This is a genomic window from Streptacidiphilus jeojiense (assembly GCF_000719095.1).
Taxonomy (GTDB): Bacteria; Actinomycetota; Actinomycetes; order Streptomycetales; family Streptomycetaceae; genus Streptacidiphilus; species Streptacidiphilus jeojiensis.
In genome coordinates, this window is the sequence record NZ_JOEH01000031.1 from 57,672 (window position 1) to 106,526 (window position 48,855).

Annotated in this window: 43 protein-coding genes (1 of these 43 cut by a window edge); 21 read left to right on the forward strand and 22 right to left on the reverse strand. The window is 72.1% G+C overall.

Going from position 1 to position 48,855, the window contains the following annotated elements; genetic code table 11:
- From cobM to IF29_RS0133755, 7 genes are all read left to right on the forward strand, one after another.
- Positions 1-728, forward strand: the 3' portion of a protein-coding gene (cobM, locus tag IF29_RS0133725; protein ID WP_051726369.1) for a precorrin-4 C(11)-methyltransferase. It extends 127 nt beyond the left edge of the window; 728 of the gene's 855 nt are visible here — the last part of the coding sequence; its start codon lies off the left edge, out of view; it ends in the stop codon at positions 726-728.
- Complete coding sequence (gene cbiE / locus IF29_RS0133730; RefSeq protein WP_084715366.1) at positions 725-1,996, forward strand: precorrin-6y C5,15-methyltransferase (decarboxylating) subunit CbiE; 1,272 nt, start codon at positions 725-727, stop codon at positions 1,994-1,996. The genes cobM and cbiE overlap by 4 nt, the downstream gene beginning before the upstream one ends.
- Positions 1,993-3,690: a precorrin-3B C(17)-methyltransferase gene (cobJ, locus tag IF29_RS0133735; protein WP_030263237.1), complete on the forward strand. Its 1,698-nt coding sequence runs from the start codon at positions 1,993-1,995 to the stop codon at positions 3,688-3,690. The genes cbiE and cobJ overlap by 4 nt, the downstream gene beginning before the upstream one ends.
- The gene (locus IF29_RS0133740; protein WP_030263241.1) at positions 3,687-4,286 is read left to right on the forward strand and encodes a precorrin-8X methylmutase; all 600 of its coding nucleotides are present in this window, start codon (positions 3,687-3,689) and stop codon (positions 4,284-4,286) included. Before cobJ ends, IF29_RS0133740 begins: the two co-directional genes overlap by 4 nt.
- Positions 4,283-5,200, forward strand: coding sequence for a sirohydrochlorin chelatase (locus tag IF29_RS0133745; protein ID WP_030263244.1), 918 nt, complete (start codon positions 4,283-4,285; stop codon positions 5,198-5,200). The genes IF29_RS0133740 and IF29_RS0133745 overlap by 4 nt, the downstream gene beginning before the upstream one ends.
- Positions 5,190-6,242, forward strand: coding sequence for an Rv2231c family histidinol phosphate aminotransferase CobC (cobC, locus tag IF29_RS0133750; protein ID WP_030263248.1), 1,053 nt, complete (start codon positions 5,190-5,192; stop codon positions 6,240-6,242). The genes IF29_RS0133745 and cobC overlap by 11 nt, the downstream gene beginning before the upstream one ends.
- A 95-nt stretch (positions 6,243-6,337) precedes the next feature.
- A complete protein-coding gene (locus IF29_RS0133755) occupies positions 6,338-8,731 on the forward strand; it encodes a polysaccharide lyase 8 family protein (RefSeq protein WP_051726370.1) in 2,394 nt (797 codons plus the stop codon).
- A gap of 106 nt (positions 8,732-8,837) precedes the next feature.
- Here the strand turns inward: IF29_RS0133755 and IF29_RS0133765 are convergent, their stop codons facing one another.
- Both IF29_RS0133765 and IF29_RS0133770 read right to left on the reverse strand, forming a co-directional pair.
- Positions 8,838-9,851, reverse strand: coding sequence for an SCO1860 family LAETG-anchored protein (locus IF29_RS0133765; protein ID WP_157624062.1), 1,014 nt, complete (start codon positions 9,849-9,851; stop codon positions 8,838-8,840).
- 196 nt (positions 9,852-10,047) lie between these two features.
- The gene (locus tag IF29_RS0133770) at positions 10,048-10,725 is read right to left on the reverse strand and encodes a uracil-DNA glycosylase (RefSeq protein ID WP_030263256.1); all 678 of its coding nucleotides are present in this window, start codon (positions 10,723-10,725) and stop codon (positions 10,048-10,050) included.
- A 78-nt stretch (positions 10,726-10,803) separates the two neighbouring features.
- Between IF29_RS0133770 and IF29_RS0133775 the strand changes: the two genes are divergently transcribed.
- Positions 10,804-11,556 (forward strand): rhomboid-like protein, encoded by a 753-nt coding sequence (locus IF29_RS0133775; protein ID WP_051726372.1) that lies wholly within the window; start codon positions 10,804-10,806, stop codon positions 11,554-11,556.
- Here IF29_RS0133775 and IF29_RS0133780 read toward each other — a convergent pair.
- From IF29_RS0133780 to IF29_RS0133790, 3 genes are all read right to left on the reverse strand, one after another.
- The gene (locus IF29_RS0133780) at positions 11,542-12,654 is read right to left on the reverse strand and encodes an amidohydrolase family protein (RefSeq protein WP_051726373.1); all 1,113 of its coding nucleotides are present in this window, start codon (positions 12,652-12,654) and stop codon (positions 11,542-11,544) included. The two genes, IF29_RS0133775 and IF29_RS0133780, sit on opposite strands and share 15 nt — an antisense overlap.
- Positions 12,651-15,182 (reverse strand): aminopeptidase N, encoded by a 2,532-nt coding sequence (gene pepN / locus IF29_RS0133785; protein ID WP_030263269.1) that lies wholly within the window; start codon positions 15,180-15,182, stop codon positions 12,651-12,653. The genes IF29_RS0133780 and pepN overlap by 4 nt, the downstream gene beginning before the upstream one ends.
- A gap of 89 nt (positions 15,183-15,271) precedes the next feature.
- A complete protein-coding gene (locus IF29_RS0133790) occupies positions 15,272-16,783 on the reverse strand; it encodes an aldehyde dehydrogenase (NADP(+)) (RefSeq protein ID WP_030263270.1) in 1,512 nt (503 codons plus the stop codon).
- A 113-nt stretch (positions 16,784-16,896) separates the two neighbouring features.
- On the opposite strand from IF29_RS0133790, the gene IF29_RS0133795 reads away from it, so the two are divergent.
- Positions 16,897-17,682, forward strand: coding sequence for an IclR family transcriptional regulator (locus IF29_RS0133795; RefSeq protein ID WP_030263274.1), 786 nt, complete (start codon positions 16,897-16,899; stop codon positions 17,680-17,682).
- A 107-nt stretch (positions 17,683-17,789) separates the two neighbouring features.
- Here the strand turns inward: IF29_RS0133795 and IF29_RS0133800 are convergent, their stop codons facing one another.
- Both IF29_RS0133800 and IF29_RS0133805 read right to left on the reverse strand, forming a co-directional pair.
- On the reverse strand, positions 17,790-18,926 hold the full coding sequence (locus IF29_RS0133800; protein WP_030263277.1) for a hypothetical protein: 1,137 nt from the start codon (positions 18,924-18,926) through the stop codon (positions 17,790-17,792).
- A 16-nt stretch (positions 18,927-18,942) separates the two neighbouring features.
- Positions 18,943-19,884 (reverse strand): 5-dehydro-4-deoxyglucarate dehydratase, encoded by a 942-nt coding sequence (locus IF29_RS0133805; protein WP_030263281.1) that lies wholly within the window; start codon positions 19,882-19,884, stop codon positions 18,943-18,945.
- Between the two features lie 117 nt (positions 19,885-20,001).
- Here IF29_RS0133805 and IF29_RS0133810 point away from each other — a divergent pair, with 117 nt between their 5' ends.
- From IF29_RS0133810 to IF29_RS0133825, 4 genes are all read left to right on the forward strand, one after another.
- Positions 20,002-20,832 carry an NAD-dependent epimerase/dehydratase family protein gene (locus IF29_RS0133810; RefSeq protein WP_051726374.1) on the forward strand — a complete coding sequence of 277 codons (831 nt, stop codon included), beginning with the start codon at positions 20,002-20,004 and terminating at the stop codon, positions 20,830-20,832.
- Between the two features lie 81 nt (positions 20,833-20,913).
- Positions 20,914-22,110 carry a TerD family protein gene (locus IF29_RS0133815; protein ID WP_030263289.1) on the forward strand — a complete coding sequence of 399 codons (1,197 nt, stop codon included), beginning with the start codon at positions 20,914-20,916 and terminating at the stop codon, positions 22,108-22,110.
- A 181-nt stretch (positions 22,111-22,291) separates the two neighbouring features.
- A complete protein-coding gene (locus tag IF29_RS0133820; protein ID WP_030263292.1) occupies positions 22,292-23,323 on the forward strand; it encodes a PDDEXK nuclease domain-containing protein in 1,032 nt (343 codons plus the stop codon).
- Between the two features lie 67 nt (positions 23,324-23,390).
- Entirely contained in the window at positions 23,391-23,636 is a 246-nt protein-coding gene (locus IF29_RS0133825; RefSeq protein ID WP_030263296.1) for a DUF1471 domain-containing protein, read from the forward strand.
- A gap of 10 nt (positions 23,637-23,646) precedes the next feature.
- Here the strand turns inward: IF29_RS0133825 and IF29_RS0133830 are convergent, their stop codons facing one another.
- Entirely contained in the window at positions 23,647-24,576 is a 930-nt protein-coding gene (locus tag IF29_RS0133830) for a proline dehydrogenase family protein (RefSeq protein WP_030263299.1), read from the reverse strand.
- A 54-nt stretch (positions 24,577-24,630) separates the two neighbouring features.
- Positions 24,631-26,259: an L-glutamate gamma-semialdehyde dehydrogenase gene (gene pruA, locus IF29_RS0133835; RefSeq protein ID WP_030263301.1), complete on the reverse strand. Its 1,629-nt coding sequence runs from the start codon at positions 26,257-26,259 to the stop codon at positions 24,631-24,633.
- A gap of 147 nt (positions 26,260-26,406) precedes the next feature.
- Between pruA and IF29_RS0133840 the strand changes: the two genes are divergently transcribed.
- Positions 26,407-28,032 carry a PucR family transcriptional regulator gene (locus IF29_RS0133840; protein WP_030263304.1) on the forward strand — a complete coding sequence of 542 codons (1,626 nt, stop codon included), beginning with the start codon at positions 26,407-26,409 and terminating at the stop codon, positions 28,030-28,032.
- Positions 28,033-28,054: 22 nt separating this feature from the next.
- Here IF29_RS0133840 and IF29_RS0133845 read toward each other — a convergent pair whose 3' ends face one another.
- The 10 genes from IF29_RS0133845 to IF29_RS0133890 all read right to left on the reverse strand — a co-directional run bounded on the left by IF29_RS0133845 (position 28,055) and on the right by IF29_RS0133890 (position 37,920).
- A complete protein-coding gene (locus tag IF29_RS0133845) occupies positions 28,055-29,206 on the reverse strand; it encodes a hypothetical protein (RefSeq protein WP_030263307.1) in 1,152 nt (383 codons plus the stop codon).
- Between the two features lie 126 nt (positions 29,207-29,332).
- Positions 29,333-30,961: a hypothetical protein gene (locus IF29_RS0133850; protein WP_157624063.1), complete on the reverse strand. Its 1,629-nt coding sequence runs from the start codon at positions 30,959-30,961 to the stop codon at positions 29,333-29,335.
- A gap of 213 nt (positions 30,962-31,174) precedes the next feature.
- Positions 31,175-31,462: a metal-sulfur cluster assembly factor gene (locus tag IF29_RS0133855; RefSeq protein WP_042402008.1), complete on the reverse strand. Its 288-nt coding sequence runs from the start codon at positions 31,460-31,462 to the stop codon at positions 31,175-31,177.
- Positions 31,463-31,560: 98 nt separating this feature from the next.
- On the reverse strand, positions 31,561-32,016 hold the full coding sequence (gene sufU, locus IF29_RS0133860) for a Fe-S cluster assembly sulfur transfer protein SufU (protein ID WP_030263316.1): 456 nt from the start codon (positions 32,014-32,016) through the stop codon (positions 31,561-31,563).
- A 19-nt stretch (positions 32,017-32,035) separates the two neighbouring features.
- Entirely contained in the window at positions 32,036-33,304 is a 1,269-nt protein-coding gene (locus tag IF29_RS0133865) for a cysteine desulfurase (protein ID WP_051726384.1), read from the reverse strand.
- A 20-nt stretch (positions 33,305-33,324) separates the two neighbouring features.
- Positions 33,325-34,089 carry a Fe-S cluster assembly ATPase SufC gene (gene sufC / locus IF29_RS0133870; protein WP_030263321.1) on the reverse strand — a complete coding sequence of 255 codons (765 nt, stop codon included), beginning with the start codon at positions 34,087-34,089 and terminating at the stop codon, positions 33,325-33,327.
- Between the two features lie 5 nt (positions 34,090-34,094).
- Complete coding sequence (locus IF29_RS0133875; RefSeq protein ID WP_030263324.1) at positions 34,095-34,412, reverse strand: non-heme iron oxygenase ferredoxin subunit; 318 nt, start codon at positions 34,410-34,412, stop codon at positions 34,095-34,097.
- Positions 34,409-35,650, reverse strand: a complete 1,242-nt coding sequence (sufD, locus tag IF29_RS0133880; protein WP_030263327.1) for a Fe-S cluster assembly protein SufD — start codon at positions 35,648-35,650, stop codon at positions 34,409-34,411. Before sufD ends, IF29_RS0133875 begins: the two co-directional genes overlap by 4 nt.
- A 57-nt stretch (positions 35,651-35,707) precedes the next feature.
- Positions 35,708-37,120 (reverse strand): Fe-S cluster assembly protein SufB, encoded by a 1,413-nt coding sequence (gene sufB, locus IF29_RS0133885; RefSeq protein WP_030263330.1) that lies wholly within the window; start codon positions 37,118-37,120, stop codon positions 35,708-35,710.
- A complete protein-coding gene (locus IF29_RS0133890) occupies positions 37,117-37,920 on the reverse strand; it encodes a helix-turn-helix transcriptional regulator (RefSeq protein WP_030263333.1) in 804 nt (267 codons plus the stop codon). The genes sufB and IF29_RS0133890 overlap by 4 nt, the downstream gene beginning before the upstream one ends.
- Positions 37,921-38,068: 148 nt before the next feature.
- Between IF29_RS0133890 and IF29_RS0133895 the strand changes: the two genes are divergently transcribed.
- Together IF29_RS0133895 and IF29_RS0133900 are read left to right on the forward strand one after the other, a co-directional pair.
- Entirely contained in the window at positions 38,069-39,004 is a 936-nt protein-coding gene (locus tag IF29_RS0133895; protein WP_030263336.1) for an ABC transporter ATP-binding protein, read from the forward strand.
- Complete coding sequence (locus IF29_RS0133900; protein WP_030263344.1) at positions 39,001-39,786, forward strand: ABC transporter permease; 786 nt, start codon at positions 39,001-39,003, stop codon at positions 39,784-39,786. The genes IF29_RS0133895 and IF29_RS0133900 overlap by 4 nt, the downstream gene beginning before the upstream one ends.
- Before the next feature lie 22 nt (positions 39,787-39,808).
- Here IF29_RS0133900 and IF29_RS0133905 read toward each other — a convergent pair whose 3' ends face one another.
- Positions 39,809-40,810, reverse strand: a complete 1,002-nt coding sequence (locus IF29_RS0133905) for a glycoside hydrolase family 26 protein (protein WP_037597599.1) — start codon at positions 40,808-40,810, stop codon at positions 39,809-39,811.
- Positions 40,811-40,968: 158 nt separating this feature from the next.
- Between IF29_RS0133905 and IF29_RS0133910 the strand changes: the two genes are divergently transcribed.
- The 5 genes from IF29_RS0133910 (at position 40,969) to IF29_RS0133930 (ending at position 46,930) form a co-directional block, all read left to right on the forward strand.
- Entirely contained in the window at positions 40,969-41,271 is a 303-nt protein-coding gene (locus IF29_RS0133910; protein ID WP_030263351.1) for a hypothetical protein, read from the forward strand.
- Positions 41,271-43,466, forward strand: coding sequence for a bifunctional polysaccharide deacetylase/glycosyltransferase family 2 protein (locus tag IF29_RS0133915; RefSeq protein WP_030263355.1), 2,196 nt, complete (start codon positions 41,271-41,273; stop codon positions 43,464-43,466). The genes IF29_RS0133910 and IF29_RS0133915 overlap by 1 nt, the downstream gene beginning before the upstream one ends.
- On the forward strand, positions 43,463-44,758 hold the full coding sequence (locus IF29_RS0133920; protein WP_084715371.1) for an acyltransferase family protein: 1,296 nt from the start codon (positions 43,463-43,465) through the stop codon (positions 44,756-44,758). The genes IF29_RS0133915 and IF29_RS0133920 overlap by 4 nt, the downstream gene beginning before the upstream one ends.
- 167 nt (positions 44,759-44,925) lie before the next feature.
- The gene (locus tag IF29_RS0133925) at positions 44,926-45,846 is read left to right on the forward strand and encodes a hypothetical protein (RefSeq protein ID WP_030263362.1); all 921 of its coding nucleotides are present in this window, start codon (positions 44,926-44,928) and stop codon (positions 45,844-45,846) included.
- Between the two features lie 106 nt (positions 45,847-45,952).
- On the forward strand, positions 45,953-46,930 hold the full coding sequence (locus tag IF29_RS0133930; RefSeq protein ID WP_037597601.1) for a COX15/CtaA family protein: 978 nt from the start codon (positions 45,953-45,955) through the stop codon (positions 46,928-46,930).
- Positions 46,931-47,041: 111 nt separating this feature from the next.
- Here the strand turns inward: IF29_RS0133930 and IF29_RS0133935 are convergent, their stop codons facing one another.
- Entirely contained in the window at positions 47,042-47,383 is a 342-nt protein-coding gene (locus tag IF29_RS0133935) for a hypothetical protein (protein ID WP_030263368.1), read from the reverse strand.
- Between the two features lie 48 nt (positions 47,384-47,431).
- Positions 47,432-48,373: a heme o synthase gene (locus IF29_RS0133940; RefSeq protein WP_037597635.1), complete on the reverse strand. Its 942-nt coding sequence runs from the start codon at positions 48,371-48,373 to the stop codon at positions 47,432-47,434.
- Between the last annotated feature and the right edge of the window lie 482 nt (positions 48,374-48,855).

Below are 48,855 nucleotides of genomic sequence, written 5' to 3' on the forward strand. Positions count from 1 at the left end.
TCGCCGAGGCGGACACCGTGATCTGGGCCGCCAGCCTGGTCCAGGCCGAGGTGTTGGAGCACGCCCGCGAGGACGCCGTGATCCTGGACTCCTCGCTGGTCCCGATGGAGGACGTGCTGGCGGAGTACCGGCGCGCCGCCGAACAGGGCCGCCGGGTGGCCAGGATCCACTCCGGGGACCCCTCGCTGTGGGGCGCGGTCCAGGAGCAGCTGGACCGCTGCCGGGAGCTGGGCCTGGAGACCGAGATCGTCCCCGGCGTCTCCTCCTTCTCCGCCGTCGCCGCCATCGCCCAACGCGAACTGACCATCCCCGAGGTGGCCCAGAGCGTCATCCTGACCCGGCTCGGCGGGGGCAAGACCCCGATGCCGCCCGGCGAGGAGGTGCGCGACTTCGCCCGGCACGGCACCACCATGGCGGTCTTCCTCTCCGCCGCACGCACCAAGCAGCTGGTGGAGGAGCTGACCGCGGGCGGCTACCCGCTGGACACCCCGGTCGTGGTCGCCTACCAGGCGACCTGGCCGGACGAGCTGGTGCTCTACGGCACGCTGGAGACGCTGGAGGCGACCGTCAAGGAGCACCGGCTGTGGAAGCACACGCTGTTCCTGGTCGGCCCGGCGCTGGCGGCGACCGGGACCCGGTCGCACCTCTACCACCCCGGCCACTTCCACACCTTCCGCAAGGCCGACCCGGCGGCCCGGCGCGCCCTGCGCGGCAGCGGCGCCTCGTGACGGACCGGCACCGGCGCCCGTTCCGGCACCGCATCACCGTCCTCGGTGCCGGGCAGGCCGCGGCGCACGCCGCGCTGGTCGCCGGCGCCGGGCTGGTGCTGGGCGCGCGGCGGCACCTGGACGCCGCCGGGGTACCGCCGGAGCGGGCGGTGGCGCTCGGTCCGCTGGCACCGGCCCTGGACGCGGTGGCCGACGCGCTCGACGACGGCGCCGGTCCGGTCGTGGTGCTGGCCTCCGGCGATCCGGGCTTCTTCGGCATCGTCCGCGCCCTGGCGGAACGCTTCGGCCCGGAGGCGCTGGACGTCCGACCCGGCGTCAGCAGCGTCGCGGAGGCCTTCGCCCGGGTGGGTCTGCCCTGGGACGACGCGGTGGTGGTGAGCGCCCACGGCCGTGACCCGCGTACCGCGCTGAACGTCTGCCGGGCGCACCGCAAGGTCGCCGTGCTGACCGCGCCCGGCGCCGGGCCCGCTGAGATCGGGGCGGCGCTGGCCGCCGTCCCCGGGCTGCGGCGCCGGCTGCTGGTGGCGGCCGACCTCGGCGCCGACAGCGAGCGGATCGAGGAGGTGACGCCGGAACAGGCCGCTGCGCGGGACTGGCCCGGCGTCCATGTGGTGCTCAGCCTGGGCCCCGGCGCCGAGCGCCCCGGTGCGATGCGTGCCGTCGCCGGGGGCGCTGACGCCGCCGAGGGCGGCTGGGGACTGCCCGAGGACGCCTTCGAGCACCGCGACTCCATGGTCACCAAGGCCGAGGTCCGTGCCCTCGCCCTGGCCCGACTCGGACCGCGGCTGGGCGAGCTGGTCTGGGACGTGGGCGCGGGCAGCGGCTCGGTGGCCGTCGAGTGCGCCCGGCTCGGCGCGGCCGTGGTCGCGGTCGAGAAGGCAGCGGACGGAGTGCAGCGGGTCACCGCAAACGCAGCGGCGCATGGTCTCGATGTACTCGTGGTACACGGGGCCGCCCCGGATGCCCTCGCCGAACTCCCGGAGCCCGACGCGGTGTTCGTCGGCGGCGGCGGCACGGATCTGCCGGAGATCGTGGCCGCCTGCGCCGAGCGCGCCCGGCGCACCGTGGTGGTGACGCTGGCCGCGCTGGACCGGATCCCAGCCGTGCGGGCCGCACTCCTCGCAGCGGGCTTCACCGCCGAGGGCGTGCAGCTGCAGTCGTCACGGCTGGCCCCGCTGCCTGGCGGAGTGGTCCGCCTGGCCGCCACCAATCCGGTTTTCGTCCTCTGGGGCAACCGACTTGATCCATCGTCAGGAGATGAACAGTGATCGGCTTGATCGCAGCGACGTCGGCCGGCCGCTCGGCCGCCGTCGAACTCGCCGGAGCGCTGGGCGGCTGCACCCTCTACCAGGAGGACACCGTCGCCGCCTCGGTGGCCCGGGCCTGGGCCGAGTGCGAGCAGCTGGTGTGCTTCCTGGCCACCGGCGCCACCGTGCGGCTGATCGCCCCGCTGCTGGCGGACAAGCACGGCGACCCCGGGGTGGTCTGCGTGGACGAGGCCCGGCACTTCGCGGTGTCGCTCGTCGGCGGCCATGACGGCGGCGCCAACCGGCTGGCCGAGCGGGTCGCCGAAGCCCTGGACGCGCAGCCGGTGCTGACCACCGCCACCGACGCGGTGGGCCTGCCCGGCCTGGACACCCTCGGACTGCACGTCGAGGGTGAACTCGCCGCGGTGAGCCGCGCGCTGCTGGACGGCGCGCCGGTCCGGCTGGTGTCCGACGCGGTCCACCCGCTGCCCGCCCTGCCGCCGAACCTGACGCCTGACGCACCGTCGGAGGCACCGGTGGTCGTCATCAGCGACCGCATCGACGAGGCCGCCGGGCCAGCGACGGTGACGCTGCGTCCGCGCAGCCTGATCGTCGGCGTCGGCGCCAGCCGCGGCGCCCCGGCCGAGGAGGTGCTCGGGCTGGTCGAGGCGGCCCTCGCCGACGCCGGGCTGAGCCGGCACTCCGTCAGCTACCTGGCCACCGTGGACGCCAAAGCCGACGAGCCAGGGCTGCTCGCGGCCGCCGCCGCCCTCGGCGTGGACCTGGTCGCCCACCCCGCCGAGGCGCTCGCCGCCGTCGCCGTCCCCAACCCCTCGCCCGCCCCGCAGGCGGCCGTCGGCACGCCCAGCGTGGCCGAGGCGGCGGCGCTGCTCGGCGGCGGCGAACTGCTGGTGCCCAAGCGGAAGTCCGCCCCCGAGGGCCGGGCCGCGATGGCCACCGTCGCCGTGGTCCGCAAGTCGCCGCGCGGACGTCTGGCGCTGGTCGGGCTCGGCCCAGGGGCGCGCGACCTGCTCACCCCGCGGGCGCGCGAGGAACTGCGCCGGGCGTCGGTGATCGTCGGCCTGGACCAGTACGTCGACCAGATCCGCGACCTGCTGCGCCCCGGCACCCGGATCGAGGCCACCGGCCTCGGCGCCGAGGAGGAGCGCGCCCGCAGCGCCGTACGCCTGGCCGAGCAGGGCCATGCCGTCGCCCTGATCGGCAGCGGCGACGCGGGCGTCTACGCCATGGCCTCCCCCGCACTGGCCGAGGCCGGCCCGGACATCGACGTGGTCGGCGTCCCCGGGGTCACCGCCGCGCTGGCCGCCTCCTCGCTGCTGGGCGCGCCGCTGGGGCACGACCACGTCTCGATCAGCCTCTCCGACCTGCACACCCCCTGGGAGGTCATCGAGCGCCGGGTCCGCGCCGCGGCCGAGGCCGACCTGGTGGTCACCTTCTACAACCCGCGCAGCCGGGGCCGGGACTGGCAGCTCCCCAAGGCGCTGTCGCTGCTGGCCGAGCACCGAAGGCCGGACACCCCGGTCGGGGTCGCCCATGCGATCTCCCGCGCCGACGAGTGGCACACCGTCACCACCCTGGCCGAACTGGACGTCACCACCGTCGACATGACCACCGTCGTGGTGGTCGGCAACACCGCCTCGCGCACGGTCGCGGGCCGGATGGTCACCCCGCGCGGCTACCGGTGGCAGTCATGACGGCGCGCCAGGTCCACCCCATCGAACGCGAGTCCTACCGTCGCCTCCGCGCCAGGGCCGACACCAGCCATCTCCCGCCGCTCACCCGGGCCGTGGCCGAGCGGGTGGTGCACTCCAGCGCCGACCTCGCCTACCTGGACGACCTGGTGATCGCCGACGAGACGGTGCTGCGCGCCGCCGCCGACGCGCTGGCGGCCGGAGCGCCGCTGGTGGCCGACGTGCAGATGGTCGCCGCCGGCATCACCACCCGCCGGGCGCTGTGCCGGCTCGGCGACGCCAAGGGCGACCCGGCCACCGGGCTGACCCGCTCCGCGGCCGCCGTCCGGCTGGCCCTGGAGGAGGTCGGCCACGGGGCGGTGTGGGTGATCGGCTGCGCCCCGACCGCACTGGAGGAACTGCTGCTGCTGGACGCCCGTCCGGCGCTGGTCATCGGCCTGCCGGTGGGCTTCGTCGGCGCCGCCGAGTCCAAGGCGGCGCTGCGCGCCTCCGGGCTGCCGGCCGTCAGCAACATCTCCGAGAAGGGCGGTTCGGCGGTCGCCGCGGCCGCCGCCAACGCCCTGCTCTACCCGGATCTCTACGAGGAGTCCCCCCAGTGACACCCCCTGCCCTGCTCATCGTCGGCCACGGCACCCGCGACGAGGCCGGCGCCGAGGCGTTCCGCTCCTTCGTCGCCGGGCTGCGCGACCGGCTCCCGGACACCCCGGTCGGCGGCGGCTTCATCGAGCTGTCCCCGCCGCCGCTGGCCGACGCCGTCGCCGAACTGGTCGAGGCCGGGGCCCGCCGCTTCGCCGCGGTCCCGCTGGTGCTGGTCTCCGCCGGACACGCCAAGGGCGACATCCCGGCCGCCCTGGTCCGCGAGCGCGAGCGCCACCCCGGCACCTCCTTCTCCTACGGCCGCCCGCTGGGCCCGCACCCGGCCCTGCTGACCGTCCTGGAGCGGCGGTTGGACGAGGTGCTGGCGCCCGAGGAGCGTGCCGACACCACCGTGCTGCTGGTCGGTCGGGGCTCCACCGACCCGGACGCCAACGCCGAGGTCGTCAAGGTGGCCCGACTGCTCTGGGAGGGCCGGGGCCTGGCCGGGGTGGAGACCGCGTTCGTCTCGCTCGCCGCGCCCGACGTCCCGTCCGGGCTGACCCGCTGCCGGCTGCTCGGCGCCCGGCGGATCGTGGTGCTGCCCTACTTCCTGTTCACCGGCATCCTCCCCGAACGGGTGGAACAGCAGGCCGCCGACTGGGCCGCCGCGCACCCGGACACCGACCTGCGCCAGGCCGCCGTGATGGGCCCCACCGAGGAGTTGGCCGAACTGGTCCTGGCCCGCTACCGGGAGGCACTTGCCGGAGATCTCCGGATGAACTGTGACACCTGCGTCTATCGTGTCGCCATGCCTGGTTTCGAGGACCGCGTCGGTGCGGCGCAGCGCCCGCACCACCACCCTGACGATCCTTCACACGGCTCGTCGCACGGCCCTTCACACGACCACGGGTCCGGCTCGCACACGCATGTCCACTGATCGGGACGGCCGCCCGGACCATCGCTACCTGCGCCACCACGGCGACGCCGAGGTCGGCGGCGGCCTGGTCGACCTGGCGGTGAACGTGCGGGCCGGTACTCCGCCGCCGTGGCTGCGGCAGCGGCTGGCGGACACCCTGGGCGGCCTGGCCGCCTACCCCGACGGACGGGCCGCCCGCGCGGCCGTCGCCCGGCGGCACCGGCGTCCCGACGGCGAGACCCTGCTGACCTCGGGCGCAGCCGAGGCGTTCGTGCTGCTGGCGCGAACCCTCAAGCCGCGCCGGGCGGTTGTGGTGCACCCGCAGTTCACCGAGCCGGAGGCGGCGCTGCGCGACGCCGGACACCCGGTGGAGCGGCTGGTGCTCCGCCCCAGGAACGGCTTCCGGCTCGACCCGGCGGCCGTCCCCGCCGACGCCGACCTGGTGGTGGTCGGCAACCCGACCAACCCGACCTCGATCCTGCACCCGGCCGCCGACCTGGCGGCGCTGGCCCGCCCCGGGCGGACCCTGGTGGTGGACGAGGCCTTCGCGGACACCGTCCCGGGCGAGGCGGAGAGCCTGGCCGGACGGCGGGACCTGCCGGGTGTGGTGGTGCTGCGCAGCCTCACCAAGACCTGGGGCCTGGCCGGGCTGCGCATCGGCTACGTCCTGGCCGCCGCCGCGATGATCGACGCCCTGTCGGCGGCCCAGCCGCTGTGGCCGGTCTCGACCCCGGCCCTGGTCGCCGCCGAGGCGTGCAGCACCCCGGCCGCGCTGGCCGAGGCGGAGGCAGCCGCCCGGGCCACCGCCGAGGACCGGGACTACCTGCTCTCCCGACTGGCGGAACTGCCCAGCATTCGGACCTACGGTCAGCCCGCTGCATCGTTCGTACTCATTCGGATGGCCGGCGCCGCCGGCGTACGGGAGCGGCTGCGCGGCACCGGGTTCGCGGTCAGGCGGGGGGACACCTTCCCAGGTCTGGGGCCCGACTGGCTGCGGATCGCGGTGCGCGACAAGGCCACCCTGGACGCCTTCTTCGAGGCACTGACGGCCCTTCAACTCTGATTCACATACTTGAACTTTGTCCAGCATCTTGACTCGGCCGGATGGGCGGCGTGTCATGTCCTCACACCTGACCCGACGTCACCGAGGACGCCCGCATGGACGACAGCACGCCCCTCGCCGCACCACTGCGCCGCCGCCGCTTCCTCGGCGCCGGCGCCGCCGTGACCGGAGCCGCACTGCTCGGAGCCGGCGCCACCGGGACGGCCACCGCCGCGACCCCCACCGCGGCGGTGGCACCCGGCGCCACCGGAGCCGGAACGCCGGCCGGTGCCGGCGCCGACACCACCGCCGACGCCGCCGACGCCTTCGACCAGCTCCGCGGCGTCTGGTCGGACATCCTCACCGGCGGCAGCGCCGTCGACCCGACCGACCCCGACTACGCGGCGGCCATCGCCACCATCGACGCCATCGCCGCGGCCGACATCGCGCTCTACGACAACTCGGCCACCCCGGCGTCCGTCTACACCGACCTGCCGTTCACCCAGGTGGAGAACGCCAGCGGCACCTACTACCGGATCCGCGACACCGCCATCGCCTGGGCCACCCCGGGCTCGGCCCACTACCAGGACGCCGCCGTCGCCACCCGCCTGGTCGCCGCACTGCAGCTGATCGGCTCGGCCTACTACAAGCCGTCCTCCGCCGAGGTCGGCAACTGGTACCACTGGGAGATCGGCGCACCGCAGGCCCTGGTCAACGCCTGCGCGGTGCTCGGCAGCCAGGTCCCCGCCACCGACCTGGCCTCCTACCTCGCCACCGTGGCCCACTTCGTGCCCGACCCCACCCACCAGCAGTCCGGCACCGTGCTCACCACCGGCGCCAACCGCTCCGACATGTGCCAGATCACCATCCTGCGCGGCATCCTCGCCAAGGACGGCGACCTGATAGCCCTCGGCCGCGACAAGCTCTCCGACATCTACCCCTACGTCACCACCTCGGACGGCTACTACCGCGACGGCGGCTACATCCAGCACGGCACCATCCCCTACAACGGCCACTACTCCTACGTGCTGCTGGACGACCTCAGCCAGCTCTCGCTGCTGCTCAACGGCTCCAGCTGGCCGATCGACGACCCCCAGTTCGCGGTCATCCTGGACTCGGTGGACCTCACCTACGCGCCGTTCATGTACGACGGACTGGTGATGGACGTGGTCCGCGGCCGCTTCCTGTCCCGTCAGGGCGAGACCGACCACGACGCCGGGCACTCCATCACCGAGTCGATCCTCCGGCTGATCCTGGTCGGCTCCCGGGACCAGCAGAAGCGCTGGAAGGCGCTGTGCAAGGGCTGGATCGAGCGCGAGACCTTCGCCGGCATCCGGGCGTCGGCCACCCCGGCGCGGATGGCCCTGGTGAAGTCCGTGCTGGACGACACCAAGGTGCACGCGGTCGGCCAGGGTCCGAACCACGTCCAGCAGCCCTCGATCGAACGCGCGGTGCACCGCCGCCCCGGCTGGGCCTGGACGGTGGGCCTGTCCAGCAGCAGGATCGCCCGGCTGGAGGCCATCAACGGCGAGAACCAGCGCGGCTGGCACACCGGCGACGGCGCGACCTACCTCTACAACGACGACAACGGCCACTACACCGACGCCTACTGGCCCACCGTGGACTGCACCAGGCTGCCCGGCGTCACCGCCGACACCCTGCCGCTGGCCCCCAGCGCCGGCAACGGCACGCTGCCGCCCACCACCTGGTCCGGCGGCGCGGTGCTGGACGGCGCCTGGGGCGCGGTCGGCCTCGACCTGGTCCCCTACGGCTCGCCACTGCGGGCCAGGAAGTCCTGGTTCTGCCTGGACGACTGCGTGGTGGCGCTCGGCGCGGGGATCACCGGAAGCTCCGGCCACACCGTGGAGACCACCCTGGAGAACCGCAACCTGCACGCCTCGGGCCGGAACCGACTGACCGTCAACGGCCGGTCCACCCCCACCACCGCGGGCTGGTCCGGCAGCTTCCCGGCCGCGGGCTGGGCCCATCTGGAAGGCGTCGGCGGCTACGTCCTGCCCGCGGACTCCGCCCCCGGCGCCACCCTGCGCGCCCTGCGCGAACAGCGCACCGGCACCTGGGCCGCCATCGACAACGGGCCCAGCACCGGCGGCACCACCACGCCCTACACCAACAGCTACGCCACCCTCTGGCTCGACCACGGCATCGACCCCAGCGGCGGCAGCTACGTCTATCTGCTGCTGCCGGGAGCGAGCGCGTCGGAGACCGCCCGCAGGGCCGGGCACCCGGACGTCGCCGTCCTGGCGAACACCCCCGCCCTGCAGGCGATCCGATCGGGCCGCAACAACCTCACCGCCGCCAACTTCTTCACCGCCGGCGCCCTCCCCTCCGTGGGCGTCAGCGGCCCGGCGTCGGTCCTGTTCCGGGAGCACGGCGGCCGGCTGACCCTGGCGGTCAGCGACCCGACCTGCACCCAGACCTCACTGACCGTCACCCTGTCCGACCGGCCCCGCTACCGTCGCGGCTTCAGCGACGACCGGGGGTCACCGTGAACCTGCAGGGCGCCGCCCCGGTGGTCACCCTGGACCTCACCCAGGGCCTCCCCGGCACCTCCAGGACGGTGCACCTGTCCTGACCGGCGGCCCACCCCGCCCCGGCTCAGTGCTGCCGACGCCGCCGCCGACGGGTCGTCCCCACGGCCGCGGCACCGGCGCCGACCAGCACCAGCGCGGCACCGGCGATCATCGGGGTCTGACTGCCGCCGCCGGTCTCCGCGAGATTGGTGGTGGCAGCGGCCGGGGTGGCCGCAGCCGGGGAGCCGGCCGCCGCCGAGCCCGCCGACGAGGCGGAGGCCTGCGGCGGCGGGGGCAGCGCGGCACCGCTCGACGCGGCGGAGCTGCTCGGCGCGGACGATCCGGAGGCCGGGCCGGAGGCGGATGCCGAGCTCGACGGGGCCGACGAGCCGTCCCCCTTTCCCTCGGTGCAGTGCACGGCCGCGAGCTCGACCGTGCCGGTCACCTCGGCGACATTCAGGTTCAGCGGATTGACATGGACGTTGAGCTCCAGCGCGGTGGCGGCCGCCGTGGTGGAGGTCACCGTCTTCTTGGACAGCTCCAGGTCGACTATCCCGATACCGGGAACGCTGACCCTGGTCGGTCCGGTCGCGCTCAGCGAAACCCCCCTGCCCAGCACGCTGAGCGTCCCCAGGATGTTGACGTCCGCGCTGGGCCGCCCGCCGACCGGGCAGTCCGCCGTGGCGTGCACCTCCTTGAGGCCCACCAGCTGGGTGAGCAGCCCGGGCAGGCTGAGGTTGGCCTTTACCAGGTCGACCTCGGCATGGGCGCCGTGCCTGTCCACGGTGGCCGCGCTGTGGCCCAGGGTCGCGTCGAGCAGGGTCAGCTGCCGGCCCTGGTCGACGCCGCCGATGGTCGTCGTCAGCATCGAGCCGTCGACGCTCTTCGGCGCGTGCACCGCGTTCAGCGTCAGGTCCACCGGGATGTCCACGGCGCCGTTGATCAGCCTGACGTCCAGCGACAGCCCGGCGGTGGTGGCCGACGCCGTACCCCACCCGGAGCCGCCGGAGCCGTCGGCGCGGGCGGGCTGGGCCGCCGCGAGCAGGGAGACGGCGAGTAAGGCACCGAGGGCGGAACCGGTGCGGCGGATGGTCATCATGTGAAGCCCCCACAGGTGTTCGTCGATCACAGACAGCAATGGGAAAGGACCGGGCGCTCACCCCCAGTTGCGGAGCGCCCGGACACAATCGTGGATGCGGCCTATCCTTACGAACCGTGCGTCACTCTGGAGGCACACGGAGTGTGTTCACCCGAACGAGTGACAGAACCTCAGGTGTCGCTGGAGTCCCACCAGTTCAGGGCAGGCGCCAGTCAATCGGCTGCGCGCCCTGCCGTACCAGCAGCTCATTGGCCCTGCTGAACGGGCGGGAGCCGAAGAAGCCCCGGTCCGCCGAGCGGGGGCTGGGGTGCGGCGCCTCCAGACACGGCGCGGGCCCCAGCAGCGGGCGCAGATTGCGGGCGTCACGCCCCCAGAGGATGGCCACCAGCGCCGGTCCGCGCTCGACCAGCGCCCGGATCGCCTGCTCGGTGACGGCCTCCCAGCCCTTGTCGCGGTGGGCGTTGGGGTTGCGCGGCGCGGTGGTCAGCGACCGGTTGAGCAGCAGCACCCCCTGCTCGGTCCACGGCGTCAGATCGCCGCTGCCGGGTGCGGGCAGCCCCAGGTCCTGCTGGTACTCCTGGAAGATGTTGACCAGGCTGCCCGGCAGCGGCCGCACCTCGGGCGCCACCGAGAACGACAGGCCCACCGCGTGCCCCGGCGTGGGATAGGGGTCCTGACCCACGATCAGCACCCGGACCTGGTCGAACGGCTGCTGGAACGCGCGCAGCACCTGCGGTCCCGGCGGCAGGTAGCCGCGCCCGGCGGCGATCTCCGCGCGGAGGAAGTCGCCCATCGCGGCGACCTGCCCGGCGACCGGCTCCAACGCCTTGGCCCAGCCGGGCTCGACGATCTCATGCAAGGGACGTGCGGCCATGGTGCGTCACTCTAATGCCATACGCGCCCTCCGCTCCACGCGCGCGACAAACCCCATCAAACAGGACAGAATCACCCCATGAACGCGCAGCCGGTCCCGGCACGCCCCGTCCCGGAGCCCCCGCACCACCTCGCCCGGGCCCGGACCGCCGCCTGGGCGTACCTCCGCCGCGCGCCCGGCACGCACCTCTGGCTGCTGGCCCTGTTCGTCACCACCGTGGCCATGCACCGGATGAGCCCGGAGTTCCAGGAGCACTTCCTGCGCCAGCGCTCCACCAATCTGCACCAGCTCGCCACCGACCCGGTCCGGGTGCTGATCGCCAGCGCGTTCTGGCTGGACGGCGGGACCTGGATCTCCTACGCCGTGATCTACACCCTCTTCCACGTCCCCGCCGAGCGCTGGCTCGGCACCTGGCGCTGGCTGCTCGCGCTGGCCGTCGCCCACGTCGGCGCCACCTACATCAGCGAGGGCGTCCTCTACTGGGCCATCCACCAGGGCCGGGCTCCCCAGTCCGCAGTCAACACCCTTGACGTGGGCGTCAGTTACGCGCTGGCCGGGATCCAGGCCATCCTCTTCTACCGGATCACCGCCCCCTGGCGCTGGATCTACCTGGCGGCGGTGCTGCTCTGGTACGGCTCGGCCCTGGTGCACGGCCGCACCTTCACCGACGTCGGCCACCTCACCGCCGCCCTGCTCGGCCTCGCCTGCTACCCGCTGACCCGGGGCCGGGGCGAGCGCTGGGACCCGACCCGGTCGAAGCCGGCCGGCTGGCTGCGCGGCCTGCTCCACCGTTCGTCCGGCCGTTCGTCCGATCGCTCAGCCGACCACTGAGCCCCGCAGCACCACCGCCAGCGGATCCGCCAGCGCCCGTACGTCGGCGCGCGGGTCCTCGCGGAGCACCAGCAGGTCGGCCGGGGCGCCCTCGGTCAGTCCGGGGCGGCCCAGCCACTCCCGGGCGGACCAGCTCGCCGCCGCCAGCGCGGCCAGCGGCGGCAGTCCGGCCAGCACCAGTTCGGCCACCTCGTCCGCCACCAGGCCGTGCGGCAGCGAGCCGCCCGCGTCGGTGCCCACGAAGACCGGGATGCCCGCGTCGTAGGCGGCCCCGACGGTGGCGTGGCGGCGCCGGTGCAGTTCCCTCATGTGCCGGGCGTAGGCCGGGAACTTGCCCTCGGCGGCGCCCGCGATCCCGGGGAAGGTGGCGATGTTGACCAGGGTCGGGACGATCGCCACCCCCCGCTCGGCGAACAGCGGCAGCGTCTCCTCGGTGAGACCGGTCGCATGCTCCACGCAGTCGATCCCGGCTTCCACCAGGTCGGCCAGCGACTCCTCGGCGAAGCAGTGCGCGGTGACCCGGGCCCCCTCGGCATGGGCGGCGGCCATCGCCTCGTCCAGGGCCCAGCGTGGCCAGCAGGGTGCCAGGTCCCCGGTCTCCCGGTCGATCCAGTCGCCCACCAGCTTCACCCAGCCGTCGCCGCGCCGCGCCTCCTGGCGGACGTAGGCGGCGAGGTCCCCGGGCTCGATCTCATGGGCGTAGTTGCGGATGTAGCGTCGGGTACGGGCGATGTGCCGCCCGGCCCTGATGATCCGGGGCAGGTCGTCCCGGTCGTCGATCCAGCGGGTGTCGGACGGCGAGCCGGCGTCGCGCAGCAGCAGCGCCCCCGCCCCACGGTCCGTCAGCGCCTGCTTCTCCGCCGTCTCCCGGTCCACCGCGCCGTGGCCGTCCAGGCCGACGTGGCAGTGCGCGTCCACCAGCCCCGGCAGCACCCAGCCGTCGACCGTGCCGGCCTCGGCCGCGCCCGGCGGCCGGGAGAAGGTCACCCGGCCGCCGACCACCCAGAGCTCGTCCCGCACCTCCTCGGGGCCGACCAGGATCCGGCCCCTGAGGTGCAGCGGCTGCGGCTCCGCCGGCCGCTCCTGGGTCGCGCTCACTTGGCCGCGGCCTGGCGTGCCCGCACCGCGCGGCGCAGGTCGTCCACCTGGTCCACCAGCCCGCGCCGCAGCGCCGCGGTGAGATCCGTCCTGGCCAGGCAGGTCTCCGCGGCCGCCACGGTCTCCTCGGTGGCGTGGTACGCCGGGAATCCGTAGCGCGAGAGCAGCCGTCCGACCGCGGGCCCGCGCCGCTGCGCGGTGTCGACCACGGCCTCGAAGTAGCGCTGCGGCAGGTCGCCCAGCAGCTCGTGCTGCTCCGGCTGCCAGAAGCCCTGGGCGGTCGCGGCGATCAGGTAGTTGGACAGGTCGCTGTCGAACAGCGCCGTCCAGGCGGCCTCCTTGGCCGCCGGGTCGGGCAGCGCCGCGCGGCAGCGGGCGGCGCCCTCCAGCCCGGTGGCACTGGTGTCCCGGACCAGCTCGGCGGCGATCTCGGCCTCGCCGGCCGCCCCCAGCACGCACAGCCGCAGCAGCAGCTGCCAGCTCAGCTCGGGGTCCAGCAGCGGGCCGCCGGGCACCCCGCCCTCCTCGCGCCAGGACTGCAGCACGGCCAGCTCGGCCGGGGTGGACGAGGAGGCGATCAGGCTGCGGACGGCGAGCAGCCGCAGCCCGGTCACGTCGTCGGGGCCGCCCTCGGTCCGGCGCAGCAGGTCCCGGCCGACCCCGGCCAGCAGCCCCAGCCCGGCCGGACGCCGGTCCGGCGTCAGGTACTGGTCGGCGACGGTGCTCCGGGAGAAGCCGAGCACCGACTGGACCAGGTGCGCGGAGGCCTCCCCCGGCAGGTGCGCCGCGACCAGCTCCAGGTAGCCCTCCGGGTCCAGCTCGCCGTCGCGCACCATGTCCCTGGCCGCGCCCCACAGCACCGCCCGCGCCAGCTCCTCCGGGACGCCGCCCAGCGACTCGGTGACGGTCCGCCAGGAGCGGTCGTCCAGACGGATCTTGACGAAGCCGAGGTCGGTGTCGTTGAGCAGCAGCAGGTCGGGGTCGCCCGCGCCGACACTGTCCAGCTCGTGCTCGGGCTCGGCCGGCAGGTCCAGCGGGCGGCGGGCCCGCAGCACCAGGTGGCCGTCGGCGGCGCGCTCGTAGGTGGCCGCGGTGATCAGCAGCGGGCGCAGCTGGCCGTCGGCCGAGGTGTGCCGGATCCGGGCGCCGCCCCGTCCGCCGCTGTCCTCCCCCGTCTCAGCCGGCTCGACCCGCAGGGTGTCCACCCCGGTGGTGCGCAGCCAGCGCTCGGCCCAGGCGTGCACGTCCCGGCCGCTGCTCGCGGCCAGTGCCTGGAGCAGGTCGGCGAGCGCGGCGTTGCCGAAGGCGTGCTGCTGGAAGTAGGAGTTGACGCCCTTGAAGAAGGCCTCCTCGCCCAGCCAGCCGACCAGCTGACGCAGCGCCGCGGCGCCCTTGGAGTAGGAGATGCCGTCGAAGTTCTGCAGCGCCTCCGCGGTGTCGTCCACGCTCTCGGGGGCCACCGGGTGGGTCGAGGGGCGCTGGTCGGCGTCGTAGCCCCAGGACTTGCGGGCGGCGGCGAAGCCGGTCCAGGCACCGGTGAAGCGGGTGGACTCGGAGACCACCGTGTAGGCCAGGAACTCGGCGAAGGACTCGTTCAGCCACAGGTCGTCCCACCAGCGCATGGTGACCAGGTCGCCGAACCACATGTGCGCCATCTCGTGGGCGATCACGATGGCGCGCTCCTCGCGCTCGGTGTCGGTGACCGCGGAGCGGAACACGAACTCGTCGCGGAAGGTCACGCAGCCGGGGTTCTCCATCGCCCCGGCGTTGAACTCCGGGACGAAGCACTGGTCGTAGGAGTCGAAGGGGTAACGCTGGTCGAAGACCCGGTGGTAGTGGTCGAAGCTGCGTCGGGTGGTGTCCAGCATCTCCTCGGCGTCGGCCTCCAGGTAGGGGGCGAGCGAGCGCCGGCAGTGCAGGCCGAGCGGGATGCCGTCGTGCTCGGAGCGCACCGTGAACAGCGGCCCGGCGACCACGGCGACCAGGTAGTTGCTGATCGGCGGGGTGGGGGCGAACTCCCAGCGGCCGCCCTCCTGACGACCGGCCAGGCTGTTGGCGACCACGGTCCAGTCCTCCGGCGCCGTCACGCTCACCTCGTAGGCGGCCTTGAGGTCGGGCTGGTCGAAGCTGGCGAAGAAGCGCGGCCCGTCGTCCAGGAACGCCTGCGTGTAGACGTAGGCCTCGCCGTCGGCGGGGTCGACGAACCGGTGCATGCCCTCGCCGGTGCGCGAGTAGCCCATGACCGCCTCGACCAGCAGCTCGTTCTCCGCGGCCAGTCCGTCGAGCGGGAGCCGGCCGTCGACCAGCGTCGCCGGATCCAGCTCCCGCCCGTTGAGCACGGCCCGCAGCAGGGTCACCGGCTTCACGTCGACGAAGCTGGCGGCCCCGGGGCTGGTGCAGGCGAACCGGATCACCGTCACCGACCCGAAGACCTCGTCCCCCTGGGTCAGGTCCAGGTCCACAGTGCTACTGCGGACCTCCAACAGTCGACGGCGTTCCACGGCTTCAGCAAGAGTCAGAGCAGACATGCAGCTCATGCTGCCATTGACCCACCCACCTCAGCCAGGCAGTACGACAGGGGCGCGGGGAACTGCGCGACAAACCACGCAGCCCCGCGTCACCGCTCCAGAACCCCGTCCACCCGCCTCGGCACGCCCGCCGAACCGTCCCGCAGTTCGACCGGAAGCAGCGCCGCAGGCACCCCCTGGTAGGCCACCGGCCGCAACCACCGCTCGATCGCCGTCCCCCCCACCGACGTCCCCGTCGACGTCGTGGCCGGGTACGGCCCCCCGTGCTGCATGGCGGGCGCCACCGCGACCCCGGTCGGCCAGCCGCCGAACAGCACCCGCCCGGCCAGCGGCGTCAACCGGGCCAGCAGGTCCGCGGCGTCGGCCTCCCCCGGTTCCGCGTGCAGCGTCGCCGTGAGGTTGCCGCCCAGGCGGCCCAGCACCGTCTCGACCTCGGCCGCGTCGTGGTACCTGGCCACCACCGTCACCGGACCGAAGCACTCCTCCAGCAGAACCTCGTGCGCGTCCTCGGCCAGCCGCGCCGCGGCCACGCTCAGATAGCCGGCGCGCACCGCGTAGCCGTCCTCGCCCGCCCGCACCGGCACGGACACCCCCGGCAGTGCGGCCCGCTCGGCGAACCCGGCCAGGAACCCGGCGCGCATCCGCGCGTCCAGCAGCGCCCCGGAGGGGCTGTCGACCGCGCCCTCGGTCAGGGCCTTCTCCAACCGGTCGCCGGCCGCGCCCGCGGGCACCAGCACCAGCCCCGGCTTGGTGCAGAACTGACCCATGCCCAGGGTGAACGATCCGGCCAGTCCGGCCCCGATCTCCTCGGCCCGCTCCGCCGCGGCCTGCTCGGTCACCACCACCGGGTTGAGGCTGCCCAGCTCCCCGTGGAAGGGGATCGGCGCCGGACGGGCCGCGGCCAGGTCGAACAGGGCCCGGCCGCCGGGGATGGAGCCGGTGAAGCCGGCCGCGCTCAGCAGCGGGTGCTGCACCAGGTCGACCCCGGCCTGCCGGCCGTGCACCAGCGCCAGCACGTCCGCGGGCAGTCCGACCGCCACCGCCGCCTCCCGCAGCGCCGCCGCGGCGAGCTCGCTGGTGGCCGGGTGGTCGGGGTGGGCCTTGACCACGACCGCGCAGCCGGCCCCGAGGGCGCTGGCGGTGTCGCCGCCGGGCACGCTGAAGGCGAAGGGGAAGTTGCTGGCCGCGAAGACGCCGACCACCCCGAGCGGCACCTTCCAGCGCCGCAGGTCGGGGCGGGGAGCGGGGGCGGCCTTCGGGTCGGCGTGGTCGATCACCACGTCCAGGAAGGCGCCCTCGTCCACGATGTCCGCGAAGGACCGCAGCTGGTACGTGGCCCGGGCGAGCTCACCGGTCAGCCTGCCGGTGCCGAGCGCGGTCTCCCGGTCGGCCGTCGCGATCAGCTCCTCGCCGTGCGCCTCCAGCCGGTCCGCGGCGGCGCGCAGGAAGGCGGCGCGCAGCGTGCGGTCGGCCAGCGCGGGCTGCGCGGCGTGCGCGGCCCGCACGGCGGCGTCGACCGCCGCGGTGTCCGCCTCCACGGCGACCTCCCCCGTACGGTCACCGGTACGGGCATCGACACTCCACACTGGTGTGGTGTTCATGGGGGCCGCCTCCAGGCGCAAGCTCTGAGCGCATGCATTCCATATGCTGAACGCTGTCCAGTATGCTGAACCACTCCGACGATACGTCCCTAGCAGAAATGGGGTCAACCCAGATGCCCCAAGCCCGACCCGCAGCCGCCGACGCCGGCGGAGCCCAGGTCAAGTCGGCCGTCCGCACCGTGGAACTGCTGGAGTACTTCGCGGGCCGCCCCGGCATGCACAGCCTCGCCGAGGTGCAGGAGGCCGTCGGCTACCCCAAGAGCAGCCTCTACATGCTGCTGCGCACCCTGGTCGAGCTGGGCTGGGTCGAGACCGAGTCCACCGGCACCCGCTACGGCATCGGCGTCCGCGCGCTGCTGGTCGGCACCTCCTACATCGACGGCGACGAGGTCGTGGCCGCCGCCAGGACCACCCTGGACCGGCTGGCCGACGACACCACCGAGACCATCCACCTGGCCCGGCTGGACGGCTCGGACGTCATCTACCTCGCCACCCGCCAGTCCCAGCACTACCTGCGGCCCTTCACCCGGGTCGGCCGCCGACTGCCGGCCCACTCCACCTCGCTGGGCAAGGCGCTGCTCGCGACCTACTCCGACGAGGAGGTCCGCAAGCTGCTGCCGGCCCGCCTGGAGCCGCTCACCGAGCACACCCACACCGACATCGACGCGCTGATCGAGGACCTGCACGCGATCCGCGAACGCGGCTACTCCGTCGACGCCGAGGAGAACACCCTCGGCCTGCGCTGCTTCGGCATCGCCATCCCCTACCGCACCCCGGCCCGCGACGCCGTCAGCTGCTCGGTCCCGGTCGCCCGACTCACCCCGGGCCGCGAACAGATGATCCGCGACGCCCTCTTCGACGCCCGCGACCGGCTGACCCTGGCGACCCGTCACCTCTGAGCGGGCGGTCGGGCAGTTGCCGTTCGCGCAGTTCCCCGCGCCCCTAGGTGGTGCAACTGACTCGGTTTCAGCACGCCAGGGGCGCGGGGAACTGCGCGACAAGCCGCCTACGGACGCAGGCTCCTCCGCACCACCGCAAGATCCTCGTCGGAGGCCAGTCCGGCATGGTAGAGCCGCAACTCCGTAGCCCCAGGAGGCGGCGTGACCGCAGGGTCACCCCCCATCCCCCGCACCACGGTGAAGTTGGCCGCGTAGGTCCGCCCGGGAACATCCGGGAACACCGCCGGCGTCCCCGTGCACGGCATCACCAGCCCGTCCGCACCCCCCTCCCCCAGCAGCCACTCCGGCTCCACCCCCACGTTCGCGCCCACCCGATGCGCAGCCGTGTCCGCATGCAGCAGCACCGAGAAATCCGCCGCCCCCGCAGCGCCCCGCACGGCGCGAACACACGCCCGCTGAACTACCCGGGCCCGTTCCTTCCGCAAGCGCAGCGTCACCCCGGCCAGGTCCGCCCCCAGCAGCTTCTCCACCCCTGACCACTCGTCAGCAACCGGCGCGGCCTGCCCCGCCCACACCGACGCCAGCGCCCCCCGTACCGCAGCCGCCAGTTCCGGTACGCCCGCCTCGGCCCAGCCGGCCTCGCACACCTCGCAGAAGCAGAGCGACATCAGGTACTGCGCCGCACCGTCCAACGGCACACCCCCGATCTTGTCGTGGGCGTGCAGATGGGCCAGCCCGTACCACCCGCAGGACTCCAGCTCCGTGCCCACCGCCCCCGGCCGCGCCCCCGCCTCACCGGCCAGGGTCGCGCAGTACTCGACCACCTCGGGACGGGCGATGCACAGCGCCCAGGGATACCGGTCGCCATAGGCGTTCCGCACCGTGCTCTGCGGATTCTCGCCGCCCAGCCGGGAGTTGTGCGCCAGCACCACCCAGGTGGCGACCTCCAGACCGGCTGCCGCCAACCGCTCCGCGGCCTCACCCCAGGCATCGTCCGAGTCGATCCACCGCTGCCGGTGCGGCCGCAGGGTCCGACCGGCCCAGGTCTCGGCCGACGGCGGGTAGTACACCGCCGCGTACGGCGCGGTGACGATCCGGGTGCGCGGATGACGCGGCGTCAGCGCCCGGGTGCTGTGGTACGCCGAGGCCAGGGTGACCCCGTCGACCCCCAGGTCGGCGATGCGGGCCGGGGCGTCCGGGTCGCCGAGGACGTCCCAGGGGTAGAGGAAGGCGGAGGTGCGCATGGATGCAGGACCCTTCTCAGTTGCCGGCGAGCAGGGCGCGCCCGCGGGCGATCAGTTCGGCCAGTTCCTTGACGTGCTGCGGCGACGGGTCCGACAGCGGCGGCCGTACCCCGCCGGCGTCCAGCCCCTCCAGCCGCACCCCCGCCTTGACCAGCGACACCGCGTACCCCCGGCCCTGGTTGCGCAGTTCCACCAGCGGCCGGTAGAAGCCGTCCAGCAGCGCGTTGACCACCGCGTCGTCGCCGCCCAGCAGGGCCCGGTGGAAGGCCAGGGCGATGTCGGGGGCGAAGCAGTAGACGGCCGAGGAGTAGAGGGTGACGCCGATGCCGCGGTAGGCCAGGCCGGTGAGCTCCGCCGTGGGCAGGCCGTTGAAGTAGAGGAAGCGCCGGTCGGGGGCCTCGGTGCGCATCGCGCTGATGATGCGCTGCATCAGGTCCAGGTCGCCGCAGCCGTCCTTGATGCCGATCACCTGCGGCAGTTCGGCCAGGGCGACCACCGACGCCGGGGTCAGCACGGCGTTGTCGCGCTGGTAGACGATCAGGTCCAGGTCGGTCGCCGCGGCGATGGCGGCGAAGTGCCGCAGCAGCCCGTCCTGGTCGGCGCTGACCAGGTACGGGGGCAGCACCAGCAGGCCGTCCGCGCCGGCCCGACGGGCCCGCGCGGCGAACTGCTTGGCCAGCGCGGTGCCGTGGCCGACACCGGCGACCACCGGCACTCGCCCTGCGGTCGCCTCGACGGCCGCGGCGACGACGGCCTCGTACTCGTCCAGGTCCAGGGCGTGGTACTCACCGGTGCCGCAGGCCGCGAAGACGGCGCCGGCGCCGCCGGCCACCCCGGTGCCGACATGGGCCCGGAGCACGTCCAGGTCCAGCGAGCCGTCAGGGGCGAACGGGGTCACCGGGAAGAACAGGAGTCCGTGCAACCGGTCGGCGAGGGGCGGTACGGCGCGGTCCGGCATGGGGGAATCTCCCTGATGGCTGTGCTGGGCTTGTTGACTGCATGATGCAGCGACTCCTAGGCTAGCCATATATGTGAATGCGATCCACATTCTTGTTCAATCTTCTTCGGAGGCCTGATGCCCACCCCGCACCGTGTGCTGCTGACCGGCGCCGCCGGAGGCGTCGGCACGTTCCTCCGCGAGAGTCTCCCCGGCTACGGCTACAGCCTGCGCCTCAGCGACATCGCCCCGGTCCCCGGCGCGCCGGAGGCCCTCGCCGTGGACCTCCAGGACCGCGACGCCGTCCGGGAGGCCGTCCGCGGGGTGGACGCGGTGGTCCACCTCGGCGGGCTCTCGCTGGAGAACACCTTCGACCGCATCCTCGCCGCCAACATCGAGGGCGCCTACAACCTCTACGAGGCGGTCCGCGAGGAGGGCGTCGGCCGGGTCGTCCTGGCCAGCAGCAACCACGCGATCGGCTTCACCCCCCGGCCCGAGCACCCCGAGGACCGCAAGCAGGACCTGCCGATCGAGACGCCGTTCCGCCCGGACACCTTCTACGGCCTGTCCAAGTGCTTCGGCGAGTCGCTGGCCTCGCTCTACGCCGACAAGTACGGGGTGGAGACGGTGTCGATCCGGATCGGCTCCTGCTTCGCGGTCCCCGCCAACACCCGGATGCTGGAGACCTGGCTGAGCCCCGCCGACTGCGCCCGGCTGGTCCACGCGGCGCTCACCGCACCCGATGTCGGCCACACCGTGGTCTTCGGCACCAGCGCCAACACCCGCGGCTGGTGGGACCTGGCCCCGGCCCGCGCCCTCGGCTACGAGCCGCAGGACGACTCCGAGGCCTTCGCCGAGTCCGTCGTCGCCGAGCACGGCCCGCTGGTCCCGGGCACGCCCGAGTACCGGTACCTCGGCGGCGCATTCACCACGGTCCAACCCGAGGGATTCCGACCGGTCAGCTCCTGAATGGGAGGTTCTGCGGTTACGGTGGGTTCCGTAGGAGTCCGGATCAGGCATCCGGCCATCGTGCGAGCCCTGGAGACCCCCGTGACCGCAGTCCTCACGCCCGGCGGCAACACGCCGCTGACCAGCACGCGCGTCAGCGTGGAGGTCGCCGCCGCGAAGCTGCTGGACGTCTCGGCACTGCTGCTCACCACGGCCGGAAAGGTTCGTTCCGACAACGACCTGATCTTCTTCAACGCACCCAGCGGACCCGGCGTCAGCTACAGCCAGGCCGGCATCGCCGTGGACACCAACGGGGTGCCCGCCGACATCGACAAGATCGTGATCACCGCCAGCCTGGACGACCAGCAGGCCACCTTCGCCGGCACCGAGCCCACCGCGACCGTGCGGGACAGCGCCAACGGCACCGTCCTGGCCACCTTCACCCCGCCCCGGCTCACCACCGAGACGGCGCTGATCGTGGTGGAGCTGTACCGGCGCGGCACCGAGTGGAAGCTGCGCGCGGTCGGCCAGGGCTACGCCAGCGGGCTCGCCGGCATCGCCACCGACTTCGGCATCTCGGTCGAGGAGCCGTCGGCGGCCCCGGCCCAGCCCGAACCCGAGGACTGGCACCTGGCCTCCCCGGCCCCGACACCCGCGCCGGCCGCCGCCCCGTTCACCGCCCCCGCCCCGACGCCGGCTGCGCCCGCCCCCGCCGGACCGGCCAAGATCACCCTCGACAAGGGCCGGGTCTCGCTCACCAAGGGCAGTTCGGTCTCCCTGGTCAAGGACGGCAAGCCGTTCCTCTCCTCGGTGAAGATGGGCCTCGGCTGGGAGCCCGCGTACCGCGGCCGCGCCGTCGACCTGGACGCCAGCGTCATCGCCTTCGACAGCCACCGCAAGGAGCTGGAGAAGATCTACTTCATGCACCTGCAGGGCTTCAACGGCGCCATCCAGCACATGGGCGACAACCTCACCGGCGCCGGCTCGGGCGACGACGAGGTCATCACGGTCCACCTGCAGAGCCTCCCTCCGCAGGTCACCGGCCTGGTCTTCACGGTCAACTCCTTCTCCGGCCAGAAGTTCACCGACGTCGCCAAGGCCTACTGCCGCCTCATCGACGCCAACACCAACACCGAACTCGTCCGCTTCGACCTCACCCACGCCGAACCCCGCACCGGCGTCATGGTCTGCAAGCTCATCCGCATGAACACCGGCGAATGGGTCATGACCGCCCTCGAGGAGTACGCCGACGCCAAGAGCGCCCGAGGCATGGTCAAACCCGCCTCCAAACTCCTCTGACCTGCTCCTACGCCGAGCCGGGCTCGAACATCCCCTCACTCGTTTGGTGTTTGTAAAGTCGTCACCTTGACGAGGTTCACGCATATGAGCGAGCAGGATCGTTTCGGCCATTCGGATGACCCGGGTGACCCGGATCATTGCCCTCATGACAGACGATCAGGTCAATGGACACCCTGCGCCCATGCCCACCGAAGACCTCCCGGTCGGCTACGCCGACCTGCTGCACGACATCAAGTCGGAAATCACCTCTGCCCGGATCCGGGCGCACCGAGCCGTCAACACCGAACAGATCGAGTTGTACTGGCGGATCGGCCGGCTGATTCTCACCCGCCAGGAGAAGGAGGGCTGGGGAGCTCAGGTCGTGGACCGGCTGGCTGCCGATCTGCGCACCACTCATCCCGGCCAGCGGGGCTTTGGGCGCAGCAACTTGCAGTACATGCTCAAAATGGCCCGGACCTGGCCGGAGCCAATTGTCCAACAGCCTGTTGGACAATTGCCCTGGGGCCATATCACGGTCCTCCTCGACAAGACCAACACTCCCGCTGAGCTGGACTTCTATACCCGCTCTGCCGTGCAGCACGGCTGGTCCAGAGCCATGCTGCAGCATTGGATCACCAGCGGACTGCACCTCTCCCAGGGCGCTGCGCAGACCAACTTCGCCACCACTGTCATCCCCGAGCAGTCCGACGCCGTTCGCGAGCTCGTCAAGGACCCCTACCGGCTGGAGTTCCTCGGCCTGGACGGCGACCACGCTGAACGTGACTTCGAGGACGCCCTCGTCGCGCGGCTCATCGAATTCCTCACCGAACTGGGTGTCGGTTTCTCCTTCGTCGGTCGGCAGTACCGGGTCCTGGTCGGAGGCGAGGAGTTCCGCATCGACCTGCTCTTCTACCACTGCAAGTTGCACCGCTACGTCGTCTTCGAGCTGAAGACCAGGACGGCCCGCCCCGAACACGTCGGCAAGCTCGGCTTCTACGTCGCCGTCGTGGACGACCTGGTTCGTGACAAGGAGCGGGACGACGAGACGATCGGCATCCTCCTCAGCGCGGGTCGCAACCATGCTGCCGTGGAGTACGCCCTGCAGAACCACAACCGACCACTCGCCGTGAGCAGTTACGTCGGCCTGCCCCGGCAGGTACGCGAGTTGCTCCCCAGCAGCGAGGATCTGGCCCGCGTGGCCCAGGGTGTCCTGGAGCAGGAAGCACAGCCGTGAATCGTCTTACTCACCAACGTTGAGCTGCGACAATGCGTCGCAACTCAACGAACCGGAGGAAGCACCGATGGCACAGACCGCCATACCGATCCGCACCACCGGCGATCACGATCTCGACGGAGTGACCGTCAAGTACGCGTGGGTCGTCACCGTGACCGGCTGGAATCCGGCCGACGCCTTCCGGGAACTGGCACAGCAGGCCCAGGCGGAGGGCGCGCACTGCGTCACCGGTGCACGGCTTGTGTGCAACTCGCACAACAACTCCTGGACCGCCTACGGCACCGGCGAGATCCTGGCGCCGCGGGACAGGTAGCCCGCCCAGGTCAGTTCTTCGTGGCCAGGGCCCTCAGGAAGAAGGCCAGGTTGGCCGGGCGTTCGGCGAGGCGGCGCATGAAGTAGCCGTACCATTCGCCGCCGTAGGGGAGGTAGATGCGCATGGTGGCGCCGGTGTCGACGAGGCGCTGCTGCTCGTCCGGGCGGATGCCGTAGAGCATCTGGTACTCGAAGGTGTCGGCCTTGCGGTTGTTCCACTGGGCCAGCTGACCGGCGATGCGGATCATGCGGGGGTCGTGCGAGGCGACCATGGGGTAGCCCTCGCCGCGCATCAGTTGCTTGAGGCAGCGGACGTAGGAGAGGTCGACCTCGCGCTTGGACTGGTACGCCACCGAGGCCGGCTCCTGGTAGGCGCCCTTGCAGAGCCGGACCCGGGAGCCGGGGCCGGCGAAGTCCGCGCAGTCGGCCTCGGTGCGGTGCAGGTAGGCCTGCAGCACCACGCCCAGCCAGGGGAAGTCCGCCCGCAGCTCGCGGGCGATGCCGAGGGTGGAGTCCGTGGTGGTGTGGTCCTCCATGTCGAGGGTGACCGTGGTGCCCGCGTCCGCCGCGGCGGCGCAGATGCGGCGGGCGTTGTCGAGGGCGACCCGCTCCCCGTCGGCGCCCAGGAACTGGCCGACCGCGGAGAGCTTGACCGAGACCTCGGCGCGCTCGGCCAGGCCGGTCTCCTTGAGCGCGCCGAGCAGCCGCTCGTACGCGGCGGCGGTCTCCGCGGCCTGGGCCGCGTCGCGGGTGTCCTCGCCGAGGTGGTCCAGGGTGATCCGCCGGCCCGCCCCGACCAGTTCGTCGGTGACGGCCACGGCGTCGTCCAGCCCCTCGCCGGCGACGAAGCGCTCGACCAGGGCCCGGGTGGGCGGAAGCTGCTGCACCACCGCGCGGGCGCGGGGCGATCGGGCAGCGGCGAGGAGGGGGGTACGGAGCATGACGACTCCTGGCAGGGATGTACGGGAACAGGTGACGGCGGAGACGAGGGAGCGTCAGCCCATGTGCGGGTAGCGGAAGTCCGTCGGCGGGACGAAGGTCTCCTTGATGGAGCGGGTCGAGGTCCAGCGCAGCAGGTTCTGCGCCGCGCCGGCCTTGTCGTTGGTGCCGGAGGCCCGTCCGCCGCCGAAGGGCTGCTGGCCGACGACCGCGCCGGTGGGCTTGTCGTTGATGTAGAAGTTGCCGGCCGCGAAGCGCAGCTTCTCCATGGTCGCGGCGATGACGGCCCGGTCGCGGGCGATGACGGCACCGGTGAGGGCGTAGGAGGAGACCGAGTCGAGCTGCTCCAGCACCTCCTCGTAGCGGTCGTCCGCGAACACGTGCACCGCCAGCACCGGGCCGAAGTACTCCTCGCGGAAGTACTCGGCCGCCGGGTCCGCACAGACCAGCACGGTGGGCCGGACGAAGTAGCCGACCGAGTCGTCGTAGCTCCCGCCGGCGAGGATCTCGACCTGCGGGTCGACCGCGGCGCGGTCGATGGCGGCCTTGTTCTTGGCGAACGAGCGGGCGTCGATGACCGCGCCCATGAAGTTGGCCAGGTCGGTGACGTCGCCCATGGTGAGCCACTCCACCTCGTCCTTGAATCCGTCCCTGATCTGCTCCCAGAGCGAGGCCGGGACGTAGGCGCGGGACAGCGCCGAGCACTTCTGGCCCTGGTACTCGAAGGCGCCGCGGGTCATCGCGGTCTTCAGCACGGCCGGGTCGGCGCTGGGGTGGGCGACCAGGAAGTCCTTGCCGCCGGTCTCGCCGACCAGGCGGGGGTAGCTGCGGTAGCCGCCGATGTTGGCGCCCACGGTGGCCCAGAGCTTCTGGAAGGTGGCGGTGGAGCCGGTGAAGTGAATGCCCGCCAGGTCACGGTGGGTCAGCGCGACCTCGGAGACGGCCAGTCCGTCGCCGGTGACCATGTTGATGACACCGGCCGGCAGCCCGGCCTCCTCCAGCAGGTCCATCAGCAGGTGCGCGGCGAACTGCTGGGTCGGCGAGGGCTTCCACACCACGGTGTTGCCCATCAGCGCGGGCGCGGTGGGCAGGTTCCCGGCGATGGCGGTGAAGTTGAAGGGCGTGATCGCGTAGACGAAGCCCTCCAGCGGCCGGTGGTCGCTGCGGTTCCAGACGCCGGGCGAGGACTGCGGCTGCTCGGCCAGGATCTCCCGGGCGAAGTGGACGTTGAAGCGCCAGAAGTCGACCAGCTCGCAGGGGCTGTCGATCTCGGCCTGCTGGGCGGTCTTGGACTGGCCCAGCATGGTGGCCGCGGCGATGGTCTCCCGCCAGGGGCCGGCCAGCAGGTCGGCGGCGCGCAGGAAGATCGCGGCCCGGTCGTCGAAGGAGAGCGTCCGCCAGGCGGGAGCGGCGGCCAGCGCGGCGTCGACGGCCTCCTGGGCGTCCTCGCGGGTGGCGTTGCGCAGGGTGCCGAGCACGGCGGCGTGGCGGTGCGGCTGGACCACGTCGACCGGCTCGCCCCGGCCGAGGCGGCGGACGCCGCCGACGGCCATGGTCAGCTCCACCGGGCCCTGCTCGCCGAGCCGCTTCAGCTCGGCCTCCAGCCGGGCCCGCTCGGGGCTGCCCGGCGCATAGCTGTGCACCGGCTCATTGACCGGCGCGGGAATCCGGGTCACAGCGTCCAACACGCGCGCTCTCCTCTTGTACGGGTGGGGCAGGGCCTCTGCGCCCTGTGCAGCACGCTAGGGCTCAGCGGTGGGCCACCGATTTGGCCGAACGGATAACATCTGGCCTTGGAGGCTGGCGTATCGGACAAGAGCCGGAGAAGAGGGGTGGACATCGTGCAGGAGCCCGACGGCGTCTCGCTGCGCCAACTGCTGATGTCCTTCGGGGAGCCGCTGGCCGAGCTCCAGTACGCCCCGGACCTGGATGCGCCGGTCACCGGGGTCGCCCTGCTGGACCCGGAGGACCCGCCGGTCGCGCGCGCCGGCGACCTGGTGCTGGCGCTGGGCGTGCGCGGACGTTCCGCGCTCCCGGTGCTGCGCGCCGCCGCCCGGGACGGGGCGACGGCCGTGGCTGTCAAGCCCGCCCCCGGCACCCCGCCGGAGGCCCTGCGCACGGCTGCCGAGGACGCCGGCGTCGCCCTGCTCTCGGTCCATCCGGAGGCCCGCTGGGACCGGCTGGACGCACTGGTGCGCGCCGCCCTCGCGGTCGGCCGCCCGCAGTTCACCCATGCCGACGCCGAGGAGGGCGACCTGTTCGGCCTGGCCCAGACCACGGCGGTGCTCACCGGCGGCATCGTCAGCATCGAGGACACCGCCAACCGGATCCTGGCCTACTCCCGCTCCGCCGACTCGGACGAGGCGGACGACCTGCGCCGGCTGACCATCCTCGGCTGGCAGGGACCCGAGCCGTACCTCTCCCGGCTGCGCGAGTGGGGCGTGTTCCAGCAGCTGCGCACCCTGGACGCGGTGGTGTCCATCGACCCGCACCCCGAGCTGGGCCTGCGCCGCCGACTGGTGGTCGCGATCCGCTCCGGCGAACGGCAGTTGGGCACGATCTGGGTGCAGGAAGGATCGGCCCCGCTGGCCGAGCGCGCCGACCAGGCGCTGCTCGGCGCGGCCCGGGTCGCCGCCCTGCACCTGGTCCGCCGCCGCAGCGAGGTCAGCGCCGACCTGCGGCTCACCCGCACCCTGCTGGCCGGACTGCTGGACGGGGCGACCGGGCCGCAGACCCTGGCCGGGCACCTGGCCCTGGACGTCCGCCGTCCGGCCGCCGTCCTGGGCTTCGCGCTGCCGGGCGGACCGGAGCCGGGCCGCAGCGAGGCGCTCAACGTCATCTCGGTGCACGCGGCCGCCCGGCACCGCAACGCACTGGTCGCCCCGGTCGGCGACCGGGTCTACGTGCTGCTGCCGGAGCTGCCGCGCGGCGTCTCCCCGGAGACCCTGCGCGGCTGGGCCCAGGACATCGCCGACGCGGCCCGGCGGCACACCGGCGAGCCGCTGCGCGGCGCCGTGGGCCGGGTCGTCCCCGACCTGCACGCGGTGCCGGCCTCCCGGGCCGAGGCGGACCGGGTGATGGACGCGATGGCGGCCGGCCGGATCACCGCCGACATCGCGGCGCTGCCCGACGTCAGGGCCCAGGTGCTGCTGGGCGAACTGCTGGAGCTGCTGGCCGCCAACCCCGAGGTCCGCGACCCCCGGCTGACCGCGCTGGTGGCGCACGACGCCCGGCACGGCGGCCGGCTGGCCGCCTCGGTGCTGGCCTGGCTGGACGGGCTCGGCGACGTCCGGGAGGCCGCCGCCGGCCTGCACGTCCACCCCAACACCCTGCGCTACCGGGTCCGCCGCGCCCAGCAGCTCACCGGCCTGGACCTGAGCAGCCCCGAGCAGCGGCTGCTGGCCATGCTCCAGCTGCGGCTTCCCGACACCGCCTCCGCCCCCGCCCCCGAGAAGTGACGTTTCATCAGCCGACGGATGATCAGCTCCCGGATTCGGAACGCTCCATGAGCCAGCTGTTCCACTGGTCCAGCCAGTCGGCCTCGACCGCCAGCCGCTGCTCCAGCAAGCGCCGGCGCTCCTGCTCCGTCGCCGCCTCGGCGATCGCGGAGGGGTCCCAGCGGAACCGGATCCTCCAGGCCCGCTGCGCCCCGGCACTGGGGACGTCGCTGTCGAAGACGGCGTAGCGGATGCTCTCCTCCACTGCTGCCCGCGCGTCGTCCGTGCCCGGGAACCAGTCGGCCCGGAAGGCGAGCCTGGTCATCTGGTTGACCAGGATCCCCACCGCCTCGTCGGCCTGGGCCCGGTCCTCCCCGGCCAGCCGCATCTGCTGGCGCACCGCGCTCTCCCACAGTTCGGCATGGCCGCTGGTGCCCCTGGGCGTCCGGGGCTTGTGCCCCGACTCCATCGACGCCTCGAAACGCAACGCGTCCTGCACCGAGAAGTCGATCAGCCGACGGTGCGCCTCCAACCCCTGGGCCTGGGGCAGTTCGCGCTCGCTGATGTGCGGCTGGGGCGTACCCCGCCGTTCGGCGACGGCCTGAAGCAGCGCCTGCCGCCCCAGCGCGTAGGGCTGCAGTTCCTCGACCGTGCGCAGCGCGACCCGTTCGGGCGCGATGCCGCGCCCGGTCAGGGTGAGCACCACCGGATCGCCGCCGCGTCCGCGCAGCGGGCTGTCGGGACCGCCGACGGAGAACCTGGCCGCCCACAGCTTCCCCTCGACCCGCAGCCGGGCCCGCACCGGGATGCCGTCCACGGTGAACCAGGGCTCGGACTCCTCGGCCGGGTCCGTCCCCGCCCCCTCGTCGATCCCGGCGTGGGTGAACAGCCGGTCGCGCTCGTCCTCGACCACGTCCTGGAGCGGGTACAGGCTCAGGCCCTCCTCCTCCACGTGCGTCTCGACCTGGACGTAGGGCCCGTCCGGATCGAACAGCGCCCCGTGCGAGAGCACGACCACGGCGAGCCTGCCGTTGTGCTGCTCCCAGGAGGACAGCGCGGGCGAGTCCAGCAGCGGCGCGATCGGGCCGTAGACCCGGAAGCTGCGCCGACCGAGGCTGCGCAGGTCCGACTCGGCCAGCTCGCGCCAGATGTCACGGGGCCCCTCGAAGCTGGAACCGCTACCCCTGAGATGCACGCAGAATCCCCCTCCGGCCGCGCCGCGGTCGCCATGGTCGCCGACTCCCAGCCTACGGAGCGACGGCCCGGCCGGGCACCGGATCCGGGCACCGGATCGACCGGGCCGGAAGCCCGTCCCGCTGGACTACTGCTGCTGCGAGCCCATCCGCGAACGCGCCTTGTAGGCGGCCTTGCGGGCCTCCTTGGCGGTGGACTTGTCCGGGTGCCGCTCGCCCACGGCCTCCAGCACCGCCGTGGTGTAGGGGTGTTCGATCCGCCACAGCTCCGCGAAGAGCTCGGCCGGCTTCTCCTCGTCCGAGAGCTGCACCATGAACGCGGCGAAGCCGCTCTCCTCCGGCCCCTCCTCGATCAGCTGGGCGGCCAGGGTGTCCACCATGGTCCACAGCATCACCGGCCGCCCGGGCAGGTCGAAGTCCTCGACGCCCCGTCCGGCCAGCCAGGTCGTGGCCAGACCGGCGAGCTCGGGATCGGCCAGCACCTCCCGCAGCGCGGGCTCGGCCGCGCCGTCGAGGCGCGCCAGCGCCGCCGCGCAGAGCAGCCGGCGGGTGGGCCCGGTCAGGTCGTTGCCGCGGGCGGCGGCGAGCAGCTCGGCCGCCGCCGGCAGCGGTTCGCGGTCCACCAGCCACTCCGCGATCTCCTCGTCCGGCAGCACGTTCACCGCCTCGCAGATCCCCTCCAGCAGCTCGGCCGCGGTGCCCCGGGCCAGGTCGCCGATCAGCGGCGCCTCGTAGCCCTCCTCCAGCAGCCACTGCCGGACCTGGTGGACGCCCAGCGCGGTCAGCCTGGCCAGGCCGAAGCGGGCCGCCTCGTCCTCGTCGACGTCGCCGTCCAGACCGGGCCCGACGGCCTCGGGCGCGGTGTCGCCGGACTCGTCGAAGAGCGCCGGATCGATCGGGCGGTAGTCGAGCACGCCGATGTCGGCGAGGTCCTGCAGCATCGGGTCCAGCGCGACCATCACATTGGTGATGTCACCGAGCATCTCCTCGGTGGGCTCCTCGCCGTCCGGCACCACCAGCAGCGCGGCCAGCACGCCCAGCGGGACCGTCTCGTCGGCCTCGGTGTCGGCGAAGGCCCTGGCCTCGTAGAGCACCTGCAGGGCGTCGTCCAGCAGCCCGGAGGCCTGTTCGCGCGCCGCCTCCAGGCGCTCGTACATGGCCTCGGACTCCTCCTCGTCCCTGCCCTCGGAGGCCTCCTCCAGCGCCTGCAGCTCATTGGGGTCGAGGTCCGCCTCGACCACCACGTCCGCGACGGTGTCGGCCGCCAGCTGCCAGGCCTCCAGTACGGCCTCCGGGTCGCCGCCGCTCAGCGCGGTCAGCGCGGCGGTGGGGCGGGCGGTGTCCGCGCCGTCCGAGTCCGGCTCGCCCAGCTCGACCAGGGCGAGGTCCAGGGCCAGGGTCCAGGCCCGCGCCACCGCGAGCGCCCCCTCGTCGCCCGCGCCGAGCTCCAGCTCGGCCGCGGCCAGCTCCTCCTGCTCCCGGCCCAGCTCGCCGAACTCGTCCACCGGGCGCCCGGCCCCGACCCAGCCGGCCAGCCGGATCGCCTGCTCGAACAGCGGCACCCGCAGCGCCGCCGCCGCCAGCTCCTCGCGCGGCAGCAGCCGCACCGGCGGGACGATGATCAGCTCCTCTTCCTCCTCGTCGAAGAGCTCCTCCGGGTCGGCCCCGGACGCACCGTAGAGCGTGTCCAGATCCATGTCGGCCGGGAGCGGGACCCCGGCCGGCGCACCACTCTTCTTACGGCTGGGACCTGCCATGATCGGACACTCGCTCTCGACGGGAAGTGGGGCGACAGACTCGGTCCGCCCGCTCCGTCGAGCCTATCCGCAGCGGCTGCCCGGAACACGGCAGAAGCTGCCGTGCTGTTCACTCCTTGGAGTGAACAGCACGGCAGCTTCTCGAAACCCGGACGGAACCCGGACCGGCCTCGGACCGGACTCGGCCCCGACTCAGATCCGACTCGGACCGACTCAGACGTTGAAGCCGAGTGCCCGCAGCTGGTCGCGGCCGTCGTCGGTGATCTTGTCCGGACCCCACGGCGGCATCCAGACCCAGTTGATCCGCAGGTCCTGGACCAGTCCGTCGGTGGCGGTGCGGGCCTGGTCCTCGATGACGTCGGTCAGCGGGCAGGCCGCCGAGGTCAGCGTCATGTCGATGGTGGCCACGTCGCCCTCGTCGATGTGGACGCCGTAGATCAGGCCCAGGTTGACGACGTCGATGCCCAGCTCCGGGTCGACGACGTCCAGCAGCGCCTCCATCAGGTCGTCCACGGCGACGGTGCCGGCCGTGGTGCCGACGAAGGTGCTCTCCGACGGCGCGTCGGCGGCCGACGTGTCGGTGGTCTCAGCGGTGTCACTCATGCGCTCTCCCTGACGGGTGTCTCGGCCAGCGCCTGCGCGGTGGCGTCCTTCCAGGCCATCCAGCTGAGCAGGGCGCACTTGACCCGGGCCGGGTACTTGGAGACCCCGGCGAACGCGATGGCGTCCTCCAGCAGCTCCTCGTCGCCCTCGGACTGGCCCTTGCTCTGCATCAGCTCCAGGAACGCCTCCTGGACCTGCTGCGCCTCCCCGATCTGCTTGCCGACCAGCAGGTCGTTCAGCACGGACGCGCTCGCCTGGCTGATCGAACAGCCCTGCGAGTCGTACGAGATGTCGGCCACGGTGCTGCCGTCCAGCCGCACCCGCAGGGTGATCTCGTCACCGCAGGTCGGATTGACGTGGTGCACCTCGGCGTCGCCGTCCCGCAGGCCCTTGCCGTGGGGGTGCTTGTAGTGGTCCAGGATGATCTCCTGGTACATCGAGTCCATCTTCACAGGGTCGTCATCTCCTCTCTCAGCCGAAGAAGGCGCGGACCGTGTGCAGCCCGTCGATCAGGGCGTCCACCTCCGCCTCGGTGGAGTACAGATAGAACGACGCCCGCGTGGTCGCAGGAATTCCGTAGCGCAGGCAGACCGGCCGGGCGCAGTGGTGGCCGACCCGGACCGCGATGCCCTGCTCGTCCAGCACCTGGCCGACGTCGTGCGGGTGGATGTCGCCCAGGGTGAAGGAGATCGCCGCGCCGCGGTCCTCGGCCGTGTCCGGGCCGATGATCTTCAGGTCGGGGACCTCCTGCAGCCGGCGCACCGCGTACTCGACGATCTCCTTCTCGTGCGCGGCGATGTTCTCCATGCCGATCGCGCTGAGGTAGTCGATCGCCGCGCCCAGGCCGATGGCCTGGGAGATCGGCGGGGTGCCGGCCTCGAACTTGTGCGGCGCCGGGGCGTAGGTGGACGAGCTCATCGACACGGTCTCGATCATCTCGCCACCGCCCAGGAACGGCGGCAGGTCCTCCAGCAGCTCCTGGCGGCCCCAGAGCACGCCGATGCCGGTGGGCGCCAGCATCTTGTGCCCGGTGAAGGCGACGAAGTCGGCCTCCAGCGCCTGCACGTCCAGCGGCATGTGCGGGGCGGCCTGCGAGGCGTCGATGACGACCAGCGCGCCGACGTCCTGGGCGCGCCGGACGATCGCCTCGACCGGGTTGATGGTGCCGAGGATGTTGGAGACCAGCACGAACGAGACGACCTTGGTCTTCTCGGTGATGATCTCGTCGATGTTGGAGAGGTCGAGCCGGCCGTCGTCGGTCAGCCCGAACCACTTCAGCTTGGCGCCGGTGCGCTGCGACAGCAGTTGCCACGGCACGATGTTGGAGTGGTGCTCCATCTCCGTGATCACGATCTCGGAGTCGGCGTCGACCCGGTAGGGCTCGTCGGCCCAGCCCAGCATGTTGGCGACCAGGTTGAGCGACTCCGAGGCGTTCTTGGTGAAGATCACCTCGTCCCGGCTGGGCGCGTTGACGAACGACGCGACCTTGTCACGGGCGCCCTCGTAGAGCGCCGTGGCCTCCTCCGCCAGCGTGTGCACGCCGCGGTGGACGTTGGCGTTGTGCTGCTCGTAGTAGGCGTTGACCGCGTCGAGCACCTGGCGGGGCTTCTGCGAGGTCGCCGCGCTGTCCAGGTAGACCAGCGGCTTGCCGTCGTGCAGCACCCGCTGCAGGATCGGGAAGTCCTTGCGGATGGCGTCGGTGTCCAGCGCGGACGCCGCGGCGCCGCCGGGGACCACCAGGCCGGGACGGGGGGTATGGATCACGCTGCAGCGCCGCCCTTCGCGTACTTCTCGTAGCCCTCGTTCTCGAGCTCGTCGGCGAGCTCCGGGCCGCCGGACTTGACGATCTTGCCCGCCGCGAAGACGTGCACGTAGTCGGGCTTGATGTAGCGCAGGATGCGCGTGTAGTGGGTGATCAGCAGGGTGCCGACCTCGCCGGTCGCGCGGACCCGGTTGACGCCCTCGGAGACCACCCGCAGCGCGTCGACGTCCAGGCCGGAGTCGGTCTCGTCCAGGATCGCGACCTTGGGCTTGAGCAGCTCCATCTGCAGGATCTCGTGGCGCTTCTTCTCACCGCCGGAGAAGCCCTCGTTGACGTTGCGCTCGGCGAAGGACGGGTCCATCTGCAGGTCGGCCATGGCCTCCTTGACCTCCTTCACCCAGGTGCGGAGCTTGGGGGCCTCGCCGCGGACGGCGGTGGCGGAGGTGCGCAGGAAGTTGGAGATCGACACACCGGGGATCTCCACCGGGTACTGCATGGCCAGGAAGAGGCCCGCGCGGGCGCGCTCGTCCACGGTCATCGCCAGCACGTCCTCGCCGTCCAGGGTCACCGTGCCGCTGGTGATCGTGTACTTGGGGTGGCCGGCGATGGAGTAGGCGAGGGTGGTCTTGCCGGAGCCGTTGGGGCCCATGATGGCGTGGGTCTCGCCCTGCTTCACCGTCAGGTCGACGCCGCTGAGGATCTCGCGGGGGCCGTTCTCGGTCTCGACGGTGACGTGCAGGTCGTTGATTTCAAGGGTTGCCATGAGGCTCAGGACTCCTGGGTGACGGAGACGAGCACATCGTCCCCTTCGATCTTTACGGGGTACACGGGAACGGGCCGGGTCGCGGGCAGCCCGGAGGGCTTGCCGGTGCGCAGGTCGAAGCTGGACCCGTGCAGCCAGCACTCGATGGAGCAGTCGTCGACCTCGCCCTCGGAGAGCGAGACATTGGCGTGCGAGCAGATGTCGTTGATCGCGAACACCTCGCCGCCGGTGCGCACCAGCGAGACCGGAACGTCGCCGACGGCGACCCGCTTGGGGGTGTCGGCCTCCAGCTCGCTCAGTGCGGCGACTCGAACGAAGCTCATGCGACCGACGCCTCCAGCTCGGCGTCGATCCGCTCGATCAGGCGTTCCTGCAGCTCGGGCAGGCCGATCTGCTGGACCAGCTCGGCGAAGAAGCCGCGGACCACCAGGCGGCGCGCCTCGTCGGCCGGGATGCCGCGGGACTGCAGGTAGAACAGCTGCTCGTCGTCGAAGCGGCCGGTGGCGGAGGCGTGTCCGGCGCCGACGATCTCGCCGGTCTCGATCTCCAGGTTGGGGACCGAGTCGACCCGCGCGCCGTCGGTGAGCACCAGGTTGCGGTTGAGCTCGTAGGTGTCGGTGCCCTCGGCGGCGGCGCGGATCAGCACGTCGCCGATCCAGACCGCGCGCGCGTCCTTGCCCTGCAGCGCGCCCTTGTAGGCGACGTTGCTGCGGCAGTGCGGGGTGTCGTGGTCGATGAACAGCCGGTGCTCCAGGTGCTGGCCGGCGTCGGCGAAGTACAGCCCGTAGAGGTCGGCCTCGCCGCCGGTGGCGCCGTAGACCACCCGGGGGTGCAGCCGGACCAGGTCGCCGCCGAAGCTGACCACCACGGACTTGAACGAGGCGTCCCGGCCGACCAGCGCGGTGTGCTGGGCGACGTGGACGGCGGTGTCGTCCCAGTCCTGGACGGAGACCACGGTGAGCTTGGCGCCGTCGCCGATCAGGTACTCGACGTTGGCGGCCAGCACCGCGTCGCCGGTGTGCTCGATCACGACCAGGGCCTCGGCGAACGCGCCGAGCTCGATCACCTGGTGGCCGTAGGCGGTGCCGCCCTGGCCCTGCACGGTGATCCGGATCGGCTCGGTCAGCACGGTGTCGCGCGGGACCGAGACCAGACCGGCCTTCTCGAAGCTGCTGAACGCCTGGGCGGCGACCCGGTCGACCGGCTTGCCGGCCCTGCCGACCCGCGGGTCGGTGCGCTCCACGGCCTCGACGACGACCCCGGCGGGGGCGCTGACGTCGACCTTGACCGCGCCCTCGGTCGCCTCGGCGCTGCCGTCGTGCAGCCCGCGCAGCCGGTTCAGCGGGGTGAACCGCCAGTTCTCCTCGCGCCCGGTGGGCACCGGGAAGTCGGCGACGTCGTAGGAGTCGACGGCGTCGAGCCTGGCATCGACGGGCTGGACGGCGGCGACGCTGTCGCGCCCGGTGCCGGGACCGGCCAGTTGCGCGCCGGAGCCGGCGGTGCCGACCTCGATGGAGCCTGCCGTGGTCGATCCACCGGCCGTGTTGGTGGCCTCAGCCATTACTAGAACTGCTCTCTCTCGTACGGAAGCGTCGGTGTGCAGGGGCGGGGACCGCGGTCAGCCGACCGAGCCCTCCATCTGCAGCTCGATCAGCCGGTTGAGCTCCAGCGCGTACTCCATCGGGAGCTCCTTGGCGATCGGCTCGACGAAGCCGCGCACGATCATCGCCATCGCCTCGAACTCGGTCAGACCGCGGCTCATCAGGTAGAAGAGCTGGTCCTCGCTGACCTTGGAGACCGTCGCCTCGTGGCCCATCGACACGTCGTCCTCGCGGACGTCCACGTAGGGGTAGGTGTCCGAGCGGGAGATGGTGTCCACCAGCAGCGCGTCGCAGAGCACGTTGGACTTGGCGCCCTTGGAGCCCTCGCCGATCTCGATCAGACCGCGGTAGGAGGTGCGGCCGCCGCCCCGGGCCACCGACTTGGAGACGATGTTGGAGGAGGTGTTGGGCGCCATGTGGACCATCTTGGCCCCGGCGTCCTGGTGCTGGCCGGCGCCGGCGAAGGCGATCGACAGGGTCTCGCCCTTGGCGTGCTCGCCCATCAGGTAGACGGCCGGGTACTTCATGGTGACCTTGGAGCCAATGTTGCCGTCGACCCACTCCATGGTCGCGCCCTCGTAGGCCACGGCCCGCTTGGTCACCAGGTTGTAGACGTTGTTCGACCAGTTCTGGATGGTCGTGTAGCGGCAGCGGCCGCCCTTCTTCACGATGATCTCCACCACGGCGCTGTGCAGCGAGTCCGAGGAGTAGATCGGCGCGGTGCAGCCCTCGACGTAGTGGACGTAGGCGTCCTCGTCGACGATGATCAGCGTCCGCTCGAACTGGCCCATGTTCTCGGTGTTGATCCGGAAGTAGGCCTGCAGCGGGATGTCCACGTGCACGCCCTTCGGCACGTAGATGAACGAGCCGCCGGACCACACCGCGCTGTTCAGCGAGGCGAACTTGTTGTCGCCGACCGGGATGACGGTGCCGAAGTACTCCTGGAACAGCTCCGGGTGCTGCTTCAGCGCGGTGTCCGTGTCGAGGAAGATCACGCCCTGCTCCTCCAGGTCCTCGCGGATCTGGTGGTAGACGACCTCGGACTCGTACTGCGCCGCGACACCGGCGACCAGGCGCTGCTTCTCCGCCTCCGGGATGCCGAGCTTGTCGTAGGTGTTCTTGATGTCGGCGGGCAGGTCCTCCCAGGACTCCGCCTGCTTCTCGGTGGACCGCACGAAGTACTTGATGTTGTCGAAGTCGATGCCGGTGAGGTCGGAGCCCCAGGTCGGCATGGGCTTCTTGCCGAACAGCTTCAGTCCCTTGAGGCGCAGGTTCAGCATCCACTCCGGCTCGGACTTCTTCGCCGAGATGTCGCGGACGACGGCCTCGGACAGACCGCGCTTGGCGGTGGAGCCTGCGGCGTCGGAGTCGGACCAGCCGAACTCGTAGGTGCCCAGGCCCTCAAGCTCCGGGTGAGCGGTGGTGGTCATACGGGGTTCCTCCCGGAGACTGGTGAACTGGAGACGGGCGAACTGGTATCGGTGGACGATCGGGTGGCGGCCGGGGCCGCCGGTACGGCTGGGGTGGGCACGAAGGTCGTGCAGACCCCGTCGCCGTGGGCGATGGTGGCCAGCCGCTGCACATGGGTGCCCAGCAGCTGCGAGAAGACCTCGGTCTCGGCCTCGCAGAACTGCGGGAACTGCTCGGCGATGTGCGCGACCGGGCAGTGGTGCTGGCAGAGCTGCTCTCCGAGAGGGGCACGCCGCACCGTGGCAGCGTACCCGTCGCCGGAGAGCACTCCGGCCAGCTTCTCGGTCGGGGTCAGCCCGTCGCTCTCGCCGAGGGCCTCGCGGTAGCGCTCGGCGTCCCGGGCCAGCCGGGCCCGGGCGAACGCGGCCAGCGCGTCGCGGCCGGCCTCGCCGCCGCCGGCGGCCTCGGCGAGGAAGCGCAGGGCGTCCGCGGCGAGCTGGTCGTAGGCCTGGTAGAAGGCGTCCCGGCCGGAGTCGGTGAGCAGGAAGACCTTGGCCGGGCGGCCCCGGCCGCGGTGTCCGTACACCTTCTGCTCGCGGGCGGTGACCAGCCCGGCGGCGAGCAGCGAGTCCAGGTGCCGGCGGACCGCCGCCTGGGTGACGCCGAGCCGCTCGGCGAGGTCCGCGGCACTGCTCGGGCCGTGGTCCAGAATGGAGCGGGCCACCCGCTCCCGCGAGGACACCGCGGAAGGCATGGCGACAGGGGCGGTCGTCTCAACGACTGCCTCAGGCCCCTCCTCGCGCTCCCGCATGTATTTCACAACACCATTGTTGCGTAATTCATTCCGCCGGGACAACTTCCTTCGGGGGACGTCCGCTGTCTGATCTATCACTAAGGATTGCCTAACCTGACCTGCGGATTCGGTACCTGGTGCGGGGCGCACCCCGCCGCTTCGTAGACTCGTCGCCATGCAAACCAGTGCTCCCGCCGTCGCGATCACCGGCCTGGTCAAGCGGTACGGCGACAGGACCGCGGTGGACGGCCTGGACCTCACCGTGGCCACGGGCAGCGTCACCGCCGTCCTCGGCCCCAACGGCGCGGGCAAGACCACCACCATCGAGACCTGCGAGGGCTACCGCCGCGCCGACGCCGGCACCGTACGGGTGCTCGGCCTGGACCCCGGCGACCCGGCGCAGGCCGCCCGGCTGCGCCCGCGGATCGGCGTGATGCTGCAGTCCGGCGGCATCTACCCCGGCGCACGCGCCCTGGAGATGCTCCGGCACACGGCGAAGCTGCACGCCCACCCGCTGGACGTGGACGAGCTGGCCGCCCGGCTCGGCCTGGACTCCTGCGGCCGCACCGCCTACCGCCGCCTCTCCGGCGGCCAGCAGCAGCGGCTGGCACTGGCCATGGCCGTCGTCGGCCGCCCGGAACTGGTCTTCCTGGACGAGCCCACCGCCGGCCTGGACCCGCACGCCCGCCAGGCCACCTGGGACCTGGTCCGGAACCTGCGCCGGGACGGCGTCACGGTGGTGCTGACCACCCATCACATGGACGAGGCGGAGCAGCTCGCCGACCGGATCGCCATCGTGGACGGCGGCCGGGTGATCGCCGAGGGCACCCCGGAGGAGCTGTGCCGCAGCGACGCCGCCGACACGGTGCGCTTCCGCGCCCGCCCCGGGCTCGACCTGGGCAGCCTGCTCAAGGCACTGCCGGACGGAACCGCCGTGGCCGAGTCCACCCCCGGCTCCTACCTGGTCGAGGGCGTGGTCGACCCGCAGCTGCTGGCCACCCTCACCAGCTGGTGCGCCCAGTCCGGGGTGATGCCGGAGCAGCTGGCGGTGGGCCGCCGCACCCTCGAAGACGTCTTCCTCGAACTCACCGGACGGGACCTGCGCGCATGAGTACCACCAGCTACGCCCCCCAGCCGGGCGCGGCACCGCTCGGCCGGATGCTCCGGGCCCAGACCGGCCTGGAGACCAGGATGCTGCTGCGCAACGGTGAGCAGCTGCTGCTCACCGTGGTCATCCCCAGCGTGCTGCTGGTGCTGTTCAGCGCGGTCGACATCGTCGCGACCACCGGCCCCGGGGCCAGGGTCGACTTCCTGGCGCCGGGACTGCTGGCCCTCGCCGTGCTGTCCACCGCCTTCACCGGCCAGGCCATCGCCACCGGCTTCGAACGGCGGTACGGGGTGCTCAAGCGGCTGGGCGCCAGCCCGCTGCCGCGCTGGGCGCTGATGACCGCCAAGACCGGGAGCGTGCTGGTCACCGAGGTGCTCCAGGTCGCCCTGCTGTCGGTGATCGCACTGCTGCTCGGCTGGCACCCGCACGGGCTCGGCACACCGTCGGGGGCGGTCGCGGTGCTGCTGCTCCTGCTGCTGGGCACCGCCGCCTTCTCCGGCCTGGGGTTGCTGATGGCCGGCACGCTGCGGGCCGAGGCCACCCTGGCCGCCGCCAACCTGGTCTTCATCCTGCTGCTGCTGGCCGGCGGGGTGATCGTGCCGCTGTCCAGGTTCCCCGGCGCGGTCCGCCCGGTACTGGAGGCGCTGCCGATCAGCGCCCTGTCGGACGGGCTGCGATCGGTGCTGCAGCAGGGCGCCGCGATGCCCTGGGGCGACATCGGCATCCTCGCCGCCTGGGCGGTGGTCGCCCTGGCCGCGGCGGCACGCTTCTTCCGCTGGGAGTGACACCGGCGCAGGCCCGACCGGCTTAGCCGCCGGCGTGGTCGGCCACCGCCTTCCGGAACGCCTCGGCGGCGCCGGCCGAGCTGGCGACCCGCCAGTCGGTCGGTGTGCTGCTGCCCGGCCACTGCTTGCGGCTGTCGAACCAGACCAGACCGATGACGCCCTTGCTGCCGGCCACCCCCTGGAACAGGTCCCGGATCTGCGCCGGCTTGCGCGGCCCCTCGGCCACCCCGGTCTCGGCGATCAGCAGCGGCTTGCCGGTGAGCCCGCGCAGCACCTTCTCGGTCGGTGCGAAGAGGGAGCGGTAGTCGCTGCCCTCGCCCGGTCCGTAGTAGCCGATCAGGCCGACCCAGTCGATGTAGTCCGCGCCGGGGAAGTAGGGGGCGATGGCTGCGGGGGTACCGGAGTCGGTGGCGTGCGGCGTCCACACCCAGATCACATTGGTGGCCTGCCGCGCCGCGAACAGGTCGTGGATGTGCCGCCAGGCGCGTACGTAGTCGGCGGCGGTGGCGTGCCCCGGGCCCCAGGCGTTCCAGTCGCCGTTCATCTCCGGGGCGAAGCTGATCGCCACCGGTCCGTCGTAGGAGCGGACCTGCCCGGCGAAGCGGGTCAGGTAGGCGTCGTCGGCCCCGGCGGCGATCCGGGCCGGGGTGGTGCCGTTGGGCGTCCAGGTCAGCAGTGGCAGCTGGCCGTTGGCCCAGAGCGCGGCGTTACCGTCCGGATCGAAGTCCTCGCCCCAGTTGGTGTAGTACTCGCGCAGGTCGGGCGCGCGCCCGGCACTCGCGGTGAAGGAGGTGACCGGGGCCAGTTGACCGGGCTCCCCGTCGGAGGAGACCCCCAGCATCCATCGGTCGGGGTGCAGCAGCGAGGCCACCGAGTAGGGGGCGTGGGTCGGCGAAGCGCTCGGGACCGTACCGGTGCTCGTGGCACCACTGCTCCCTGCGGCGCAGCCGGCCAACGGGAGCAGCGCGGCCACGAGGAGTGCGGCGCGGACCGGTTGCCGCTTTTCCCGAGTAGATATGCGCATGTCAGAGGCTGCTTTCCAATGGGCGAATGCCCGCATCCTAACCATCTTCCGAAACTCATTCCAATTTCATTACACCCTCATCACAAAGGTGGGATAAATGCCCCACCCATGGACATTCGATCGACGGATCACCAGGTTGCTGCACTACCTTCCGACCGGTGAGCATCTCGTCCGACTGGGACACCTTCGAAATTCCGCTGCTCGTCCCCGAGAAGGTCCGGGAAGCCCTTCCCGAAGCCTCGCCGGTGTTCGTCGACCACACCGGGAAGCGCGGCCGCCGGCTGCGCGCCTCGGGCTGGGTCCTCGGGGTGGTCTGCACCGTCTTCGCGGCCGGAATGCTGTCCAACCTGGTCGGCGCCCAGGCCAAGGCCCCGGCCCTGCGGGTGCCCGCCACCGCTGACACCAGCCGGCCGCTCACCCGCTCCGGCCACCCGCTGGTCGTCAACCCGACCGCGCCCTGATGGCCCGCTCCTCCCGCCGGCGCCGCCCGACCAGCCGCAACCGCCGGCTCCAGGTGCCCCCACTGCGGTTCTTCCTGCCGGTCACCCTGCTGGTCACGCTGCTGGTGCTGCTGGTGCTCCGCGGCATGGCCATCAACCAGGTCTTCCACGACACCGCGATCGCGGTGTCGGTGGACAAGACCACGGTGCCCATGAGCGTGCTCACCGGCGGCCCGGTCGTGGACGCCAGGGGCACGGCCAAGCAGACGAAGCCGGTGAACTACAACATCCCGGCGCACACCGTCGTGCTCAGCTTCGACGACGGCCCGGACCCGGTCTGGACGCCCAAGATCCTGGCCGTGCTGAAGACCTACGGCATCAAGGCCGACTTCTTCATCACCGGTTCGATGGCCTCCCGCCATCCCGCGCTGATCCGCCTGATCCGGGACGAGGGCCACGAGATCGGCGTGCACACCTTCACCCATGCCGACCTGGCCCTGAAGTCCAGCACCCGGATGTCCTGGGAACTGGCGCAGACCCAGCTGGCCCTGGCCGGGGTGGCCGGCATCCACAGCTCGCTGTTCCGGCCCCCGTACTCCTCCACCGTGGACGCGCTGGACGACTGGTCCTGGCCGGTGACCAAGCACGCCGGCGCGGACGGCTATCTGACCGCGTTCATCAGCAGCGACACCGACGACTGGATGCGGCCCGGCGTCGCCGCCATCGTCAAGGCGGCCCAGCCGGTGCGGGCGGGGCAGGGCGAGATGATCCTGCTGCACGACGCCGGCGGCGACCGGTCCCAGACCGTGGCCGCACTGCCGCAGATCATCGAGGGCCTGCAGAAGCAGGGCTACCGGTTCACCACCATCACCGGCGCGATCGGCGCACCCAGCGCGGACGTACCGGTGCACGGCTACCAGTTGTGGGCCGGAAAGGTGTTCATCAAGTCCACCGGTCTCTCGGTGGCCGTGCTTCCACCCCTGGTCGCCCTGCTCGCCTTCGCCGGCTTCCTGGTCTTCGGCCGCCTCGGGCTGATGCTGGTGCTGGCCGTGGTCCACGTCCGGCGCACCCGCCGGGTGGCCCGCCCCTCGGCGGGGTGGAGCAGTTGGGGCGCTCCGGTGACCGAGCCGGTGACCGTGCTGGTGCCCGCCTACAACGAGCAGGAGTGCATCGAGAGCACCCTGCGCTCGCTCACCGCCGGTGACCATCCGATCGAGGTCATCGTCATCGACGACGGCTCCACCGACGACACCGCCGCCATCGTCCGGGCCCTGGCGCTGCCCGGCGTGCGGCTGATCAGCCAGCCCAACAGCGGCAAGTCCACCGCGCTGAACACCGGCATCGCCAACGCCTCGTACGACCTGATCGTGATGATGGACGGCGACACCGTGTTCGAGCCCTCGACCGTGCGGGAACTGGTCCAGCCGTTCGCCGATCCCCGGGTCGGCGCGGTCGCCGGGAACGCCAAGGTCGGCAACCGGGACACCCTGATCGGGGCCTGGCAGCACATCGAGTACGTGATGGGCTTCAACCTGGACCGCCGGATGTACGACGTGCTCAGCTGCATGCCGACCATCCCCGGCGCGGTGGGCGCGTTCCGCCGCGAGGCGCTGGAGCAGGTGGGCGGCCTCAGTGACGACACCCTCGCCGAGGACACCGACGTCACCATGGCCCTGCACCGGGCCGCCTGGAAGGTCGTCTACGCCGAGAAGGCCCGGGCCTGGACCGAGGCGCCCGGCAGCATCGGCCAGCTCTGGTCCCAGCGCTACCGCTGGAGCTACGGCACCATGCAGGCGATGTGGAAGCACCGCCACGCCGTGCTGGAGCGAGGTCCCGCCGGCCGCTTCGGCCGGGTCGGCCTGCCGCTGGTGGTGCTGTTCATGGTGGTCACCCCGATGCTGGCGCCGCTGATCGACGTCTTCACCCTGTACGGGCTGCTGTTCGTCGACGCCGGTGGCACCATCGCGGCCTGGCTGGGCGTCATGGCGATCCAGGGCTGCTTCGCCTGGTTCGCCTTCCGGCTGGACCGGGAGAAGGCCTGGCACCTGATCACCCTGCCGGTGCAGCAGGTGGTGTACCGGCAGCTGATGTACATGGTGCTGCTCCAGTCCTGGATCACCGCGCTGACCGGGGGCCGGCTGCGCTGGCAGAAGCTGCGGCGCACCGGTGAGGTCGGCGTACCGGTCGGCACCGAGCCCACCGTGGCGGGGTCATGAGCGCCTCCTTCGGCCCGTACCCGGACGGCTCCTTCGCCGAGGGCTCACTGGCCGACAGCACCGTCCAGCTGCGGATCCCCGACGCCTTCCGGCAGGCCCACGGAGCGGCCGCCGCCGAGGCGGCCGAACCCGGGCCCGAGCCCGCGGCCCCGGCGCGCAAGCCGGGTCGCGACCGCTACCTCGACCTGCTGCGCGCGCTGGCCCTGGTCCGGGTGATCGTCTACCACAACTTCGGCTGGATCTGGCTGCCGCTGGTCTTCCCCTCCATGGGCGTGATGTTCGCGCTGGCCGGCTCGCTGATGGCGAACTCGCTGAAGCGGCCCGCCTGGGGCGTCATCCGCAGCAGGCTCCGCCGGCTGCTGCCGCCGATGTGGCTGTTCGGCGCCATCGCGGTGGCCACCATGGTCTACGACGGCTGGGGTCCGAACGCCTCGGGCCACCCGCACTGGTGGTGGGGCGAACTGTCGTTCTGGGTGCTGCCGCTGAGCGAGCCGCCGTTCGGAGCCCACCTGCACGGATTCCACCACCTGGTGGACCCCACCTGGGCCGAGCAGATCTCGGTTCCGCTCTGGTACCTGCGCGCCTACCTCTGGTACGTCCTGCTCAGCCCACTGCTGCTGAAGGCCCTGCGCAGGCTCCCCTGGGTCACCCTGCTGCTGCCCATCGCCCTGTCGGTACTGATCAACTCGGGCCTGGTCGACCAGGAGGGGCGGCTGATGGAGGCCGCCACCGACTTCACCACCTTCGGCTCCTGCTGGCTGCTCGGCATGGCCCACCACGAGGGAATCCTCAAGCGCCTTCCGCGCTATGTCGCACCCTCGATCGCCCCGATGATCCTGATCGCCGCCCTGTGGTGGCTGGAGCGCGCGCCCAGCGACAACCCGGCCGCCGGGGTCGACATCGAGGGCGTCCCGGTCGCACAGGCCGTCTGGTCCTTCGGCTTCGTGCTGATGCTGCTGCACCTCAGCCCCTCCTGGCAGCAGTGGCCGAAACCGCTGGAGCGCTGGAACGGGCTGGTGAGCTGGCTCAATGCCCGTGCCGTCAGCGTCTACCTCTGGCACAACGTCGCCCTGGTGCTCAGTCAGCCGCTGATCGACCAGCTCTGGCAGGTGAACTTCGTCTACCTGCACCTCCGCTGGCTGCTCATGAGCCAGTGGCTGCCGTTGATCGTCGCGATCCCGTTGCTGGTGCTGTTCGTGACCGCGTTCGGCTGGGTGGAGGACGTGGCCGCCGGACGCTCGCCGAGGCTCTTCCCGTGGCCGCGACGGGTGCGCAGCCGACGCCGGGCCTGAGTGCGACCTGGGCGGCGCGTAACAGCCCTGGTACAGATTCCGGAATTCGCCTGCCGATCGCTCCGCTTTTCCCCGTTAATTGTCTGTTTTCAGATGAATTGACAACACTGCAGGGAAAATTAAGCATGTGTGACGCTCCTGTGTCGACCGGAAAGTAAAGGGAAGACGTGTCCCACACTCGTCGTACCGCAACACTGCTGCGCATAGCCGGTACCGGCTCCGCGGCCCTCGCCCTCGGCCTCGGCGCCGCGGGAACCTCGTTCGCCTCGGGCCACGGCTGGAACGGCCACCAGGCCGGTTTCAGCTCCAGCCACGCGCAGCCCGCCACCAAGGGCGCCTCCGGCGGCGACTGCTCGATCTCCACCTCGGACTCGCTGGTGCCGACCGCCTCGGGCACCGTGCAGATCACCGTGCGGACCGACGGCAGCGGCAGCTGCGACGTCTCGCTGGCCTCCTACCTGACCGAGGGCCCCGACTGGGCCCACTCCGGCACCCAGACCCTGGTCGACGTGGCCCACGTCACCGTGCACGACGGCGGCTCGGCGCAGCTCTCGGTGAAGGTCCCGGACGTCGGCTGCTTCGGCCAGATCGACCTCTACAAGGGGTCCAAGGTCTTCTCCGGCGACAACGCCCCGCACTACCCCAACGGTGTGTTCTCCGGTGACAGCGGCCTGATCAAGTCCTGGAACGGCGGCACCCAGCTCTGCTCGCCCACCCCGAGCACCCCGCCGTCGGAGTCGGCCGCCCCGTCGGACTCCGCCAGCGCCTCGGCGAGCCCCTCCTCGAGCCAGTCGGCCTCGTCCGCACCGTCCGACAGCGCCTCCGCCTCGGCGAGCAGCTCCACCGGCGCCTCCGCCTCCTCCTCGGCCGGGGCCTCCTCGTCCGCCTCGGCGAGCACGGGGGCGTCCGCGTCCTCGTCCACCAGCGCGGCCGCGGTCGCCAGTGCCACCTCCGGCAGCGGCACCGGGCTCGCCGACACCGGTAGCGACGGCACCGGCACCATCGCCGGCATCGCCGGCGCCCTGGTGGTCGCGGGCGGTGCGGCGGTCTTCGTACTGCGTCGCCGTGCTGCGGGCAGCCACAGCTGATCCCGGCCCCGCATCTCGGCCTGCGGCCCGCACCGGAACCACCGGCGCGGGCCGCAGCCGTGTCGCCGGAGACCCGCTCAGAAGATCCTCAGTCGCGCAATCTACGATGACTGGCGTGCGTACACCCTTCTCCCTCCTCGCCGAGCGCGTCACGGTCTCCGACCGCGTGATCCGCTGGGCGGCCTTCGCAACGCTGGTCATGAGCGTGCTGGTCGTGGTGACCGGCGGCGCGGTGCGGCTGACCAGCTCGGGGCTGGGCTGCCCGACCTGGCCGACCTGCACCGGCAGCAGCATCGCCACCACGCCCGCGATGGGCATCCACGGCATCATCGAGTTCGGCAACCGGATGCTCACCGACGTGCTCTGCGCGGTGATCGGACTGGCCATCATCGCCGCGCGCTGCGGCCGGACCTGGCGGCGCAGCCTGACCAGGCTCGGCTGGGCGCAGTTCTGGGTGACGGTGGCTCAGGCGGTCCTGGGCGGGATCACGGTGCTGACGCACCTCAACCCCTTCATCGTGGCCTGCCACTTCCTCGCCTCGACCGTGCTGATCCTGACCGCGCTGGCGATGTGGCAGCGCAGCCGCGAGGGCGACGGCGATCCGGTGCGCACCGTGGGCCGGCCGGTGGTCCAGCTGTCCCGGCTGACCATCGCGGTGACCTCGGCCCTGATCGTGGCGGGCACCCTGGCCACCGGGACCGGCAAGCACTCCGGCGACGGCACCGAGGTCAAGCGGATGCCCTTCGACGCGGAGAAGGTCACCCAGTTCCACGCCGACTTCGCCATGGTCACCATCGGCCTGTCGCTGGCGATGATGTTCGTACTGATGGCCGTGGACGCACCGGCCGAGCCCCGCCGCCGGGCCCGCGAGTTCTTCGTCGTACTGATGTCGCAGGCCGTGATCGGCTTCGTCCAGTACTTCACCCACACGCCGGAACTGCTGGTCGCGGTGCACCTGCTGGGGGCAGCCCTGGTCTGGGTCGCGGTGCTGCGGCTGCACCTGTCGCTGCGGACCCGCCCCGAGGTCGGCGCGCTGCCGCGGCCCGCGAACATCGAGGCCGTGGCGCATCTGGCAGAGGTCTAGGGACCTGACTGCGGACCGTAGTGGGCTGATCGCGCAGTTCCCCGCGCCCCTCCTTAGGGGCGCGGGGAACTGCGCGAACGGCAACCAGGCAGACGCCGCAGCCGAACGCCCTCAGGCCTGGGTCCCGCCGAGCTGCAGTCCGGCCATGCGCTTCCACTCATAGGCACTGGTGCGCACCTTCAGCCCCAGCTCGCCCTCGAAGGCCTCGTGCACGGTGATCCCGGACAGCTCCACCGCCCGTTCGGCCACCGCCAGGCTCGGCGCCACCTGGTCGCCCCACGCGCCGTCCGCGCCGACCAGCGCGATCCGGGTGGAGATCCCGCCGATGTACTCGACGACCCCGTCGGCGCTGCCCCCGTGGGCCGCCGCGAAGGCCTTGATGTGCTTGGCGATGCGGGCCGCACGGCGCTCGTCGCGGGCGGAGGGGGCGGCAGCAGTGGTCGTTTCGCTCATACGGCTGATGCTACCCACGAGTATCCCCGCGCACGACAGCGCCCCGGACTACTTGAGGAAGGGGTCGATCGCGATCTCGACGAACAGCAGCGTCAGATAGGTGATGGACCAGTGGAACAGCCGCATCTCCTTCAGCTTGGCCCCGACCACCCCGGCCTTGGCGCGGGACAGCAGCCCGTGCGCCTCCTTCAGCCAGAAGGCGCCCAGCAGCACCGCCGAGACCGGATAGAGCCAACTGGTGTGGCCCAGCGGCCACAGCGCCAGCGACACTGCGACCATCGCCCAGCTGTAGCCGACGATCTGCCTGGCGACCGCCTCGTTGGTGGCGATCACCGGGAGCATCGGGACGCCCGCGTTGGCGTAGTCGTCCTTCACCTTCATCGACAGCGGCCAGTAGTGCGGCGGCGTCCAGAGGAAGATGACCAGGAACAGCACCACCGGGGCCCAGCCCAGCGAGTCGCGGACCGCAGCCCAGCCGATGAAGACCGGCATGCAACCCGCGATGCCGCCCCAGACGATGTTCTGCGCGGTCCGGCGCTTCAGCCCGAGGGTGTAGACGAAGACGTAGAACAGCAGTGCCGCCAGCGCCAGCGCCGCCGACAGCGGGTTCACCAGCGCCGCCAGCCAGGCGGTGGACCCGATCGCCAGCGCGATGCCGAAGACCAGGCACTCGCGCGGCGACACCATGCCGGTGACCAGCGGACGGCGCTCGGTACGGTGCATCAGCGCGTCGATGTCGCGGTCGATGTACATGTTGAGGGCGTTGGCGCCACCGGCCGACAGGTAACCGCCGACGACGACGTACAGCACCAGCAGCAGGTCCGGGACACCGCGCTGCGCCAGGAACATCACCGGGACGGTGGTGATCAGCAGCAACTCGATGATCCGCGGCTTGGTCAGTGCGACGAATGCCCCGACACGGGCCGGCAGCGGCCGATGCCCGGGGTTCGCCTTGACCAGCCCCGCTGGGCGGGTTTCGACGGCGGTCACGAACACCCCTGGTTGATGGAGAGCCGCAGGACCGGGACGAGGCCCGGCGGCCCTGCGCGTACCACGCCACCTTAGACGTTGCATATGTCGGCTTCGGCGCGGGGTCCCGGTTCCAGTAACCGTGTTGCACCGTTCAGCGGGCGGTTCCCCGGACGATCCCTCAGGCTGCCATATAGGAGTGACCGCAAAGAACGGGCTGCTGGTTGCCGGGAATGCCTCCTGCGCTCATGCGGTTGGGCCCGGGTGGCTGCCCGCGGTCCGGAACGCAGAGAACGAGTGAACGCATGAGCGGTAGGCTCGCCTCGTACAGCGGGTCAACGCTCTGTGACCAGGGTCCGCCACCGTCGACGGTCCACGGCACCGGGTCGAATGACGATATGGAAGGAGCCCTGATTCAGGGTGAGTACGAAGCCGAGCAACACCTTTGAGTGGACCGAGCTTGACCAGCGGGCGGTGGACACCGTTCGGGTTCTGGCGGCGGA

Excerpts from the sequence above, each read along its gene's own strand:
- IF29_RS0133740 (WP_030263241.1), top strand. The coding sequence starts at position 3,687 with ATGACGGCGCGCCAGGTCCACCCCATCGAACGCGAGTCCTACCGTCGC.
- cobC (WP_030263248.1), top strand. The coding sequence starts at position 5,190 with ATGTCCACTGATCGGGACGGCCGCCCGGACCATCGCTACCTGCGCCAC.
- IF29_RS0133755 (WP_051726370.1), top strand. The coding sequence starts at position 6,338 with ATGGACGACAGCACGCCCCTCGCCGCACCACTGCGCCGCCGCCGCTTC.
- IF29_RS0133765 (WP_157624062.1), bottom strand. The coding sequence starts at position 9,851 with ATGATGACCATCCGCCGCACCGGTTCCGCCCTCGGTGCCTTACTCGCC.
- IF29_RS0133770 (WP_030263256.1), bottom strand. The coding sequence starts at position 10,725 with ATGGCCGCACGTCCCTTGCATGAGATCGTCGAGCCCGGCTGGGCCAAG.
- IF29_RS0133775 (WP_051726372.1), top strand. The coding sequence starts at position 10,804 with ATGAACGCGCAGCCGGTCCCGGCACGCCCCGTCCCGGAGCCCCCGCAC.
- pepN (WP_030263269.1), bottom strand. The coding sequence starts at position 15,182 with ATGTCTGCTCTGACTCTTGCTGAAGCCGTGGAACGCCGTCGACTGTTG.
- IF29_RS0133790 (WP_030263270.1), bottom strand. The coding sequence starts at position 16,783 with ATGAACACCACACCAGTGTGGAGTGTCGATGCCCGTACCGGTGACCGT.
- IF29_RS0133795 (WP_030263274.1), top strand. The coding sequence starts at position 16,897 with ATGCCCCAAGCCCGACCCGCAGCCGCCGACGCCGGCGGAGCCCAGGTC.
- IF29_RS0133800 (WP_030263277.1), bottom strand. The coding sequence starts at position 18,926 with ATGCGCACCTCCGCCTTCCTCTACCCCTGGGACGTCCTCGGCGACCCG.
- IF29_RS0133805 (WP_030263281.1), bottom strand. The coding sequence starts at position 19,884 with ATGCCGGACCGCGCCGTACCGCCCCTCGCCGACCGGTTGCACGGACTC.
- IF29_RS0133810 (WP_051726374.1), top strand. The coding sequence starts at position 20,002 with ATGCCCACCCCGCACCGTGTGCTGCTGACCGGCGCCGCCGGAGGCGTC.
- IF29_RS0133820 (WP_030263292.1), top strand. The coding sequence starts at position 22,292 with ATGCCCACCGAAGACCTCCCGGTCGGCTACGCCGACCTGCTGCACGAC.
- IF29_RS0133825 (WP_030263296.1), top strand. The coding sequence starts at position 23,391 with ATGGCACAGACCGCCATACCGATCCGCACCACCGGCGATCACGATCTC.
- IF29_RS0133830 (WP_030263299.1), bottom strand. The coding sequence starts at position 24,576 with ATGCTCCGTACCCCCCTCCTCGCCGCTGCCCGATCGCCCCGCGCCCGC.
- IF29_RS0133850 (WP_157624063.1), bottom strand. The coding sequence starts at position 30,961 with ATGGCAGGTCCCAGCCGTAAGAAGAGTGGTGCGCCGGCCGGGGTCCCG.
- IF29_RS0133855 (WP_042402008.1), bottom strand. The coding sequence starts at position 31,462 with ATGGAGGCGCTGCTGGACGTCGTCGACCCGGAGCTGGGCATCGACGTC.
- sufC (WP_030263321.1), bottom strand. The coding sequence starts at position 34,089 with ATGGCAACCCTTGAAATCAACGACCTGCACGTCACCGTCGAGACCGAG.
- IF29_RS0133875 (WP_030263324.1), bottom strand. The coding sequence starts at position 34,412 with ATGAGCTTCGTTCGAGTCGCCGCACTGAGCGAGCTGGAGGCCGACACC.
- sufD (WP_030263327.1), bottom strand. The coding sequence starts at position 35,650 with ATGGCTGAGGCCACCAACACGGCCGGTGGATCGACCACGGCAGGCTCC.
- sufB (WP_030263330.1), bottom strand. The coding sequence starts at position 37,120 with ATGACCACCACCGCTCACCCGGAGCTTGAGGGCCTGGGCACCTACGAG.
- IF29_RS0133895 (WP_030263336.1), top strand. The coding sequence starts at position 38,069 with ATGCAAACCAGTGCTCCCGCCGTCGCGATCACCGGCCTGGTCAAGCGG.
- IF29_RS0133900 (WP_030263344.1), top strand. The coding sequence starts at position 39,001 with ATGAGTACCACCAGCTACGCCCCCCAGCCGGGCGCGGCACCGCTCGGC.
- IF29_RS0133905 (WP_037597599.1), bottom strand. The coding sequence starts at position 40,810 with ATGCGCATATCTACTCGGGAAAAGCGGCAACCGGTCCGCGCCGCACTC.
- IF29_RS0133915 (WP_030263355.1), top strand. The coding sequence starts at position 41,271 with ATGGCCCGCTCCTCCCGCCGGCGCCGCCCGACCAGCCGCAACCGCCGG.
- IF29_RS0133920 (WP_084715371.1), top strand. The coding sequence starts at position 43,463 with ATGAGCGCCTCCTTCGGCCCGTACCCGGACGGCTCCTTCGCCGAGGGC.
- IF29_RS0133930 (WP_037597601.1), top strand. The coding sequence starts at position 45,953 with ATGACTGGCGTGCGTACACCCTTCTCCCTCCTCGCCGAGCGCGTCACG.
- IF29_RS0133935 (WP_030263368.1), bottom strand. The coding sequence starts at position 47,383 with ATGAGCGAAACGACCACTGCTGCCGCCCCCTCCGCCCGCGACGAGCGC.